Origin of the sequence: Pseudomonas akapageensis (genome assembly GCF_011355085.1) — a bacterium.
GTDB lineage: Bacteria > Pseudomonadota > Gammaproteobacteria > Pseudomonadales > Pseudomonadaceae > Aquipseudomonas > Aquipseudomonas akapageensis.
Genome location: NZ_VXCP01000008.1, coordinates 1 through 57,671 on the forward strand (window position 1 = coordinate 1; position 57,671 = coordinate 57,671).

General features: G+C 62.7%; 39 protein-coding genes and 1 pseudogene (1 of these 40 running past the window's edge). 31 read left to right on the top strand and 9 right to left on the bottom strand.

Annotated features, from left to right (window positions below):
• Positions 1 to 307: 307 nt before the first annotated feature.
• From F2S13_RS06075 to F2S13_RS06105, 7 genes are all read left to right on the top strand, one after another.
• Entirely contained in the window at positions 308 to 1,099 is a 792-nt protein-coding gene (locus tag F2S13_RS06075; protein ID WP_166359574.1) for an enoyl-CoA hydratase/isomerase family protein, read from the top strand.
• A 15-nt stretch (positions 1,100 to 1,114) separates the two neighbouring features.
• A complete protein-coding gene (locus tag F2S13_RS06080; RefSeq protein WP_166359575.1) occupies positions 1,115 to 2,275 on the top strand; it encodes an acyl-CoA dehydrogenase family protein in 1,161 nt (386 codons plus the stop codon).
• A 14-nt stretch (positions 2,276 to 2,289) separates the two neighbouring features.
• Positions 2,290 to 4,380, top strand: a complete 2,091-nt coding sequence (locus F2S13_RS06085) for an acetate--CoA ligase family protein (protein WP_166359576.1) — start codon at positions 2,290 to 2,292, stop codon at positions 4,378 to 4,380.
• A 6-nt stretch (positions 4,381 to 4,386) separates the two neighbouring features.
• Positions 4,387 to 6,003: a 5-guanidino-2-oxopentanoate decarboxylase gene (locus F2S13_RS06090; RefSeq protein WP_425500216.1), complete on the top strand. Its 1,617-nt coding sequence runs from the start codon at positions 4,387 to 4,389 to the stop codon at positions 6,001 to 6,003.
• A 93-nt stretch (positions 6,004 to 6,096) separates the two neighbouring features.
• Positions 6,097 to 7,326, top strand: coding sequence for an alanine racemase (gene alr / locus F2S13_RS06095; protein ID WP_166359578.1), 1,230 nt, complete (start codon positions 6,097 to 6,099; stop codon positions 7,324 to 7,326).
• Positions 7,327 to 7,359: 33 nt separating this feature from the next.
• The gene (locus F2S13_RS06100; protein ID WP_166359579.1) at positions 7,360 to 8,547 is read left to right on the top strand and encodes a pyridoxal phosphate-dependent aminotransferase; all 1,188 of its coding nucleotides are present in this window, start codon (positions 7,360 to 7,362) and stop codon (positions 8,545 to 8,547) included.
• Positions 8,540 to 9,958, top strand: a complete 1,419-nt coding sequence (locus tag F2S13_RS06105; protein ID WP_166359580.1) for an aldehyde dehydrogenase family protein — start codon at positions 8,540 to 8,542, stop codon at positions 9,956 to 9,958. The genes F2S13_RS06100 and F2S13_RS06105 overlap by 8 nt, the downstream gene beginning before the upstream one ends.
• Here the strand turns inward: F2S13_RS06105 and F2S13_RS06110 are convergent.
• Positions 9,949 to 10,383 carry an RrF2 family transcriptional regulator gene (locus F2S13_RS06110; RefSeq protein WP_166359581.1) on the bottom strand — a complete coding sequence of 145 codons (435 nt, stop codon included), beginning with the start codon at positions 10,381 to 10,383 and terminating at the stop codon, positions 9,949 to 9,951. The two genes, F2S13_RS06105 and F2S13_RS06110, sit on opposite strands and share 10 nt — an antisense overlap.
• Positions 10,384 to 10,713: 330 nt before the next feature.
• On the opposite strand from F2S13_RS06110, the gene F2S13_RS06115 reads away from it, so the two are divergent.
• The 21 genes and pseudogenes from F2S13_RS06115 (at position 10,714) to F2S13_RS06215 (ending at position 45,101) form a co-directional block, all read left to right on the top strand.
• Complete coding sequence (locus F2S13_RS06115; protein ID WP_166359582.1) at positions 10,714 to 12,315, top strand: ABC transporter substrate-binding protein; 1,602 nt, start codon at positions 10,714 to 10,716, stop codon at positions 12,313 to 12,315.
• A gap of 53 nt (positions 12,316 to 12,368) precedes the next feature.
• Positions 12,369 to 13,328, top strand: coding sequence for an ABC transporter permease subunit (locus F2S13_RS06120; protein WP_166359583.1), 960 nt, complete (start codon positions 12,369 to 12,371; stop codon positions 13,326 to 13,328).
• Between the two features lie 3 nt (positions 13,329 to 13,331).
• Positions 13,332 to 14,162 (top strand): ABC transporter permease, encoded by an 831-nt coding sequence (locus F2S13_RS06125; RefSeq protein WP_166359584.1) that lies wholly within the window; start codon positions 13,332 to 13,334, stop codon positions 14,160 to 14,162.
• A 2-nt stretch (positions 14,163 to 14,164) separates the two neighbouring features.
• On the top strand, positions 14,165 to 15,820 hold the full coding sequence (locus F2S13_RS06130; protein WP_166359585.1) for an ABC transporter ATP-binding protein: 1,656 nt from the start codon (positions 14,165 to 14,167) through the stop codon (positions 15,818 to 15,820).
• Between the two features lie 17 nt (positions 15,821 to 15,837).
• Entirely contained in the window at positions 15,838 to 16,548 is a 711-nt protein-coding gene (locus F2S13_RS06135) for an NAD(P)H-dependent oxidoreductase (RefSeq protein WP_166359586.1), read from the top strand.
• Between the two features lie 840 nt (positions 16,549 to 17,388).
• Positions 17,389 to 19,770: a type VI secretion system Vgr family protein gene (locus F2S13_RS06140; protein ID WP_166359587.1), complete on the top strand. Its 2,382-nt coding sequence runs from the start codon at positions 17,389 to 17,391 to the stop codon at positions 19,768 to 19,770.
• Positions 19,771 to 19,793: 23 nt separating this feature from the next.
• Positions 19,794 to 22,463, top strand: a complete 2,670-nt coding sequence (locus F2S13_RS06145; RefSeq protein ID WP_166359588.1) for a glycoside hydrolase family 19 protein — start codon at positions 19,794 to 19,796, stop codon at positions 22,461 to 22,463.
• Positions 22,464 to 22,592: 129 nt separating this feature from the next.
• Positions 22,593 to 23,255 carry a hypothetical protein gene (locus F2S13_RS06150; RefSeq protein ID WP_166359589.1) on the top strand — a complete coding sequence of 221 codons (663 nt, stop codon included), beginning with the start codon at positions 22,593 to 22,595 and terminating at the stop codon, positions 23,253 to 23,255.
• Positions 23,256 to 23,394: 139 nt separating this feature from the next.
• The gene (locus F2S13_RS06155) at positions 23,395 to 23,889 is read left to right on the top strand and encodes a hypothetical protein (protein ID WP_166359590.1); all 495 of its coding nucleotides are present in this window, start codon (positions 23,395 to 23,397) and stop codon (positions 23,887 to 23,889) included.
• A 126-nt stretch (positions 23,890 to 24,015) separates the two neighbouring features.
• Entirely contained in the window at positions 24,016 to 25,248 is a 1,233-nt protein-coding gene (locus tag F2S13_RS06160) for a hypothetical protein (RefSeq protein ID WP_166359591.1), read from the top strand.
• Between the two features lie 9 nt (positions 25,249 to 25,257).
• Positions 25,258 to 28,584: an ImcF-related family protein gene (locus F2S13_RS06165; protein ID WP_166359592.1), complete on the top strand. Its 3,327-nt coding sequence runs from the start codon at positions 25,258 to 25,260 to the stop codon at positions 28,582 to 28,584.
• Between the two features lie 54 nt (positions 28,585 to 28,638).
• Positions 28,639 to 30,407 (top strand): annotated as a pseudogene (gene tssF / locus F2S13_RS06170) (type VI secretion system baseplate subunit TssF).
• A 259-nt stretch (positions 30,408 to 30,666) separates the two neighbouring features.
• On the top strand, positions 30,667 to 31,944 hold the full coding sequence (locus tag F2S13_RS06175; RefSeq protein WP_166359593.1) for a serine/threonine transporter: 1,278 nt from the start codon (positions 30,667 to 30,669) through the stop codon (positions 31,942 to 31,944).
• A 117-nt stretch (positions 31,945 to 32,061) separates the two neighbouring features.
• Complete coding sequence (locus F2S13_RS06180) at positions 32,062 to 32,571, top strand: hypothetical protein (protein WP_166359594.1); 510 nt, start codon at positions 32,062 to 32,064, stop codon at positions 32,569 to 32,571.
• A 270-nt stretch (positions 32,572 to 32,841) separates the two neighbouring features.
• Positions 32,842 to 33,105: a DUF1652 domain-containing protein gene (locus F2S13_RS06185; protein ID WP_166359595.1), complete on the top strand. Its 264-nt coding sequence runs from the start codon at positions 32,842 to 32,844 to the stop codon at positions 33,103 to 33,105.
• 132 nt (positions 33,106 to 33,237) lie between these two features.
• Complete coding sequence (gene tpx, locus F2S13_RS06190; RefSeq protein WP_166359596.1) at positions 33,238 to 33,738, top strand: thiol peroxidase; 501 nt, start codon at positions 33,238 to 33,240, stop codon at positions 33,736 to 33,738.
• Between the two features lie 168 nt (positions 33,739 to 33,906).
• A complete protein-coding gene (locus tag F2S13_RS06195; protein ID WP_166359597.1) occupies positions 33,907 to 35,229 on the top strand; it encodes an MdtA/MuxA family multidrug efflux RND transporter periplasmic adaptor subunit in 1,323 nt (440 codons plus the stop codon).
• Positions 35,226 to 38,327, top strand: a complete 3,102-nt coding sequence (locus F2S13_RS06200) for an MdtB/MuxB family multidrug efflux RND transporter permease subunit (protein WP_166359598.1) — start codon at positions 35,226 to 35,228, stop codon at positions 38,325 to 38,327. Before F2S13_RS06195 ends, F2S13_RS06200 begins: the two co-directional genes overlap by 4 nt.
• Positions 38,324 to 41,431 (top strand): efflux RND transporter permease subunit, encoded by a 3,108-nt coding sequence (locus F2S13_RS06205; protein WP_166359599.1) that lies wholly within the window; start codon positions 38,324 to 38,326, stop codon positions 41,429 to 41,431. The genes F2S13_RS06200 and F2S13_RS06205 overlap by 4 nt, the downstream gene beginning before the upstream one ends.
• Positions 41,428 to 42,903 (top strand): efflux transporter outer membrane subunit, encoded by a 1,476-nt coding sequence (locus tag F2S13_RS06210; RefSeq protein ID WP_166359600.1) that lies wholly within the window; start codon positions 41,428 to 41,430, stop codon positions 42,901 to 42,903. The genes F2S13_RS06205 and F2S13_RS06210 overlap by 4 nt, the downstream gene beginning before the upstream one ends.
• Before the next feature lie 113 nt (positions 42,904 to 43,016).
• Positions 43,017 to 45,101 carry a putative bifunctional diguanylate cyclase/phosphodiesterase gene (locus F2S13_RS06215; RefSeq protein ID WP_166359601.1) on the top strand — a complete coding sequence of 695 codons (2,085 nt, stop codon included), beginning with the start codon at positions 43,017 to 43,019 and terminating at the stop codon, positions 45,099 to 45,101.
• A 139-nt stretch (positions 45,102 to 45,240) separates the two neighbouring features.
• On the opposite strand, the gene F2S13_RS06220 is transcribed toward F2S13_RS06215, so the two are convergent.
• From F2S13_RS06220 to F2S13_RS06230, 3 genes are all read right to left on the bottom strand, one after another.
• Positions 45,241 to 46,392, bottom strand: a complete 1,152-nt coding sequence (locus tag F2S13_RS06220) for an acyl-CoA dehydrogenase family protein (RefSeq protein WP_166359602.1) — start codon at positions 46,390 to 46,392, stop codon at positions 45,241 to 45,243.
• Positions 46,393 to 46,408: 16 nt separating this feature from the next.
• Positions 46,409 to 47,500: an enoyl-CoA hydratase/isomerase family protein gene (locus tag F2S13_RS06225; RefSeq protein ID WP_166359603.1), complete on the bottom strand. Its 1,092-nt coding sequence runs from the start codon at positions 47,498 to 47,500 to the stop codon at positions 46,409 to 46,411.
• A gap of 200 nt (positions 47,501 to 47,700) precedes the next feature.
• The gene (locus F2S13_RS06230) at positions 47,701 to 48,633 is read right to left on the bottom strand and encodes a DMT family transporter (protein ID WP_166359604.1); all 933 of its coding nucleotides are present in this window, start codon (positions 48,631 to 48,633) and stop codon (positions 47,701 to 47,703) included.
• Positions 48,634 to 48,715: 82 nt separating this feature from the next.
• On the opposite strand from F2S13_RS06230, the gene F2S13_RS06235 reads away from it, so the two are divergent.
• The gene (locus tag F2S13_RS06235; protein WP_166359605.1) at positions 48,716 to 49,279 is read left to right on the top strand and encodes a cupin domain-containing protein; all 564 of its coding nucleotides are present in this window, start codon (positions 48,716 to 48,718) and stop codon (positions 49,277 to 49,279) included.
• A 16-nt stretch (positions 49,280 to 49,295) separates the two neighbouring features.
• Here the strand turns inward: F2S13_RS06235 and F2S13_RS06240 are convergent, their stop codons facing one another.
• A complete protein-coding gene (locus F2S13_RS06240; protein ID WP_166359606.1) occupies positions 49,296 to 49,853 on the bottom strand; it encodes a cysteine hydrolase family protein in 558 nt (185 codons plus the stop codon).
• A gap of 104 nt (positions 49,854 to 49,957) precedes the next feature.
• On the opposite strand from F2S13_RS06240, the gene F2S13_RS06245 reads away from it, so the two are divergent.
• Positions 49,958 to 50,947, top strand: a complete 990-nt coding sequence (locus F2S13_RS06245; RefSeq protein ID WP_166359607.1) for a GlxA family transcriptional regulator — start codon at positions 49,958 to 49,960, stop codon at positions 50,945 to 50,947.
• A gap of 3 nt (positions 50,948 to 50,950) precedes the next feature.
• Here F2S13_RS06245 and F2S13_RS06250 read toward each other — a convergent pair whose 3' ends face one another.
• Genes F2S13_RS06250 through hflK (F2S13_RS06265) form a run of 4 tightly spaced genes read right to left on the bottom strand, consistent with a single transcriptional unit; the run spans position 50,951 to position 56,915 of the window.
• The gene (locus F2S13_RS06250) at positions 50,951 to 52,894 is read right to left on the bottom strand and encodes a heavy metal translocating P-type ATPase (RefSeq protein ID WP_425500217.1); all 1,944 of its coding nucleotides are present in this window, start codon (positions 52,892 to 52,894) and stop codon (positions 50,951 to 50,953) included.
• Positions 52,895 to 52,902: 8 nt separating this feature from the next.
• Positions 52,903 to 53,931 carry a protease modulator HflK gene (gene hflK, locus F2S13_RS06255; protein ID WP_166359609.1) on the bottom strand — a complete coding sequence of 343 codons (1,029 nt, stop codon included), beginning with the start codon at positions 53,929 to 53,931 and terminating at the stop codon, positions 52,903 to 52,905.
• Positions 53,928 to 54,959: a protease modulator HflC gene (hflC, locus tag F2S13_RS06260; RefSeq protein WP_166359610.1), complete on the bottom strand. Its 1,032-nt coding sequence runs from the start codon at positions 54,957 to 54,959 to the stop codon at positions 53,928 to 53,930. Before hflC ends, hflK (F2S13_RS06255) begins: the two co-directional genes overlap by 4 nt.
• A 21-nt stretch (positions 54,960 to 54,980) precedes the next feature.
• Positions 54,981 to 56,915: a protease modulator HflK gene (gene hflK, locus F2S13_RS06265; RefSeq protein WP_218583828.1), complete on the bottom strand. Its 1,935-nt coding sequence runs from the start codon at positions 56,913 to 56,915 to the stop codon at positions 54,981 to 54,983.
• 305 nt (positions 56,916 to 57,220) lie between these two features.
• Here hflK (F2S13_RS06265) and F2S13_RS06270 point away from each other — a divergent pair, with 305 nt between their 5' ends.
• Positions 57,221 to 57,671, top strand: partial view of an LLM class flavin-dependent oxidoreductase gene (locus F2S13_RS06270; protein WP_166359611.1) — the start only. 950 nt of this gene lie beyond the right edge of the window; 451 of the gene's 1,401 nt are visible here — the first part of the coding sequence; the start codon lies at positions 57,221 to 57,223; its stop codon lies beyond the right edge, outside the window.

Consider the following 57,671-nt stretch of genomic DNA (forward strand, 5'->3'; position numbering starts at 1 on the left):
CGTTTCTCGGTCCCACGCTCTGCGTGGGAATGCAGTGGCAGACGCTCCGCGTCCAGACGCAGAGCGTCAGGAGAGGCATTCCCACGCGGAGCGTGGGAACGAGGGGGGTTGCTGTAGGCAGTTGTTCGAATATGTAACAAACAGTCGTCCGATATTTATGATCTTCAAATTAAATCTATATAAAACAAATACTTAAATAAATTGTAGAGTCAAAAATCTAACCATTGCCGCCTTGTTGAACAGTCGTTTAGTATGGCCTCCATAACGTCCCTCACCTCATGACAAACAAAACAATTCGAGGACTCGCATGACTGCTCAATCGTCGCTGCTCAGCCAGGTCGAAGCTGGTGTTGCCTGGATCACCCTCAATCGTCCGCAACAGCGCAACGCGCTGGATGTCCCGACCCTCAAGGCTCTGCATGCGTTGCTCGAGCAGCACAACGCCGACCCTGGCGTGCGCGTGGTGGTGTTGACCGGCAGCGGCCGTAGTTTCTGTGCCGGTGCTGACCTGGCCGAATGGGCCGAAGCCGAGGCCCGTGGCGCGCTGGAAACCTATGGCTGGACCGAAGCCGCCCACGCGCTGATGACCCGCTTGCACAGCCTCGACAAACCGACCATCGCCGCCATCAACGGCACTGCCGTTGGCGGCGGGATGGACCTGTCCCTGTGCTGCGACTTCCGTATCGCCGCCCAGTCCGCACGCTTCAAGGCCGGCTACACCAGCATGGCCTACTCGCCGGATGCGGGCGCCAGCTGGCACCTGCCACGGCTGATCGGCAGCGAGCAGGCCAAGCGTCTGTTGTTCCTCGACGAGCTGTGGGGTGCCGAGCGCGCCCTGGCCGCAGGCCTGGTCAGCGAACTGTGTGCCGACGAGCAACTGAGTGCCTGTGCCGGTGACCTGGCCCAGCGTCTGGCCAGCGGCCCGACCTTTGCCTTCGCCCAGACCAAGAAACTGATGCGCGAAGGCGCGCAACGCACCTTGCCCGAGCAACTGAGCGCCGAACTCGCCGCCGGCCTGCTCTGTGGTCGCAGCCAGGACGGTGCCGAAGCACTGCGCGCTGCCGTGGAAAAACGCTCCCCCAACTTCATCGGCCAATAAACGGACGACTGCGCTATGAACTTCCAGCTCACCCAAGAACAAGAAATGTTGGTCGAAGCGGTTCGCGCTTTCGTCGCCAAGGAACTGCTGCCCCACGAAGACGCCGTCGAGCGCGCCGATGCGGTGTCGCCGGAACTGGCCGCCGAGATTCGCGGCAAGGCCATTGCCGCCGGTTTCTATGCCTTCAACATGCCTGAGGAAGTGGGCGGCGGTGGCCTGGACTATGTGTCCCAGGCGCTGATCGAGCGCGAGCTGTCCAAGGTCTCCTGGGCCGTGCACGTGTTCGTCGCCCGTCCTTCGAAAATCCTCATGGCGTGCAAGGGTCAGCAGATTCAGGATTACCTGCTGCCATGCATCCAGGGCGAGAAGGTCGACTGCTTCGCCTTGACCGAGCCGGGCGCCGGTTCCGATGCCAACGCGATCAAGACCCGTGCCGTGCGTGACGGTGACGACTTCATCCTCAACGGCAGCAAGCACTTCATCAGCCATGCCGGCCATGCCGATTTCGCCATCGTCTTCGCGGTCACCGACACCTATGAGCACAACGGCAAGACGCGTAACGCCGTGACCTCTTTCCTGGTCGATCGCAACACCCCGGGCATGACCATCCGCCGTGGGCCGAAATGCGTGAGCAATCGTGGCTACCACACGTTCGAGATGTTCTTCGATGACTGCCGCGTGCCGGCCAACAAGGTCCTGGGCGAAGTCGGCAAGGGCTGGGAAGTGGCCAACGCCTGGCTGACCGCAGGCCGGGTCATGGTTGCGGCCAACTGCGTCGGTCAGGCCCAGCGTGCCCTGGATGCCTCGCTGCAATGGGCGGCCGACCGCAAGCAGTTCGGCCAGCCGATCGGCACCTACCAGGGCGTGTCCTTCAAGCTGGCCGACATGGCCACGCAGATCCGCGCCGCCGAGCTGATGACCCTGCACACCGCCTGGAAAATGGACCAGGGCACCATGACCGATGGCGAGGCTGGCATGGCCAAGCTGTTCGCCAGTGAAGTGCTCGGAAGGGTCGCCGATGACGCCGTGCAGATTTTCGGCGGCATGGGCCTGATGGACGAGAGTCCTGTCGAGCGCATCTGGCGCAACGCACGGATCGAGCGGGTCTGGGAAGGCACCTCGGAAATCCAGCGCCACATCATTTCCCGCGAATTGCTGCGGCCGCTGTTGCGTTGATCGGGAGAACATTCATGGTACGTGACAATCTCAAACGCATGCTCGCCCCGCGCCACCTGGCGTTCATTGGCGGGCGCAGCATGGCCCGCGCGCTCAAGCGTTGTGCCGAAGGTGGTTACCAGGGCCAGATGTGGCTGGTCAACCCGCAGAACGACAGCCTCGAAGGCGTGCCGTGCGTACGCTCGGTGGCGGATTTGCCCGAAGGCCCGGATGCGGTGTTCATCGCCACCAACCGTGACCTGACCCTGACCTGCGTGGCCGAGCTGGCCGCCAAAGGCGCGGGCGGCGTCATCTGCTACGCCTCGGGCTTTGCCGAAACCGGCGCCGAAGGCCAGGCGTTGCAGGACCAACTGCTCAAGGCTGCCGGCGACATGGCCTTGCTCGGCCCCAATTGCTACGGCCTGCTCGACTATCTGCACAGCTCGGCCCTGTGGCCGGTGGCCCATGGCGGCAAGGCGGTGGAGAAGGGCGTGGCAGTGCTCACCCAGAGCGGCAACTTCGCCTACAACCTGTCCATGAGCGACCGCTCGCTGCCGGTGGCCTACATGGCGTCGGTCGGCAACCAGGCGCAACTGGGCGTGGCCGAACTGATGGACGTGCTGCTCGACGAGCCACGCGTGACTGCCATCGGCCTGCACCTCGAAGGCCTGAAGAACGTGCCGGGCTTTGCCCGCGCCGCACACAAGGCGCTGGAGAAGGGTATTCCGATCATCGCCCTGAAAACCGGTGTGTCGCAGATCGGTGCGGAACTGGCGCTGAGCCACACCAGCTCGCTGGCCGGCTCCGATGCCTTGTACGACAGCCTGTTCGATCGCCTCGGGGTGATTCGTGTCAGTGGCCCGGTGAGCTTCGTCGAGACGCTGAAGGCGGCGGCTTGTGGCAACTTGCCGAGCGGCGAAAGCCTGATCGCGCTGGCCTGCTCCGGTGGTGATGCCGGCTTTATCGCCGACTACGCCGAACGCAATGGCTTGACCCTGCCCAAGCTCGACAACGGTCAGGTCACCGAACTGGCGCAGGTCCTGCCCGGCTATGCCAACCTGGTCAACCCGCTGGACTTCACCACGGCGATCTGGGGTGACGGCGCAGCGCTGGAACGCATGCTCGACAGCGCCCTGCGCACGCCAGCCGATGCGGCCATGCTGGTGCTCGACTATCCGACCGAAGCCACCGGTGAACGCAAGGAATGCGACCTGCTGCTGGAGCTCTATTGCGCGGCGCTCAAGCGTCATGGCAAGACCGGCTTTGTCACCTCGGCTTTCCCCGAATTGCTGCCGGCCACGGCTCGCGAAAAGCTGCATGAGCAAGGCGTCGCTGCCCTGCAAGGCGTGGAAGATGGCCTGGCGGCCTGGGGCCGGATTGCGGCTTACCGCCAGCGCCGTGAAACCTTGTTGGCCCTGGGAGAGTCGGCACTGGTGCCGGTCTGCCCGCAGGCGCTGGAAGGCGAGGGCCGGTTGCTCGATGAGTGGCAGTCCAAGCAGGCCCTGCGCGGTTTTGGCCTGCCGACTCCGCAAGCTGTACTGAGCACTCCGGCCAAGGCCACCGAGGCGGCCACCCAGCTTGGTTATCCGTTGGTGCTCAAGGCGGTCAGCGCCCAGTTGCCGCACAAGACCGAAGCCGGAGCCGTGGCCCTCAACCTGGCCGACGAAACGGCATTGAAAAGCGCGCTGGTCGTGATGGAACAACGCATCGCTGCGTATGCGCCGGGCGTGCCGTTCGATCAGATCCTGCTCGAGCGCATGGCGACGCCGCCACTGGCAGAGCTGATCGTCGGGATCAAGCGCGAAACCAACTTCGGCCTGGCGCTGGTGATCGGCACAGGCGGGATCATGGTCGAGCTGCTCAAGGACAGCCGCAGCCTGTTGCTGCCCACCACCGACGGAGCCATTCGCGCCGCGCTGCTGGGCTTGCGCAGTGCGCCATTGCTGCAAGGCTTCCGCGGTCGTCAGGCGGCGGACCTGGATGCACTGGTGGCGGCGATCCGTGCCGTGGCCGACTACGCCTGCGAGAACGCAGGGCTCTTGCTCGAACTCGATGTGAACCCTTTGTTGGCCGGTGCCCAGGGCTCGGTAGCGGTCGATGCGTTGATTCGCCTCGGACAGCAGTAAATGGAGATGACCATGCAAGCAGAACAGACTTTGACAGGCGGCCAGGCGCTGGTGCGCCTGCTGGCCAACTACGGCGTTGACACTGTATTCGGCATCCCTGGCGTGCATACGCTGGAGCTTTATCGCGGCTTGCCCGGCAGTGGCATCCGCCATGTGCTGACGCGCCACGAGCAGGGCGCAGGCTTCATGGCCGACGGTTATGCGCGGGTCAGTGGCAAGCCGGGTGTGTGTTTCATCATCACCGGCCCCGGCGTGACCAACGCTGCCACCGCGATTGGCCAGGCTTACGCCGACTCGATCCCGATGCTGGTGATTTCCAGCGTCAACCATACCGCCAGCCTGGGCAAGGGCTGGGGCTGCCTGCACGAGACCCAGGACCAGCGCGCCATGACCGCGCCGATCACCGCGTTCTCGGCAGTCGCCCTCAGTGCCGAGGATCTGCCCGAGCTGATCGCCCGCGCCTACGCCGTGTTCGACAGCGAGCGTCCGCGTCCGGTGCACATCTCGGTGCCGCTCGATGTGCTGTCGGCCAAGGTTGCCCGCGACTGGAGCAACGAAGTGGTGCGTCGCCCGGGTCGTGGCGTGCCGGCGAGCGATGCGTTGAGTATCGCTGTGGCCGAACTGCAGGCGGCGCGCCGTCCGATGATCATCGCCGGTGGCGGTGCAATTGAAGCCGGTCGCGAACTCGAGGCATTGAGCACGCGTCTGGCTGCACCGCTGTTCACCAGCGTTGCCGGCAAGGGCCTGTTGCCAGCCGATGCACCCTTGAACGCCGGTTCGACCTTGTGCGTGCAGCCGGGTTGGGACCTGATCGCCCAGGCCGACGTGGTGCTTGCCATCGGTACCGAGATGGCCGACACCGATTACTGGCGCGAACGCCTGCCGCTCAATGCCGAACTGATCCGGGTCGATATCGACGCGCGCAAGTTCAATGACTTCTATCCGTGCACCGTGGCCTTGCACGGCGACGCCCGGGAAACTGCTGCGGCGCTGTTGGCGCGTCTGCCGCAAGCCGCCCGCGACAGCAGCGCTGCCGTCGCCGCCGTGCAAGCATTGCGTGAGGCGGTCAAGGCCGGACATGCGCCATTGCAGGCCATCCACCAGTCGATTCTGGATCGCATCCAGGCCGTGCTGCCGGACAATGCGTTTATCAGCAGCGACATGACCCAGTTGGCCTACACCGGCAACTACGCCTTCGCCAGCAACGCCCCACGCAGCTGGCTGCACCCGACCGGCTACGGCACCCTCGGTTACGGCTTGCCGGCCGGCATCGGCGCCAAGTTCGGTGCGCCGACACGGCCGGGCCTGGTTCTGGTTGGCGATGGCGGCTTCCTCTACACCGCCCAGGAACTGGCCACGGCCACCGAGGAACTGGACAGTCCGCTGGTGGTGTTGCTGTGGAACAACGACGCCCTCGGCCAGATCCGCGATGACATGGTCGGGCTTGAGATCGAGCCGATTGGCGTGCTGCCGCGCAACCCTGATTTCGCCGGGCTTGGTCGGGCGTTCGGTTGCACCGTCAAGCAGCCGCAGAGCCTGGATCAGTTGCAGCAGGACTTGCAAGAAGGATTCAGCCGAAACGGTGTGACGCTGATCGAACTACGACACAAATACGCTGTTTGAGGGTCCGTAGAATCCAGCGGCGACGACACTTTCGTGGCGCCGCCATTCTCCGGATCCACCGTGATGGATCAACAAAAATAAGGATCGTTTGCCATGCCTTTTACCCGTACCGTTCTCGCGCTGTCCCTGGGTCTGGTCTTTCTGCAGAGCCAGGTGCAGGCCGCACCACCACTGACTTTGAACAACGGCACCAGCGCGATGGTGGCGCAGAACAGCAACGCCTGGATTGAAATCAACCAGGCCGCGCTGGATCACAATATTCAGACGCTGCAGGCGCAACTTGCCGGCAAGTCGAAGCTGTGCGCGGTGCTCAAGGCTGACGCCTATGGCCATGGTATCGGCCTGGTGATGCCGTCGGTGATCAAATACGGCGTGCCCTGCGTGGCCGTGGCCAGCAACGAGGAAATGCGCGTGGTGCGCCAGAGCGGCTTCAAGGGCGATCTGATTCGCGTACGCACCGCTTCCTTGAGCGAGCTGGAAGACGCACTGCAATACAACGCTCAGGAGTTGGTCGGCAATATCGACTTCGCCCGTCAGGTGGCTGAGCTGGCCCACAAGCACGGGCGCAAGTTGCAGGTGCACATCGGCCTGAACTCCAGCGGCATGAGCCGCAACGGCGTGGAAATGGCCACCGAGCAGGGCAAGAAAGACGCCGTGGCGATCACCAAGGTGCCGAACCTGGAAGTGGTCGCGATCATGACCCACTTCGCCGTCGAGGATAAGGACGATGTGCGCAAGGGCCTGGCGACCTTCAACGAACAAGCGGCCTGGCTGATGGACGTGGCCCAGCTCGATCGCAAGAAGATCACCCTGCACGCGGCCAACTCGTTCGCCACCCTGGAAGTGCCGGAATCGCACCTGGACATGGTCCGCCCCGGCGGCGCCCTGTTTGGCGATACCGTGGTGTCGCACACCGAGTATCAGCGCGTGATGCAGTTCAAGTCGCACGTGGCCTCGGTCAACAGTTACCCGGCCGGCAACACCGTCGGCTATGACCGTACCTACACCCTGAGCCGCGATTCGAAACTGGCGAATATCACTGTCGGCTATTCCGATGGCTATCGCCGGGTGTTCACCAACAAGGGCGTGGTGCTGATCAACGGCCACCGCGTACCGGTGGTGGGCAAGGTTTCCATGAACACCCTGATGGTCGACGTCACCGATGCCCCGGATGTGAAAGCCGGTGATGAGGTGGTGCTGTTCGGCAAGCAGGGCGAGGGCGAGATCAGCCAGGCTGAAATCGAAGAAATCAACGGCGCGTTGCTCGCCGACCTGTACACCGTCTGGGGCAATTCCAACCCCAAGGTGCTGGTCGAGCGGTAAGTCCTATAAGCGCTATCCATAGAGGTAAGCATCATGCGTTTTTCCGCACTGACACAACGCATCGCCGGTGACGGCGCTGCAGCCTGGGACATTCACTACCGTGCCCTGGCCTTGCAGGAACAGGGCGAGGACATCCTGTTGCTCTCGGTGGGCGATCCGGATTTCGACACCCCGGTGCCGATCGTTGACGCCGCCGTCGAGAGCTTGCGCGGCGGCAATACTCACTACGCCGATGTCCGCGGCAAGCGGACGCTGCGTCAAAGCATCGCCAGGCGCCATCAGCAGCGCAGCGGCCATGCAGTGGACGACAGTCAGGTGATCGTTCTGGCCGGTGCCCAGTGTGCCTTGTTCAGCGTTGCCCAGTGCGTGCTCAACCCCGGCGACGAGGTGATCGTCGCCGAACCCATGTACGTGACTTACGAAGCGGTGTTCGGGGCCTGTGGTGCCACGGTGATCCCGGTGCCGGTGCGTTCGGAGAACGGCTTTCGGGTGCAACCCGAGGACGTCGCCGCGCGCATCACCCCGCGTACCCGTGCCCTGGCTCTGAACAGCCCGCACAACCCGTCGGGTGCAAGCCTGCCGCGTGCCACCTGGGAAGCCCTGGCCGAGCTGTGCGTGGCCCACGACCTGTGGCTGATCTCCGATGAGGTCTACAGCGAACTGTTGTTCGAGGGCGAACACGTAAGCCCGGCCAGTTTGCCCGGCATGGCCGAACGTACGGCCACCCTGAACAGTTTGTCGAAATCCCACGCCATGACCGGCTGGCGCGTCGGCTGGGTTGTGGCGCCGCCGGCGCTGGCTGCGCATCTGGAGAACCTGGCGCTGTGCATGCTCTACGGCCTGCCGGACTTCATTCAGGACGCTGCGGTCGTGGCCCTGGAAGCGCAATTGCCGGAGCTGGACGCCATGCGCGAGGCCTATCGTCAGCGCCGCGACCTGGTCTGCGAGAGCTTTGCCGGCTGTCCGGGCCTGCGTGCCCTGAAGCCTGATGGCGGCATGTTCGTGATGGTCGATATCCGTGCCACGGGCCTCAGTGCCCATGAATTCTCCAACCGCCTGCTCGACCAGCAAGGGGTCTCGGTGCTGGCCGGTGAAGCCTTCGGTCCGAGTGCGGCAGGGCATATCCGTCTCGGCCTGGTGCTGGACACCCCGCAGCTGCAGGACGCTTGCCAGCGGATCGTCCGTTGCGCGACTGAACTGATGGAGGCGCGCAATGCTTGAGTACAACGCGTTGTTTATCGACGGTGCCTGGCAGGCGCCGTCCGGCCAGGGTTTGGCCGAGGTGATGAACCCGGCGACCGAAGCGGTCGTCGGTGTCGTGCCCCTGGGTGACGAGCGCGATGTCGACAGCGCCGTCGCCGCTGCACGCAAGGCCTTTGCCAGCTGGTCGCGTACGCCGTCAAGCGTGCGCGCAGGCTACATCCGCGCCCTGGCCGATCAGTTGCAGGACCGTGCCGATGAGATGGCCGCAGTGATCACCAGCGAATTGGGCATGCCGGTGCAATGGTCGCGTTCGGTGCAGGTCGAGGGACCCATTGCGGGTCTGGAGCACTACATCGAAATCGCCGGGTTGATGGACGAGGTGCGCGAAGTTGGCAATTCGTTGGTGTTGCGTGAAGCGGTTGGTGTCTGCGCCTTCATCAATCCGTGGAACTACCCGTTGCATCAATTGATAGGCAAGCTGGCGCCGGCCCTGGCGGCGGGTTGTACAGTGGTGGTCAAGCCGAGCCAGGAAACACCTCTGCACGCCTTCCTGCTGGCCGAGATGATCGAGGCCATCGGCCTGCCGGCCGGGGTGTTCAACCTGGTCAGCGGGCCTGGCTCGAAGGTCGGCGAAGCCCTGGCACGCCACCCGGATGTGGACATGGTCTCGTTCACCGGTTCCACCGGTGCCGGGGTGCGTGTGGCCCAGGCGGCGGCGCCCTCGGTCAAGCGGGTGTGCCTGGAACTGGGCGGCAAGTCGCCGCTGTTGATTGCCGAGGATGCCAATCTGGAGGCGGCGGTGCGCTACGGCGTGCAGGACGTAATGATCAACTCGGGGCAAACCTGCACCGCCTTGACCCGCATGCTGCTGCCGGTCAGTCGTTATGCCGAGGCGGTGGAAATAGCCCGGGCCGAGTGTGAAAGCCTGACCATGGGCGACCCCCTTGACCCGAAAAGCTTCCTCGGGCCGATGTGTTCCGCAGCCCAGCGACGCACGGTGCGCGAGTACATCGAGATCGGCCTGCAGGAGGGTGCTCGCCTGGTGTGTGGCGGGGCCGAGGCGCCGGCGGAACTGGAGCGTGGTTACTACGTCAAGCCAACGCTGTTCGCCGACGTCGACAACCGCATGCGCATTGCCCAGGAGGAAATTTTCGGGCCCGTGCTGTGCCTGATTCCCTATACCGATGAAGCCCATGCCATCGAGCTGGCCAACGATTCTCCGTTTGGCCTGTCCAGCGGTGTCTGGGCCGGTACCCCGGCGCGGGCGTTGGAACTGGCGCGGCAACTGCGCGCCGGGCAGTGCTTCCTCAACGGAGGTGCGTTCAACTACCAGGCACCGTTCGGCGGCTACAAGCAGTCGGGCAACGGCCGTGAGTGGGGCGAGGAGGGGCTGGCCGAGTTCGTCGAGATCAAGGCCATTCAGCGCTGATTTTCGAGGGGCGTGTCGAAGGCGACAAACAACTGATCGGCTGTGATCTTGCCCAGGTCCAGCCGAACATTGTTTTCCAGCATGGCGAAGAGGTTGGTGAACACTTCGAAGACCTTGCAATGGTCTTCCATGCCGGAAAACGGGTTGTCGATCTTCTCGGCGATCAGCGAGCTTTCCTGCACCGCGTCATAGACCTCGCGCAGGGTGATCTGGTTGGCTGGCCTTGCCAGGGTCAGGCCGCCGCGCGCGCCTCGGTACGACTTCAAAATGTTGGCCTTGACCATCTGCGATACCAGATTGCGCACGCGGGTAGGGTGGGTCTTGACCCACTTGGCGATGGTTTCCGTGCGCAGTTTCTGCGGCGCGTTGGCCGCGACGAACGACAGAATGTAAGACGCTGTGATCAGGCGGGTCGACTGGCTCATGGGGCGGTTGGGTTCCCGGGTTGGGCAGGGTTTTGGGAAGAGCTTCGCAGGCATTTTCGATCCTGTGAATATTACCTGCTCAAACGATGAAAGTGGGTTTCAAATTGTTAATGTGTTTGATACGTTAACAATTACAAGATTAGCAGCTTCCATAAAAAACGTTCGGATTTTGATGAACGCAAACTGTAGCCGCTGCCGAAGGCTGCGCTGGGGCCGCAAGGCCCCCGGGGATTTCGAGATTTTGCGCCTGCGAGGCAGGCGAGCGCAGCCTGCGGCAGCGGCTACATGTGCGTGTCAGCAACTCCGCGTTTAAACGACAGGGGCAATGCAATGAGCGATAACAACAACAAGATTACTCAAGCGCTTCAGAACGGCATGCTTCACCGCCGGGATTTTCTCAAGTACAGCATGGCCGCGGGCATGGTAGGCGCCGCGTTTTCCATGGGCCTGCCAATCAATGCCTTCGCCCAGGAAGCCACGCCCAAGGCGGGCGGCGTACTGCGTCTTGGTCTGGCCGGTGCCAGCACCACCGACTCCTACGACCCGGGCTCCTGGAGCGACACCTTTACCTTCGTCGGCTTCTCGGCGGTGTACAACACCCTGGCCGAAATCGCCGTGGACGGCACCGCCATTCCCGAACTTGCCGAAAGCTGGTCGGCTTCGTCCGATGCCAAGGTCTGGACCTTCAAACTGCGCCAGGGCGTGCAGTTCCACAACGGCAAGAGCCTGACCGCCGAGGACGTGGTCGCCTCGTTCAATCATCACCTGGGCGAAGGCTCCACCTCGGCGGCCAAGACTGTGCTCGGCGATGTCGCCAAGGTCCGTGCCGACGGCAACGACAGCGTGGTGTTCGAACTGCACGCGGGCAACGCCGATTTCGCCTATGTGGTGGCGGACTACCATGTGGCCGTCATGCCGAGCAAGGACGGCGTTGCCGACTGGCGTGCCGGCGTCGGTACCGGCGGCTATGTGCTCAAATCCTTCGAGCCGGGCGTGCGCATGGTGCTGGAGCGCAACCCCAACTACTGGAAGCCAGGCAGGGCGCATTTCGCCAGCGCCGAGCTGATCGGTATCGCCGATGGCGCCGCGCGGATCAACGCGCTGGTGACCGGCCAGGTCGACGTGATCAACAAGGTCGACCTCAAGACTGTCGCGCTGCTCAAGCGCAACCCCAACCTGGTGATCGAGGAAACCAAAGGTGCGCAGCACTACACCTTCCCGATGCTCTGCGACAGCCAGGAGTTCAGGAACAACGATATCCGCATGGCGATGAAGCACGGTATCGACCGCGATGCCCTGCTCGGCACTGTCCTGCACGGCTACGGCATGGTCGGCAACGACCACCCGATCCAGCCGGGTAGCCGCTTCCTCAATACCGCGCTGGAGCAGCGCAAGTACGACCCGGACAAGGCGCGCTTCTACCTGAAACAGGCCGGGGTCGATTCCTTCAAGATTCGCCTGCAGGCCTCCGACGCGGCCTACGCCGGCGCCGTGGACGCCTCGGTGATGTTCAAGGAGCAGGCGCGCAAGGCCGGTATCGACATCGATGTGGTGCGCGAACCTGCCGATGGCTACTTCTCCAACGTCTGGAACAAACAACCCTTCACCAGCTCCTTCTGGTACAGCAGCCTGACCGCCGACCGCATGTTCAGCATCGGTTACGCCAAGGGCGCGGCCTGGAATGAAAGCCATTGGGACAACCCGCGCTTCAACCAGTTGCTCAACGCCGCCCGTGGCGAAATGAACGACCCGCTGCGCCGCGAGATGTACAACGAGATGCAGCAGATCTGCCGCGATGACAGTGGCGCCATCGTGCCGTTGTTCGCCAGCTCCGTGGCCGCACGCTCCAATCGCGTCGCCCATGGCGGCCAAACCGCACCTTACGGCGAGCTCGACGGCCTGCGGGTGATCGAGCGCTGGTGGCAAGCCTGATCGGCTGATCGCTTGCACAAGGGCCGGGTCATGTTCACGCAAGGAGTCATGCGGTGAAGAGTCTTTTCAAGCTGTTGTTGCAGCGCCTGGCGCTGGGGGTGTTATCCCTGTTCGCCGTTTCGGTGATCATTTTCCTGGCCGTCGGCATGCTGCCGGGTGACGTCGCCCAGGCCATGCTCGGCCAGTCCGCCACGGCGCAAACCGTGGCGGCTTTCCGCGCCCAGCTGGGGTTGGATCTGCCCCCTTTGACGCGATTCGGCCAGTGGATCTGGCATTTCCTGCAAGGGGACCTGGGCACTTCGCTGGCCAACCAGCGGCCCATCGCCGAGCTGGTCGGTGCACGCCTGGGCAACACCCTGTCGCTGGCTGCGCTGGCGGCCCTGGTCTCGGTGCCGCTGGCGTTGTTCCTGGGGATGCTGGCGGCGCTGTACCGCAATTCCTGGTTCGATCGCCTGCTCAATACTTCGGCCTTGAGTGCGGTGTCGTTCCCCGAGTTCTTCGTGGCGTACCTGTTGATCCTGTACTTCTCGGTCAAGCTCAGCTGGTTCCCGAGCATCTCCAACCTGGCGCCGGATGCCTCGTTCGGCGAGGTGCTGGAGCGTTCGGTGCTGCCGGTGGCAACCCTGAGCCTGGTGGTGATCGCGCAAATGATGCGCATGACCCGCGCCTCCCTGATCAACCTGCTGGCCAGCCCGTACATCGAAATGGCCCGGCTCAAAGGCATCAGCCAGTCGCGGATCATCTTCAAGCACGCCTTGCCCAACGCGCTGGCGCCGATCGTCAACGTGGTGGCCCTGAACCTGGCCTACCTGGTGGTGGGTGTGGTGGTGGTCGAAGTGGTGTTCGTCTACCCGGGTCTGGGCCAGTTGCTGGTGGACTCGGTGGCCAAGCGCGACATTCCGGTGGTGCAGGCCTGCAGCCTGATCTTCGCGGCGACCTACGTGCTGCTCAATACCCTGGCCGATGTGCTGTCCATCGCCAGCAACCCACGCCTGATGCATCCGAAGGGGTAGTCCATGAAGCGTCTGTTCATTGAATTGATCAGGGCCCCGCTGAGTGCGCAGTTCGGCATGGCGGTGATCCTCTTGTACATACTGGTCGCGCTGTTCGCCCCGGTATTGGCGCCCTTTGGTGAAACCGAGGTGGTCGGCGATGGCTTCGCACCCTGGGGCGGGCAATTCCTGCTCGGCACCGATAACCTGGGCCGGGACATGTTCAGTCGCCTGGTGTTCGGTGCGCGCAATACCCTGGGCATTGCCTTCCTGACCACGGTGCTGGCGTTCCTGCTGGGTGGCACCTGCGGCCTTGTCGCCGCCATCAAGGGCGGCTGGGTCGACCAGGGTCTGTCGCGGGTCGTCGATATTCTGATGGCCATTCCGCAACTGATTTTCGCCTTGCTGATTCTCAGTGTGGTCGGCACCACGGCCACCTCGCTGGTGCTGGTGATCGCCCTGCTCGACGCCACCCGGGTGTTTCGCCTGGCGCGGGCAGTGGCCATGACCGTGGTGGTCCAGGACTTCGTCGAGGCGGCGCGCCTGCGCGGCGAAGGCCTGTGGTGGCTGGTGACGCGCGAAGTGCTGCCCAATGCCGCCGCGCCGCTGATCGCCGAATTCGGCCTGCGCTTCTGCTTTGTTTTCCTGTTCATCAGTGCGCTGTCGTTCCTCGGCCTGGGCATCCAGCCGCCAACGGCCGACTGGGGCAGCATGGTGCGTGACAACGCGGTGCTGATCACCTTCGGCGACGTCAGCCCGTTGCTGCCGGCGCTGGCCGTTGCCCTGATCACCGTGAGCGTGAATTTCGTCGTCGACTGGATGCTGCATAAATCCAGCGGGCTCAAGGAGTGCTGAGCATGAACAAACCCCTGGTAAACAGTGCATCACCCTTGCTGACCATTCGCGACCTGCAGATCGAAGGGCATTACGAGGATGCCTGGCACCCGCTGGTCAAGGGCATCGACCTGACCTTGCAACGCGGTGAGGTGCTGGGTCTGATCGGTGAGTCCGGGGCGGGCAAGTCGACCCTGGGCCTGGCGGCGATGGGCTACACCCGCGATGGCTGCCGCATCACCGGTGGTTCGGTGCAGTTCGATGGCATGAACCTGCTCAAGCTCGCCCCCGACGACCTGCGCAAGCTGCGCGGCACGCGTATCGCCTACGTCGCCCAGAGCGCGGCGGCGTCCTTCAATCCGGCGCACCGGCTGATCGATCAACACATCGAAACGGCCGTCACCAATGCCGGCATCGGCCGCGCCCAGGCCGAGGCCGAAGCCATCGAGCTGTACCGGGTGCTGCGCCTGCCCAACCCCGAAACGATTGGTCAGCGCTATCCGCATCAGGTTTCCGGTGGCCAGCTGCAACGGATCATGACGGCCATGGCCATGGCGTGCTACCCGGACCTGATCATCTTCGACGAGCCGACCACGGCCCTGGACGTGACCACCCAGATCGAAGTGCTGGCCGCGATTCGCGATGCGGTCAAGCGCTACGGCAGTGCGGCCATCTATATCAGCCACGATCTGGCGGTGGTGGCGCAGATGGCCGACCGGATCATGGTCCTGCGCCATGGCAAGCTGGTCGAAGAAGCCGAAACCCGCAAGATGCTCGCCGCACCCGAGGAGGAATACACCAAATCGCTGTGGGCCGTGCGTTGCTTTCGCACCGAACCCAAGCCACGCCCGCGCAGCGAACTGCCCTTGCTGGAAGTGCGCAAGGCTTGCGCCAGTTATGGCCAGCAGCCGGTCCTGCACGATGTTTCACTGAGCCTCTATCGCGGCCAGACCCTGGCGGTGATCGGTGAGTCGGGCAGTGGCAAGAGCTCCACTGCGAGGCTGATCACCGGTCTGCTGCCGGCCACCGCTGGCCAGGTGCTGTACGAGGGCAACCCGCTGCCAATCGACTTTCGCAAGCGTTCCAAGGAGCAACTGCGGCGGATCCAGATGATCTACCAGATCCCCGACACGGCCCTGAACCCGCGCCAGCGCATCGTCGACATCATCGGCCGGCCCCTGAGTTTCTACCTCGGCCTCAAGGGCAAGGCCTTGCGTGATCGGGTCGCCGATTTGCTGGCGATGATCGAACTCGACCCCGACAAGTTCATGGAGCGCCAGCCCCGCGAGCTTTCCGGCGGCCAGAAGCAACGCATCTGTATCGCCCGTGCCCTGGCGGCCGATCCGCAGCTGATCATCTGCGACGAGGTCACCTCGGCGCTGGACCAACTGGTGGCCGAGGGCATTCTCAAACTGCTCGACCGGGTCCAGCAGCAGTTGGGCGTGTCCTATCTGTTCATTACCCACGACGTTGCCACGGTGCGCGCCATTGCCGATGAGGTGGTGGTGATGCAGCGGGGCAGGGTGGTCGACCACGGCCCCCGTAAATCGATCTTCACACCGCCGCATCAGGACTACACCGGCCTGCTGTTTTCTTCGGAGCCGGAAATGGACCCCGAATGGCTCGACCGCATCCTCGACCAGCGCGGCGCAGGCCAGCCCCTGGTCGCTCAACCCTGAGAATTCAAGGAATCACCATGAAAGTACTTATCGTCCACGCTCACCCCGAGCCGAAATCCTTCACCGCCGCCCTGCGTGACCAGGCCGTGCAGACCTTGCAAGCCCAGGGGCATGAAGTGCAGGTCTCCGACCTGTATGCGATGAACTGGAACCCGATCGCCAGCGCCGACGACTTCTCCACCCGGGAGAACCCGGATTACCTGGTCTACGCCCTGGAACAGCGCCTGGGCGTGAAAAGCCAGTCCCTGGCCGCCGATATCCAGCAGGAGCTGGACAAACTGCTGTGGGCCGACCTGCTGATCCTCAACTTCCCCATCTACTGGTTCTCGGCCCCGGCCATGCTCAAGGGCTGGATCGACCGGGTACTGGTGTCGGGCATCTGCTACGGCGGCAAGCGTTTCTACGACCAGGGCGGCCTGGCCGGCAAGAAAGCCCTGGTGACCGTGACCCTGGGCGGGCGCGAGCACATGTTCGGCGAAGGCGCGATCCATGGCCCGCTGGAAGACATGCTGCGGCCGATCCTGCGCGGTACCCTGGCGTATGTGGGGCTGGATGTACTGCCGCCGTTCGTGGCCTGGCATGTGCCCTACATCAGTGCCGAGGCGCGCGAAGAGTTCCTGGAGCAGTACCGTGAGCGCCTCGAAAACCTGGAGCAGGATCGGCCGATCGACTTTCCACGGTTGTCGCAGTTTGATGAGAAGCTGTATCCCTTGGCTACCAATGGCTGAGATGCGCTAGCGGTTCGTGCCCCATGTCCCTCCTTGGCGCAGAGCCTATCCAGGGCTTTGCTATCCTTTGCGGCCAGTCCTAATCCTGGCCGCTCCCTAGTAGACCGACCAGTACCACCTTCTGCCTGCAAGCGGCAGAAGGAGAGGCTGCATCTGCGTGTTGTAGCGTGCTTATTGAGCGGGGACTGCTGGTGTTCTGATGAAAGATCCACTCTCTGTAGCAACCCTGAACGTCTCAAAATCGCCAGGTAAAACTTTACGCCTTTGGCAAATTTCATTGTTTCATATTGTTTCGAATGTGACTCCCGGAGCGATCGGCTGTGAATGAGTTGCAATGTAAAAGCAATAATTTGTGAAGGGCTTGCTGAAGTTGGTTTAGGAGTATGTAGGATCTTTCCGGTCGCATTTGGTTTGTAAAAACTGGTTTCAATAGTAGGGTGTTTGTTAGTGCATATATTGAGGCTGAATGCGATAAGCGGGGTTGGTGAGCGGGGTGTCTATTGCCCTTGTGATTGGCTGCTTTGGTAGCGGCTCTCTAGCGTCAATTGTAGGCGTATTCTGAGGTTTAGTCGGAAATTTCCCAAGCTTACTTTGGAGGGTGGACTAGTTGAGTGAAGTCATTCACTATTGTTCTAGGTAGGAAGTTGGTGCGCGTCTCGTGAGTTGTTCGGTATTTGCTTGAAAGTTCGAATTCCAATCTTGCTTGGTTTCGTGTTTGTTGGCTTCATGCTCAATGTTCGAAAAAAGTCAGTGTTCTGCTGACCTGCGCAACCCGCTGCCTCGAATTCAACCTGACTAACAACTTGATCTTACATATCCCGTGGCCACGGAGGCCTGACCATGTCCCAAGCATTTGTTACCTTCTTCGACCACAGCCGCCATAAACTCCGGGTGGGGGATATCAAGGCACCGCTCGACGTCCTGGTTTTTCGCGGTGAGGAATGCCTGAGCAAACCCTTCAACTATTCGATCGAGTTCACCTGCCCCGAACAGGACCTCGCGGCCGACCAACTGCTCGGCCGCGAAGCCCGCTTCAGCCTGCACGCCCCGCCGCAAAAGCAGCCGTTCTCCTTTGGCCTGCCGATACCCGAGATCAAGCCGCTGCGCACCTTCTATGGGGTGATCACCGACTTCCAGCGGCTGTCCGCGTCCCGCGACGAAGCCCGCTACCAAGTCACCTTGCAACCGCGCCTGGCATTGCTCGACCGGGGCAAGCAGTACCGCATCTACCAGCACAAATCCGTACCGGAAATCGTCGAGCACATCCTGCGCAGCCGCCACCAATTTAGAGGGCAGGATTTTTTATTTCGGCTGGCGAACGAATACGAGAAACGCGAACAGGTCATGCAATACGGCGAAAGCGACCTGGCCTTTATCGCCCGCCTGCTGGCCGAAGTCGGCATCTGGTACCGCTTCACCAGCGACGAACGCCTGAAGATCGACGTGGTCGAGTTCCATGACCACCAGCGCCATTACCAGTTCGACGTGGAGCTGCCGTACCGCCAGCCCGGCGGCTTGAGCAGCGACGAGGACGCCGCCTGGGATTTGCAGACCCGCCACCAGGTGGTGGAACGCAACATCAACATCCGTGCCTACAACCACCGCGAAGCCAGCGCCTTCCTAGACGGCGACATCGACCAGACCCGCGGCGCCAAAACCACCTATGGCGAGGCCTACCACTACGCCGAACCCTACACCGTGCTCGGCGACCGCTATGCCCTGGACGAAAGAACCCTGCAATGCGAAAGCGGCATTTTCTACGCACGCCTGAGCCACGAACGCTACCTCAATAAGCAGACCCGCCTGAGCGGCGTCAGCAGCAGCGCCACCCTGGCGCCGGGCCAGGTGCTGAAGATCACCGACGGTGCGCCGCAGGCCTTCGCCCCGGGTGCGGTGATCACCAAAATGACGACCACAGCCGCACGCGACAGCAGCCTCCTGGTCACCTTCGAGGCCATGCCCTATGCCGACCGGGTGTGCTTCCGCCCACCGCTGCGGGCCAAGCCACAAATCGCCGGCACCGTCCCGGCCCGCGTCACCAACCCGCAGAAAAATGATCTCTATGCCGAGATGGACCCGGAGGGCCGCTACCGGGTCAACTTCCTCTTCGACCGCGACACCTGGCCGCGTGGCGAGGAAAGCATGTGGCTGCGGCGGGCCCGGCCTTACGCCGGCGATACCTACGGCCTGCACCTGCCGCTGCTCGCCGGCACCGAAGTGGCTATCGCGTTCGAGCGGGGTGATGTGGACCGACCCTATATTGCCCACGCCCTGCACGACAGCGAACACCCTGACCCCGTCACCCTGTACAACCGCAAGCGCAACGTCCTGCGCACGCCAGCCAATAACAAGCTGCGTATGGAGGACAACCGCGGCGAAGAGCACGTCAAGCTCAGTACCGAGCACAGTGGCAAGAGCCAGCTGAATCTGGGGCACTTGGTCGATAGCCAGAAGAAAAAACGCGGTGAAGGTTTTGAGCTACGCACCGATGGCTGGGGGGCGATCCGAAGTGGCAAAGGCCTGTTCATCAGCGCCGAGGAACAAGCCAAAGCCCAGGGCCCGGTGCTCGACATGAGCGCCGCCGTGGATCGATTGCAACAGGCCGGCGAACAACTGCAAAAGCTCTCGGTCGATGCCCAGGCCAGCCACGCCGAACCGGCAGACGTCCAAGCGCAAATCAGCCTGCTCCGGCAGGACCTGGAACAACTCAAATCCTCCGTCCTGCTGCTCAGCGCACCCCAGGGCATCGCCCTGACCAGCGGCAAACACCTGCAGTTGGCGGCGCAACACAACCTGATGCTTAACGCCGGTGGCGAAGCGGATATCAGCGTGGTCAAGCGCCTCTTCATGGGCGTGGGGCAGGGGCTGAGTCTGTTCGTGCGCAAGCTTGGCCTCAAGCTGATCGCCAACCAGGGGCCGGTGATTGTCCAGGCGCAGAACGACAAGCTGGAACTGCTGGCCCGGCATGGTCTGGACATCACCAGCACTGAGGACGAAATCCGCATCACCGCCAAGAAGAAAATCACCCTTAATGCCGGTGGCAGCTACATCACCCTCGATCCCAACAGCATCGAATCGGGTACGGCGGGCGACTATCTGGTCAAGTCCGCGCATTTTTCCTATCAGGGCGCCGCCCAACAAGCGCTGGCAATGCCATCGCCGCTGCCACCTTTGGAAGCGCATGAAACCGAAACCCAAGGGCGTTCGGTGATCTCTGGCTAATCCCTTTGCAAGGAGCAAACCCCATGGCTAGCCTACTCAGATGGCTGTTTGGCGTCCCCCAGCACGAACGCGACGCTCGCTTCGACGTACGCCATCCCCCGATCCTATCAACGCCGGACACCGATCCCGTTCGCGCAGCCTCGCCTGCCGAGCTCAGTGACACACTGCCACCGGTACAGAACTGGAGCCATCCGTTCAAGGAAACGCGCGACCCGCTGCGACAACTGACTCACTTGGCCGACGCAAAAGCGGGCTTCTACCCGCTGGGGGTCAATGGCCTCTGGCACGGTGGCGTGCATTTCGACGACGGCACCGCCAGCACCCTGGATCCATCCAGCGTGCATTGCCTGGCCGACGGCGAGGTGGTGGCCTACCGCATCGACCAGCGCTCGCCGACCACGTCCTACATCGTCAACAAGCTGCCGACATTGAGACCCTTTTCGCGCAATTTCGTGCTGGTGCGGCATCGTCTGCAGGCCCCGAAAATCGAGGGCAGCGCCGACACGCCGCCCAGCCTGACCTTCTTCAGCCTGTACCTGCACCTGCAGGACTGGGCGGTCTATCAGGCTGATGCGGCCCTAACGCGCTCGGCCTTCTGGCCCGAGGGCGCGACGCGCCGGGTCAAGGAAACGGTCAATGACTTCCACCCTCGCTATCCCAATCAACCGGGTCTGAACGTGCGCCACAAGGCGTGGCAGGGCCAGGTCCTCGACCTCCTGCCCCGGGGGGCGCAGGTAACCGTCAGCGGCGACGGTGATTACCGCAAGCTGGAGAACAGCCTCGGTCCAGCCGACCTGATCAGCGCCGAGGGTTCATTGCGGGGCTATGTCGCCATCAGCCTGCTGGAGCCCATCGAGGGAGGCCAGTACCGCGTCGCCACCAAGGAGGGCGCGCTCAACGTGCGCGCTGAAGCAAAGCGTGATAGCGATAAGATTGGGGAACTGCCGAAGGGCACGGAAGTGACGATCAGCGGTGACGGCGATTTCCGCAAGCTGGAGCGGGTCAACCAGTACGTGCACTACAAGTCGCTCCCCGGTGGGCTGGAACCCCTGGCCCGTGATCGCGTGGTCGTACTCGACCAGCCCGTCCCAATCAAGGCCGGGGACCTGATCGGTCACATCGGACTGTACCAGGACAGCCATGCGGCCCCAGAAAAGAAATTGCACCTGGAAGTATTCAGCGGCGATGAGGTGGAACCGTTCATTCAAGCCAGTCGCGCCTGGGCGCAGCGCCTCCCGGCCAGCAGCAGGACCTGGCTGAAACTGGCCAAAGGCACGGTGGTGGCGGCGCATCAGGAGCACTTCAGCGCCAAGCGGCCACCTAATTTTTTCTACGGGGACACCACCTCAAGCGACGCCGACCTGTTGGTCCCCAAGAGCCTGCTCGATGGGCTGTCTGCCGACTGCAAAATCACGGAGCCCGCCACGAGTGATCGCAAGGCCTATAACTGGTACCGCCTCGACGGGTTGTTGCATGACGCCGACCACAAGCTGATCGACGGTTGGGTGCGCGAAGAAGTGGACGTTACCCCGTGGGTCAGTCCCTGGTCGTGGGAAGGCTACGACATCATCTACCACTTCGACCTGCCCCGGCAGATGCTGGCCTCCTTCAGGCGGGCCGCTGGCGACTTCAGCGAAGCGGAACTCGAACGCTTTGGCCGCATGGCCGACGAAGGCGATCAGGGGCAGATCAAGCAGCGATTGGTCGAGATCATTGGCCGCAACTCGGAAAGCCATATGACCGCCAAGGAATTGCAGGCCGCCCTCAAGTTGCCCGCTCATGCCCAGTCGATCGCGCAACTGATCATCCGCGCCGAAAGCGAGTGGTATTACCGGGCGCAGAAGTGGGATGCGCTGGATGAAATACTCGGGCACAGCGGTTCGACGCCAAACCTGAATTGGTTGGCGGAGAAGGAGCGGCTCAAGCAACTGAGCTGGTGGGATGAGGTGGCGGAGAAGGTTGGGCTACCGGGGTACGCGAAGGTTTATCACTTTCATGCGGTGGGGTTGGCGGGGAGATTTCAAACTAGTACTCGAAGAATTACTGTAGATTTTTTGGAAAAAATTACTGGCAAAACGGGTGACTGGTTTACAGGAAAAGGGGGGGGCCGGACATTCACTAGAGAGTTCGAAGAAAAACATCCACAAATATATAAATATGACAAGTATAAATTTGTAATTTTGCTCAATGAGGCTCTGGAAAGGTACGGAATAATTTCTCCGCACCAGCAGGCGCATTTTATTTCACAATGCTTTCATGAGTCCGCTGCCTTTGAAACGACTGTCGAATTCGCCTCAGGTACGCAGTACGACCCTGGAAATCATACCAACGCCACTGCCAGCGGAAATACAGAGGTCGGCGACGGTCCAAAGTACAAAGGAAAAGGTTTGATACAGCTGACGTGGAAAAACAATTATAGATCTTACTCCAAATACAGAGGCATTGATTTTGTGAGCTCTCCTGGCCTGCTCGCTGAAAATATGTTTGATGCTATTGATGTCTCTTGTTGGTATTGGCGTCATAATGGAGCTGTTAGCAAAAGACATAATGCGCAGGGCGATATTAATGTCTTGATTAATAATGAGCCTAACAACGTCGGGCTCGTAACTTTGGCGGTGAACGGCGGAACCAATGGCCTGCACGATCGCACACAGGTGTACGAATCTATACGAAAAATTTGGGGGCTTGCGTAAATGAGAAGAGTTAATTCGTCATCGCTAATTTGCCTCCTAATGTTTTGCAATTTTTTTTCATGCGTGAGTTATGCAGATCTATCTCTACCTAAATTGAAGCTGGATAGTCGTGATCCACTTGCACTGTCCGTGCATGATAAAGTAAGTTCTCAGTCATTGTCGCTGCCAGCTGATTTTATGCATGAAATTGAGGGGGTGTATAATGATGTTTATATAGAAGACATAAGCGGCAGTGGGGTCGGCGAAGTGGTTTTTCGCTTGGCAGGGAGCGACGTGAACTCTTGCTCAAGAATATTATATTACTCAAAAGCCGAGCGCTCATTGAAGGAGTTGGTTTTTGATAAGGGGGGCTTGTGCAACTTCAGAGTTCAGCATGGGTATGTCGTTAGCTCTTACAGGGAAGGTGCAGCATGGAATGAAAATGTATACAAAATCAACGATGGAAAAGTAAGTCCTATTATTTCAGATAGCTGTATTGGATGTGGTGAGGTACAACGCAAGGAACACCGTCAAGATGGATCATTTGTCAGGATTCTGGTTTCTGATAATGCTGATTTTGAAAAAAGAACTCCGCTAACTGCGGATGTGGTCGCTAGCCGAGCCGAGATTTTCTCTTCGCCAGAAGCTGCGCAACCCACAAAAAAATATTTAGTGCGCGGAAACAAGGTAGTGCTCCTCAATTTTAATCAGTCGCGCAGCGGAGAAACCTGGGTTGAGTTTAGGTATTCTGGAATAGGCACAGTTGAAGGTTGGTTAAAGTGTAGTGATCTTGAAGGCTGCAGTGAGTTTTAACACATAAACCCAAGCTGCTGATTGTGTTGCGCTACGTCATCGACCGTAATCGAAATGGCGGTCACGGGACCGAATGCCGCTCTCGATCGGCCGGTCCATGCTCAGATATAGACGACGACCTGATGGCCGGAGATTGAAAATGCAGCCTATTACGTCCTTTTCTGTATCGATATTGTTGATGTCTATCCTTGCTACAGGTGAGACTAATGATTTTAGTGGGGAATATATTCACATTGAAAATATATCGACATTTCACTGGCCTGGCCAGTATGCGAAAAAAAGTGAGTTATGCACCTTTCCAAATAACGGAGAGAGCTGCTTAGAGCAGTTTCGCGATTTTCTCAAGATAGAATCAGTGCGCCAAGGATTTTTAGTAGAGTTGCACAGTACGCAAGCGGATCAGCATGTATGTTCTTTTTTGTTTCGGATGGATAGTGTTGGCGAGGCTCTCATCCACAAAACACAGTTTGGATCTGTACTAATACAGCGTAATGGAAATTTTCTAGAAATTTCATCGAAGGGAGTCGATCCGACAGCTCTTGGAATGGGCGTATGCGGAGCGCGCGCAGATATTGATGGTCTGAGATTTCCTTTGAGTGGTAATTGCAATGATGGGTGTTCAAAAAATGATTAATTACTTAGTAAGTAAATTGGTTTTGGATTTCGTGAAATCTGCTATTGCAAGTGAGCAGGCCTGGCATCGCGATGATTGCGATTGCCCGTTGACTGCGCCGCGACCTCAAGCGAGAGCGAGCTAGTCATGCCGGTCAGACTGGATCAGATCCCAGCGCGGGCGCCGCGCCCCGCACCTCCGCGTGCCTGGCTTTGGCTAGGCCTGATTTTGCTTTTTCTGCTGTTGGGTGTGGGATTGACGTTGTTGTTCGACGAGCAAGCGTTGAATCAGCAACCCGTTGACTTCTGGGGGCCGGCTTTGGGCATACCGTTGCTGGGTTGGTGCGTGCTGGGTTTCGGGCGTTTGTTGCTGTACATCGGCCAGCAAGGCGCAGCCGACGGTTGGGATCAAGCCCGCGAGGAGGATTTGATCCGCAGAATGCGTCGGGGCCGGCGTTCCCAGCAAGTGTTGAGCGTGAGTTTGTATACCGCCCTTCGAGAGTCAGAGCAGCAGCCGGCAGCGCAGCTGGAGGCCTTGCTCAAGGGGGCCGAGGCGCTGACAGCTCAGCCTTCAAGGTCGGTTGATAGAGCGTTGCGTCATAGCCGCTTACCCGGCGATATGGATGAAGATCCTGAGCGCGCGCTGCTTCGAGTGATGGCACAGGTACTCTCCGATCTGGCGCCAATCTTGGTGCATCTGCCTGACGATACGCCCTTGGCCTTATTGTTGGAGGTCGATAGCCATCTGCACGAGAGCCAAGTACACCTGATCTGGCAAAAGGTTTGGAACGAGTCGGGTATCCGTCAGAAGACGGTGCCGGTCGAAGGCAGTGGCCTGGCCGCACTCGACCACTGGCTCGACCAGCGTATCGGCGATCAGGCGCTCTTGCTGGTGGTGGCGGTGCACTTCGCCCCGGAGCAGCCCGAAGGCACGGCTGAGGCGGTGGTGGGGTTGCTGTTCGGCAATCGCCTGACCCAAACCATCCTGCCGGCGATTGCCTACCTCCACCGTCCGGAGCAGGCACGCGGGCCGAGCACCGAAGCAGTGCGCTATGGGGCGTGCCAGGCGCTGGACTGGGTACCGCTGGAAGCGCCCGCCATCCAGCACGTCTGGCGGGTGGGAGTCGCTGAGCAACAGGATGCGGCGATGAACACCGTACTGGCCGAACTGTCGCTGCCGACCAAGCCCACGCAGGGCTTTTGCAACCTGGATGCAACGCTGGGGCATCCCGGCCAAGCCTCGCCCTGGCTGGCGATCGCCGCCGCGACCCAAACCATTCAATCTGGAATCGGGCCGCAATTCATTTTCAGTGGGGGCGGCGCCATCGAGGCGGGGCTCTGGAGCACGGTGGTGACGCCGGTGCCATCGCTTTCGAACTAGGAGTCTTGCATGCGGTTTCGACGCTCGGTAGGGGTAGGTGGGGTTCTTTTTGGGGGGCTGTTGTTGACCGCTATGGTCCTGGGGGCACTGGTCTGGTTTCACCCGGAGTGGTTGGGGATGGCCGCTGGCAGTGCCCGGCAAACCTCCTGGCTCTCGGTGATCGCGGCGACGACATCGGTCGTGGTGATATTTCTGGGCGGCTACCGTCTGCTGTGGCAGCAGCAGGGACTTTCCACCTATCGCCGGCAGGGCGCGGATGAAGGGTTACAGCCCAGGCAAGTCAGCTTGCCTCCACCCTCAGAGGCGCGGACGGCGCAAAAGTTTGCCGCGCTTGATGCGCACCTGCGTCACCGCTACGGCTACTTCTGGCGCCGCAAGGTTCGCGTACTGCTGGTGGTTGGCGAACCCACGCAGATCGAAGCCATCGTGCCGGGCCTGACCGAGGCGCGACCTTGGTTGGAGGGCCAGGACACCGTCTTGCTGTGGGGCGGTAATGTGCAGACCAAGCCGGACGCGTCATTGCTCGCCCTGTGGCGCCAACTGTGTCGTTGGCGCGGCATGGACGGCGTCGTCTGGACACTGAACAAGGCGCAGAGCGCCGATTCGGCCAAGATGGGCAAGGGCGTGCGCGGTCTGCAAGATCTGGCCTTTGAGCTGGGCTGGCAGATGCCGCTGCACCTGTGGCAAGTCTGCGACAGTGCCTGGTCGCAACACACCCGCACGACCCAAGCGGTCGGCTGCAGCTTGCCCGCACGCTGTACCGAGCAGGATCTGCAAAGCCATCTCGGTCAGTTGCTGGACCCCTTGCGCAGCATGGGACTGGAGCAGATGCAGGTCGATATGGGTCATGACTTCCTGCTGCGTCTGTCTCGCGATCTGCAGGTCGAAGGCATTGCCCGTTGGCGCCAGGCGGTTTCGCCGTTGCTGGGTCAGTTCGCCCGTGGCGTGCCGCTGCGGGGGCTGTGGTTCAGCCTGGCATTGCCTGCGCCTGAGCCCAAGGTCAACGGTGAGGCGGAGCATCTTTGGCTGCGGGACCCGGCTTGGGGCGGCGTGCTCGGTGACCACAGCGCGACTGCTCGCCGCGTGGGCTGGAGCGCCCCGCGTATCGGCTATGCGCTGATGTTGGGCCTGGCCGCCGTGTGGGGCGCCGGCCTGCTGCTGTCGTTCGCCAGCAACCGCGCACAGATCGCGGACCTGCAAACTTCGCTGGCCACCCTGCAACAGGCCGAGCCCGGCGAGGCGCAACGCCTCGCCCTGAGCGAGTGGGTCCTCCAGTTGGGTCGCCTGGACTACCGCGCCGAACACGGCGCGCCCTGGTACCAGCGCTTCGGCCTCAACCAGAACCGCGCCTTGCTCGAGGCGTTGTGGCCGCACTATGTCGAGGTCACTCACCGCCTGCTGCGCGATCCGGCCGCCACCCAGTTGACGGCGCAACTCAACGCCCTGATCAAACTCCCCCCGGACAGCCCCGAACGCACCCGGCGCTCCCGCGAGGCCTACGATCAACTCAAGGCCTACCTGATGCTGGCGAACCCGGAAAAGGCCGACGCGGCTTTTCTGGTCAACGTCCTGGGCCAAGCCGAACCGGACTTGTGGCAGTTTTACGCCGAACAGTTACCCGCCCATCCCCAGTGGCGCCTCGAGGCCGACCCGATGTTGGTGGCCCAGGCCCGCCTGGTCCTGCTCGGCCAACTGGGCCAGCGCAATGCCGAAGCCAGCCTGTACCAGCAGGTCCTCGACAGCAGCGCCAGCCACTATCCGGCCTTGCGCCTGCAGCAGATGCTCGGTGACAACGGCGGCATGGCACTGTTCTCCACCACCGCCAGCGTCCCCGGCGTGTTCACCCGCCAGGCCTGGGAAGGGCAGGTGCGCCAGGCCATCGACAAGATCGCCGCAGCACGCCGCGAAGAAGTCGACTGGGTGCTCAGCGACAACCCCGCGAGCCTTGCCGTCGAACTGAGTCCGGACGTGCTGCGCGAACGCCTCACCGCCCGCTACTTCCAGGATTACAGCGGCGCCTGGCTGGATTTTCTCGGCAGTCTGCGCTGGCACCCGGCCGACAGCCTGGGGGATGTGATCGACCAGTTGACCCTGATGAGCGACGTGCGCCAGTCGCCGCTGATCGCCCTGATGAACACCCTGGCCTACCAGGGCCAGGCCGGCAGCCGTCGCCAGGCCCTGGCTGACTCGCTGCTGCAGTCGGCGCAGCAGCTGATCGCCCAGGACAAACAGCCGGTGATCGACCAGCAGGTCCAGGGTCCGAGTGGCCCGCTGGACGCCACCTTCGGCCCCTTGCTGACCCTGCTTGGCAGCGCCTCTGAAGACAAGACCGGCAACGACAGCCTGAGCCTGCAAGCCTTCCTCACCCAGGTCACCCGCGTGCGCCTGACCCTGCAGCAAATCAGCACCGCCCCCGACCCGCAAGCCATGACTCAGGCCCTGGCGCAAACCGTGTTCCAGGGCAAGAATGTCGACCTCACCGAAACCCAGGCCTACGGCAATCTGCTCGCCGCCAGCCTCGGTGCGGAGTGGGGCGGGATCGGCCAGACCCTCTTCGTGCAGCCGTTGGAGCAGGCCTGGCAGCGGGTTCTGCAACCCTCGGCGGCGAGCCTCAACCGCCAGTGGCAGCGGGCGATCGTCAGCCATTGGCAGAGTGCGTTCGCCAGCCGCTACCCGTTCGCCGCCACCCCCAGCGATGCCTCGCTGCCGATGCTGGGGCAGATGATCCGTGCCGACTCCGGGCGCATCGAGCAGTTCTTGCGGGAGCAACTGGGTGGCGTGCTGCGCAAGGAAGGCGACCGCTGGGTGGCCGATCCAAGGCACAGCCAGGGCCTGCGCTTCAACCCGCAATTTCTCACGGCCATCAACCAGCTCAGCCACCTGGCCGACGTGCTCTATACCGACGGCGGCATGGGCCTGAGCTTCGAACTGCGCGGCAAACCGGTGCGCGATGTGGTGGAGACCGTTTTCGTCCTTAATGGCGAAAAGCATCACTACTTCAACCAGAAGGAAAGCTGGCAGCGCTTCGCCTGGCCCGGACGCAGCGACCGGCCGGGCGTGAGCCTGACCTGGACCAGCGTACGCACTGGTGCGCGCCTGTTTGGCGATTACGAAGGCACCTGGGGCCTGATTCGCCTGTTGGAACAAGCCCAGGTCACCCCGCTGGACGACGCCGACAGCCGCTACCGCCTGGTGCTCAAGGCCCCGGATGGTTTGGGCCTGACCTGGCATCTGCGCACCGAACTGGGGGCGGGGCCGCTGGCCTTGCTCAAGCTGCGCGGCTTCAAGTTGCCGTCGCAGATTTTCCTCGCCCAGAGCGGCGCTGATGGCCATTGACCCGGTACCCGCGGCAGTGCGCTGCGACCAATCCTTATTGATCAGGAGTTTTTTGTGGACAAGGACAATCTGACGCTGCATTACTTCGATGCCGAGATGCGTTACCTGCGCGAGGCTGCCAAGGAGTTTGCGCAAGCCTTCCCGGACCGGGCGGCGCAGCTGAACCTGGACAAGCCGGGCGCACACGACCCTTATGTGGAACGCCTGTTCGAGGGCTTTGCCTTTCTGATGGGGCGGTTGCGCGAGAAGCTCGACGACGACCTGCCGGAGCTGACCGAAGGCTTGGTCAGCCTGCTGTGGCCGCATTACTTGCGGACCATTCCATCGCTATCGATCGTCGAACTGGTGCCCGCGATCGAGCAGATGAAGGACAGCGAAACGATCGATAAGGCCTGGAAGTGCTATCACAGCCCATCGGACCACAGCGCACCCGGTGCCGTTACACCACCACCCAGGACCTGACGCTGCGGCCACTCGCCCTGGAGTCGCTGCGCGTTGGCCACGAGCCGGATGGACGTTCGCTGCTGCGTCTGCGCTTTGCCTGCAGTGCGTTGGCCGACTGGAGCCAGATTGATCTGAGCCGCGTGCCAATGTACCTCAACGCCGATGCTCCGCTGGCCAGTGCGCTGCACCAGGCACTGACCCTGAACACCCAGGCGCTGTACGTGCGCATGCCAGGGCAGACCGATCGCCAGGCGCTGAAAGGCCATTTTGCGGCCAAGGGCTTCGGTGATGAAGATAGCCTGTGGCCCAAGGGCGACAGCGCTTTCAGCGGTTATCAACTGCTGCTGGAGTATTTCACCTTCAGTGAGAAGTTCATGTTCGTGACCCTTTGTGGGCTGGAACAGTTGAACATCCTGCCAGGCACACCCTGGTTCGAACTTGAAGTTGTGTTACGCGAGCCGTGGCCGCACACATTTGACCTGAGTGCCGAGCATATTCGACTGCATGCGGTGCCGGTGATCAATCTGTTTGCGCTGGAGGCCGACCCCTTGGCGCTGGCACCCTTGCAAACCGACTACCTGCTCAGGCCCATGCGTCTGCAGGATGGTCATACGGAAATTTATTCGGTGGACCATGTCACGTCTTCGAAGAACGGCGAGCATACGGAATATGTGCCGTTCACCAGCTTTCGCCATAAGGGCGGCATGCTGCGCGACGAGGCGCCCGAGCGCTACTTCCATACCCGATTGAAGCGTGGCGCCAATGGTTTGCACGACACCTGGCTCATTTTGGGCGGCGAAGGCTTCGATCAGGATGCGCTGGACCAGGACAAAAGCCTGTCCTTGCGACTGACCGGCACCAACGGGCAATTACCGCGCAAGGCGCTGCAAAGCACCTTGCTCGATACCCTGGTGCAATCCTCGCTGACCGGCTTGCGAGTGCGCAACCTGTGCGCGCCGACCTTGCCCTGCTACCCGCCGAATCGCGATCGCTTTCACTGGCGCGTGCTCAGCCACCTGGGCTCGAATTTCCTGCCTATGCTCGACAATGCCGAGGTGCTGCGCGGCACCCTGGCACTGTACGACTGGACGGGCAGTGAGCTGAACCGGCGTCGCCTGGAAGCGATAGTCGAAGTGAACCACTACCTGATCGAGCGCTTCGAGAAAGGCTTCTTGCTGCGCGGCGTGGACATCGAAGTCACCCTGGATGCCAATGGCTTTTGCGGCGAGGGCGACATCAGCCTATTCGGCGAAATGCTCAATCGCTTCTTTGCCCTGTACGCCGACATCCACCTGTTCAACCAGCTCACGCTGATCCTGCAACCGAGTGGAAAGTGCCTGCGATGGAGCGAGAATCACAGTCAGCGTATTCCCGGTTGAAAGCCCTGGGCGAGTGAGCAGGTAGAACTAGCTCAATCATTGATTTGGCTGGCTCGATTCTGTGATTCCAATTGGTCAGGTAACGGTTTTGTATAGGCCAGTGATGTGCATCGGAAAACACCGCTCCTCACCTAAGTCTTTGCTTCTGCTGGAGAATCCCGGACAATCGCGCCCCTCTTAATGGCTGGGGCGCTGTTTTTGACCTGTTTCGATCCGTCCCGGCCATGTGTCAATGACCGGCTAGCGGAGATTCGACCGGATGAATGACCAGGCCCAGAGCGTTGATCAACGCTTCGATTCGGCAACAACGAGCGTCGCCACCTGGAACCGCCAGGACACCACGTGGATGCTCGGCCTTTTTGGCACGGCCATCGGCGCGGGCACCCTGTTTTTGCCTATCAATGCCGGCATCGGCGGCTTCTGGCCATTGATGATCCTGGCCTTGCTGGCGTTTCCGATGACGTTCTTCGCCCACCGTGGCCTGACCCGTTTCGTGCTGTCCGGGCGCGAAGGCTCGGACATCACCGAGGTGGTCGAGGAGCACTTCGGCATCAAGGCCGGAGCCTTGATCACGTTGCTGTATTTCTTCGCGATCTTCCCGATCCTGCTGATCTACAGCGTGGCCCTGACCAATACCGTCGGCAGCTTCATGGAGCATCAGCTGCATATCGCGCCGCCCCCGCGGGCGATCCTGGCGTTCGTGCTGATCCTTGGCCTGCTGGCCGTAGTGCGCTGCGGCGAGCAGGTGATAGTCAAAGCCATGAGCCTGATGGTCTATCCCTTTATCGTCGCCTTGCTGTTTCTGGCGGTGTTCCTGATTCCGCACTGGAACGGCGGCATCCTCGCCACCGCTTCCGCAATGCCATCGTCCTCGGCCTTGCTGCATACCCTGTGGCTGGCAATCCCGGTGATGGTGTTCTCGTTCAACCACTCGCCGATCATTTCTGCCTTTGCGGTGGATCAGAAGCGTCGTTACGGCGAGCATGCCGAAGAGCGCAGTGGACAGATCCTCGGCCGTGCCCACGGCCTGATGGTGGTGATGGTGCTATTCTTCGTGTTCAGCTGCGTGCTGACCCTGTCGCCGGCACAGCTGGCCGAGGCCAAGGCGCAGAATTTGTCGATCCTGTCGTACCTGGCCAACCACTTCAGTAACCCGACCATCGCCTTTGCCGCGCCGTTGATTGCGTTCGTGGCCATTGCCAAGTCGTTCCTGGGTCACTACATCGGTGCCAGCGAGGGCCTCAAGGGCCTGATCGTCAAGAGCGGTCGCCGCCCGGCAGCCAAGACTCTCGACCGCGTCACCGCGGCCTTCATGCTGGTGGTGTGCTGGCTGGTGGCGACCCTGAACCCGAGCATTCTCGGCATGATCGAGACCCTGGGCGGGCCGATCATTGCGGCGCTGCTGTTCCTGATGCCGATGTACGCAATCCGCCGGGTGCCGGCGATGCGCCGTTACAGCGGGCAGGCTTCGAACGTGTTCGTGGTGGCGGTGGGGCTGGTGGCGATTTCGGCGTTGATTTATTCCTTGTCGGTGTAGTCGGCATATAGCGACCGCCTCGTTCCCACGCGGAGCGTGGGAACGAGAATTCCAACATCCATACCGAATCCCTGCCATGCTGAAAGATGCACTCAACGCTGGCAGAGGAGTTCGGCTATGGACGAAATTGCACAATTGGGCGAAATGCTGCGTCAGCATGCCCTCAGCGAAGAGCACAAGAAGCGCCAGTTCGACGAGCAGACCGCTGCCTGGGCCGCAAGTATCGTGCAGCTCTACGCCAACATCGAACAGTGGCTGCAGCCGGTCCGTAGCGAGGGCCTGCTGGAAGTCCAGCGTGAGCCTTACATTGCTGCCAACGCGGTATTCGCGCCCACGGTCTCGCCCTTTGCCACGGAAAAGCTCGCCATTACCGTCACCGGCAAGACCATCGAGTTGGTCCCGGAAGTCATGGGCGCCAAGGGGTCGATCACCATTTCGGTGGTGGGCTTGCCGTCCGATCGCTACGGCAGCATTTCGCTGATCTGCCTGCCACCGTCCACCGAGTGGTCATGGCGCAAGGATCGCGGTATCAATCAGCCTGACCTTTTCCCCTTTACCGCCGACTTTTTTGCCCTGCAGTTGCAGAGTCTGATACCCAAGGTACGAGAGCCGTCCGAGCCCAATTAGCGCGACGCGACAGATGGCGCACCGCTGCCGTGCATTCTGCATGAGCTGAGTCCGCCGTTTTTCGCCGATTTTTGCTCGGCTGAAACGTTCATTCTCAAGGGTGATGTGCCACATCAATCATGGCCGCTACGACGATTGATCGAATTGTCCCGGCAAGGTTTGCGAGGGGCGGGCGCGGGGTATATACAGAGCTATGCACCAAGGTCGAAGCATCGATCGGAGTAGCTGTATGCCTGTGATTTCTGCGGTTTCTGCCTGAGGAAATGAACCATGATGACTCTGGGTCTTTGCCCGCTGGAACTACGCAACATCATCGAATGTGAGTTCCTGCCGCTGCAATGCACCTGTACCTGTGCCCCGGATCAGACGTTGACTGTGCATATCACCGATCCTGCCACGCACTGTGATTTGGTCGTGCCGGGGATATCCATGGACCGACTGTCGAGCAGCAAGGAAATCTCCCGCCTGGTCGATGAGTTGCGCGCGAAACTGGAGTGCAAGCAGCACAGCCTTGCGCATCCTATTGCAGGTTGAGGGGCCTCGCCGCAGGCGAAATGCGGGGAAGCTGTCCGCAAGCTCAACATATTGTTGCCGGACCATAGGTGTCGCGGCGCTTTCGTGTTTAACTTTGTGGCTTAACCCAAACCCTGCAGAAGGACTTCGTTCATGGCTCAAGTGACTCTCAAAGGCAATCCGGTTCAGGTCAACGGTCAACTGCCTCAGGCAGGTTCCCAGGCGCCGGCGTTCTCGCTGGTTGGTGAAGGGCTGGCCGATGTGACCCTGAAGGATTTCGCCGGCAAGCGCAAAGTGCTGAACATTTTCCCAAGCGTCGACACCCCGACCTGCGCCACTTCGGTTCGCAAGTTCAACGCCCAGGCCAACGATGTCGCCAACACCGTCGTGCTGTGCATCTCCGCCGACCTGCCGTTCGCCCAGGCGCGTTTCTGCGGCGCCGAAGGCCTGGGGAACGTCAAGAACCTGTCCACCCTGCGTGGTCGTGAATTCATCGAGAACTACGGCGTCGCCATCGCCGACGGCCCGCTGGCCGGCCTGACCGCCCGTGCCGTGGTGGTGCTGGACGAGAATGACAAAGTGCTGCACAGCGAACTGGTCAAGGAAATCGCTGAAGAGCCGAACTACGAAGCTGCCCTGGCTGTATTGAAGTAATCGCTCCTGCCGAGTGATCGACGGCCTGGCCTTGCCCAGGCCGTTTTTATTTGTGTTTCATGATGTTAGCCAGCGTCAGCAATACGTAAATAGCCGGTAAAGGCGCTTTGCATATTGCTCCTCAATGCTTATCGTTCACTTTCCCCCACGTAGAAGCTTTCGCGCACAATGGTTGGTCTCCCCATGCAATTGTCTGGTTCCCGCAATTCCCGTCGCTGGCTGTTCGGCCTGCTGATCCTCCTGCTCGTTGCCCTGCTGTGCTGGTGGCTGTGGCCTGCCGCGTCGGTACACAAGGGCGCCGCGGGGGGCAAGGGTGGAGCGGGGCGACCCGGGTCTGGCCAGTTCGGCGGGATGGGGCGGCCTGGTTTCGGCCAGAACGGCGGTGCGGTGCCAGTGCGCGTGGCACCAGCGACGGTGGGTGATTTCCCGGTGTACCTCAAGGCGCTGGGGACGGTGACGGCGACCAACACCGTGAACGTGCGCAGCCGGGTGGCCGGCGAGCTGGTCAAGGTGTATTTCCAGGAGGGTCAATTGGTCAAGGCCGGCGACCTGCTGGCTGAAATCGACCCGCGCAGCTACCAGATCGCCTTGCAGCAGGCCGAAGGCACGCTGCTGCAGAACCAGGCCCAGCTCAAGAACGCGCAACTGGACCTGGCGCGCTATCGCGGCCTGTTCGCCGAAGACAGCATCGCCAAGCAGACCCTCGATACCCAGGCGGCGCTGGTCAGCCAGTATGAAGGGACGATCAAGACCAACCAGGCAGCGGTCGGCGATGCCCGGCTCAACCTGGAATTCACCAAGATCCGTGCACCGATTACCGGTCGCCTGGGCTTGCGCCAGCTGGACGTGGGCAACCTGGTGGCGGCCAATGACACCACGGCCCTGGTGGTCATCACCCAGATCGAACCGATCACGGTCAGTTTCACCCTGCCGCAAAACAGCCTGCCCGAAGTACTCGATCGATTCCACGGCGGCGCGAGCCTGCCCGTCGAGGCCTGGGATCGCAGCGATGTGAAGCAGCAGGCCACCGGGGTATTGCGCAGCATCGACAACCAGATCGACACCGCCACCGGCACCTTGAAGTTCAAGGCGCGCTTCGAGAACAAGGACGAAGCCCTGTTCCCCAATCAGTTCGTCAACGTGCGCCTGCTCGCCAACACCCTGAAAGGCGTGGTGCTGGCGCCTTCGGCGGCGATCCAGTTCGGCAACGACGGCAGCTTCGTGTATGTCATGGACGGCGACAACAAGGTCAGGATCCGTCAACTGACCGTCGGTGCCACCGACGGCACGACGACCGTGGTCACCAAGGGCCTGGAGAAGGGCGAGCGTGTCGTGCTCGAAGGCACTGACCGCCTGCGCGATGGCAGCGATGTGGAAGTGGTCAATGACGCGCCCCAGGCGCCCAACGCGCCTGATGAACACCTGCTGGGCCAGGACTCGAAACCGGGTGCTTCGGCTGAGGCCGGCAAGCAGGCCAAGAGCGGCGTATGAATATCTCGCGGCTGTTCATCCTGCGTCCGGTAGCGACGACCCTGAGCATGCTGGCCATTGTCCTGGCCGGCCTTATCGCCTATCACCTGTTGCCGGTATCGGCCTTGCCCCAGGTCGATTACCCGACCATCCGTGTACTGACCCTGTACCCGGGCGCCAGCCCGCAAGTGATGACCAGCGCCGTCACCGCGCCCCTGGAGCGCCAGTTCGGGCAGATGCCCGGTCTGACCCAGATGGCCTCCACCAGCTCCGGTGGCGCCTCGGTGCTGACCCTGCGCTTCAACCTCGACATCAACATGGACGTGGCCGAGCAGCAGGTCCAGGCGGCGATCAACGCCGCGACCAACCTGCTGCCCAGCGACTTGCCGGCGCCGCCCGTGTACAACAAGGTCAACCCGGCCGACACCCCGGTGCTGACCCTGGCCATCACCTCCAAGACGATGCCGCTGCCCAAGCTCAATGACCTGGTCGATACGCGCATGGCGCAGAAGATCGCCCAGATCAGCGGCGTCGGCATGGTCAGCATCGCCGGCGGCCAGCGCCAGGCCGTGCGCATCAAGGTCAACCCCGAGGCGCTGGCAGCCAATGGCTTGAACCTGGCGGACGTGCGTACCCTGATCGGCGCCTCCAACGTCAACCAGCCCAAGGGCAACTTCGATGGCCCGACCCGGGTCTCGACCCTCGATGCCAATGACCAGCTGCGCTCGCCCGAGGAGTACGCCAACCTGATCCTGGCCTACAGCAACGGCGCGCCGTTGCGGCTCAAGGATGTCGCCCAGATCGTCGATGGTGCCGAGAACGAACGCCTGGCCGCCTGGGCCAACCAGAACCAGGCCGTGTTACTCAATATCCAGCGCCAGCCGGGTGCCAACGTCATTGAGGTGGTCGACCGGATCAAGGCACTGTTGCCGTCGATCACCGACAACCTGCCGGCCGGCCTCGATGTGGTGGTACTGACCGACCGCACCCAGACCATCCGCGCCTCGGTCAAGGACGTGCGCAATGAACTGTTCATCGCCATCGCCCTGGTGGTGATGGTGACGTTCCTGTTCCTGCGCCGTTTCAGCGCCACCATCATCCCGTCGATCGCCGTGCCGCTGTCGCTGGTGGGCACCTTCGGGGTGATGTACCTGGCCGGATTCTCGGTCAATAACCTGACCCTGATGGCCTTGACCATCGCCACCGGTTTCGTGGTGGACGATGCCATCGTGATGCTGGAAAACATCTCGCGGCATATCGAGGAGGGCGACAGCCCCATGCAGGCGGCGCTCAAGGGCGCCCGACAAATCGGCTTCACCCTGATTTCGCTGACGTTCTCCCTGATCGCGGTGCTGATTCCCCTGTTGTTCATGGCCGACGTGGTCGGGCGGCTGTTCCGCGAATTCGCCATTACCCTGGCCGTGGCGATCCTGATTTCCCTGGTGGTCTCGCTGACCCTGACGCCGATGATGTGCGCACGCCTGCTCAAGCGCGAGCCCAGCGAAGCCGAGCAGGGCCGCTTCTACCGAGCCAGTGGAGCCTGGATCGACTGGCTGATCGCGGCCTACGGGCGCAAGTTGCAATGGGTGCTCAAGCACCAGCCACTGACCCTGCTGGTCGCCGTGGCGACCCTGGGCCTGACCGTGGTGCTGTACCTGGTCGTACCCAAGGGCTTCTTTCCGGTGCAGGACACCGGGGTGATCCAGGGGATCTCCGAGGCGCCCCAGTCGATTTCCTTCAGCGCCATGAGCCAGCGCCAGCAAGAGCTGGCCAGCGTGATCCTGCAGGATCCTGCGGTGGTGAGCCTGTCGTCCTATATCGGTGTCGATGGCGACAACAGCACCCTCAACAGCGGCCGCCTGCTGATCAACCTCAAGCCCCACGGCGAGCGCGACCTGACCGCCGCGCAGGTCATTGCCAGGCTGCAGCTGCAGGTCGACAAGCTGGTGGGCGTGCGCCTGTTCATGCAACCGGTGCAGGACCTGACCATCGAGGACCGGGTCAGCCGTACCCAGTACCAGTTCAGCATGTCTTCGCCCGATGCCGAATTGTTGAGCCTCTGGAGCGGCAAGCTGGTCGATGCCCTGATCCTGCGCCCGGAACTCACCGATGTCGCCAGCGACCTGCAGGACAAGGGCCTGCAGGTGTACCTTGCGATCGACCGCGATGCCGCCAGCCGCCTGGGCGTGAACGTCGGGGATATCACCAATGCCCTGTATGACGCCTTCGGTCAGCGCCAGATCTCCACTATCTATACCCAGGCCAGCCAGTACCGGGTGGTGCTGCAGGCAGCCGCGTCGGTCGACATTGGCCCGCAGGCCCTTGAGCAGATCCACGTCAAGACCACCGACGGCGGCCAGGTGCGGCTGTCGAGCCTGGCGCACATCGAGCAGCGTCAGGCGCAATTGGCGATTGCCCATATCGGCCAGTTCCCGGCGGTGATGATGTCGTTCAACCTGGCCCCGGGCGTGGCCCTGGGTGAGGCGGTCAAGGTGATCGAGCAGGTGCAGCAGGAGATCGGCATGCCGACCGGCGTGCAGACGCGCTTCCAGGGTGCCGCCGAAGCCTTCCAGGCGTCCTTGTCCAGTACGCTGCTGCTGATTCTGGCGGCGGTGGTGACCATGTATATCGTGCTCGGGGTGCTCTACGAGAGCTACATCCACCCGGTGACCATTCTCTCGACTCTGCCCTCGGCGGCGGTGGGCGCCTTGCTGGCGTTGCTGATCAGTGGCAATGACCTGGGCATGATCGCCATTATCGGCATCATCCTGCTGATCGGCATCGTCAAGAAAAACGCGATCATGATGATCGACTTCGCCCTGGAAGCCGAACGCAACCGCGGACTCGACCCGCAGACGGCGATCTACGAGGCTGCCCTGTTGCGCTTCCGGCCGATCCTGATGACCACCCTGGCGGCGCTGTTCGGTGCCATCCCCTTGATGCTCGCCACCGGCTCCGGTGCCGAGTTGCGTCAGCCGCTGGGGCTGGTGATGGTCGGCGGGTTGCTGGTCAGCCAGGTGCTGACGCTGTTCACCACACCGGTGATCTATCTGTATTTCGACCGGTTGGCCCGGCGCTGGCGGCATGAGCCCCAAGGCCTGGAGCAGACCCCGCTATGAACCTGTCCGGGCCGTTCATTCGCCGGCCAGTGGCGACCATGCTGCTGAGCCTGGCGATCATCCTGCTGGGCGGGGTCAGCTTCGGTTTGCTGCCGGTGGCGCCGTTGCCGCAGATGGATTTTCCGGTGATCGTGGTCTCGGCGAACCTGCCCGGGGCCAGCCCCGAGGTGATGGCGTCGTCGGTGGCCACGCCGCTGGAACGCTCCTTCGGCAGCATCGCCGGGGTCAACACCATGAGCAGCCGTTCGAGCCAGGGTTCTACGCGGGTGATCCTGCAGTTCGACCTCAACCGCGACATCAACGGCGCCGCCCGCGAGGTGCAGGCGGCCATCAATGCTTCGCGCAACCTGCTGCCCAGCGGTATGCGCAGCATGCCCACCTACAAGAAGGTCAACCCGTCCCAGGCGCCGATCATGGTGCTGTCATTGACTTCCGACGTCTTGCAGAAGGGCCAGCTCTACGACCTGGCCTCGACCATCCTGTCCCAGAGCCTGTCCCAGGTGCCTGGCGTCGGCGAAGTGCAGATCGGTGGCAGTTCGCTTCCGGCGGTACGGGTCGAGCTGGAGCCGCAGCTGCTCAACCAGTACGGCGTGTCGCTCGACGAGGTGCGCCAGACCATCGCCAACGCCAACGTGCGCCGGCCCAAGGGCTTTGTCGAGGACAGCCAGCGCAACTGGCAGATCCAGGCCAATGACCAGCTGGAAAAGGCCAGGGATTACGAGCCGCTGATCATTCGCTACGAAAACGGCTCGGTGCTGCGCCTGAGTCATGTGGCCAAGGTCACCGACGCGGTGGAGGACCGCTACAACAGCGGTTTCTTCAACGACGACGATGCCGTGCTGCTGGTGATCAACCGTCAGGCCGGTGCCAACATCATCGAGACCGTGGCGCAGATCCGCGCGCAGTTGCCGGCGCTCGAGGCGGTGCTGCCGGCCAGCGTCAAGCTCAACGTGGCCATGGACCGCTCGCCGGTGATCAAGGCGACCCTGCACGAGGCCGAAAGCACCCTGATGATCGCCGTGGCCCTGGTGATCCTGGTCGTATTCCTGTTTCTCGGTAACCTGCGCGCGTCCCTGATCCCGACGCTGGCGGTGCCGGTGTCGCTGGTGGGTACCTTCGCGGTGATGTACCTGTGCGGCTTTTCCCTGAACAACTTGTCGCTGATGGCACTGATCCTGGCCACGGGGTTGGTGGTCGATGACGCCATCGTGGTGCTGGAGAACATCTCCCGGCATATCGATGAAGGCGTGGCGCCCATGCGCGCGGCCTATCTGGGCGCCAAGGAAGTGGGCTTCACCCTGCTATCGATGAACGCCTCGCTGGTGGCGGTGTTTCTCTCGATCCTGTTCATGGGCGGGATCGTCGAAAACCTGTTCCGTGAATTCTCGATCACCCTGGCGGCAGCGATCGTGGTGTCGTTGCTGGTCTCGCTGACCCTGACCCCAATGCTCTGCTCGCGCTGGCTCAAGCCTCATGTACCGAGCCAGGAGAACGGCCTGCAGCGCTGGAGCCGGCAAGTCAACGAACGCATGGTCGCCGTCTACGACCGCAGCCTCGGCTGGGTCCTGCGCCACCCCCGGCTGACCCTGGCCAGCCTGCTGGTGACCATCGCGGTGAACATCGCCCTGTACGTGGTGGTGCCCAAGACATTCCTGCCGCAGCAGGATACCGGCCAGTTGATCGGCTTTGTCCGCGGTGACGACGGCCTGTCGTTCTCGGTCATGCAGCCGAAAATGGAAACCTATCGCCGTGCCATTCTCGCCGACCCGGCCGTGGACAGCGTGGCCGGCTTCATCGGCGGCAACAGTGGCATCAACAACGCCGTGATCCTGGTCAAGCTCAAGCCGATCAAGGAGCGCCGGATCGACGCCCAGAAGGTCATCGAGCGCTTGCGCAAAAACGTGCCCAAGGTCGCCGGCGGCCGGCTGTTCCTGATGGCCGACCAGGACCTGCAATTCGGCGGTGGCCGCGAGCAGAGCACGGCGCAGTACCAGTACATACTGCAAAGCGGCGACCTGGCAGCCTTGCGTCTGTGGTACCCGAAAGTGGTGGCGGCGCTCAAGCCACTGCCGCAGCTGACGGCCATCGATGCCAGGGAGGGCAGGGGTTCCCAGCAGGTGACCCTGGTGGTCGACCGGGATCAGGCCAAGCGCCTGGGCATTGACATGAACATGGTCACCGCCGTGTTGAACAACGCCTACAGCCAGCGGCAGATTTCCACCATCTATGACAGCCTGAACCAGTATCAGGTGGTGATGGAGATCAACCCCAAATATGCCCAGGACCCGCACACCCTCGAGCAGGTCCAGGTGATCACCGCCGACGGCGCCCGGGTGCCGCTGTCGACCTTCGCTCGCTATGAAAACAGCCTGGCAGCGGACCGGGTCAGCCACGAGGGGCAGTTTGCCTCGGAAAGCATCAACTTCGACCTGGCGCCCGGGGTCAGCCTGGATGCGGCCATGGTGGCCGTCGAGCACGCCATCGCCAGGGTCGGCCTGCCCGAGGAAGTGATCGCCAAGGTGGCCGGCACCAGTGACGCCTTCGCGGCCAGCCAGAAGAGCCAGCCGTGGATGATCCTCGGCTCGCTGCTGGCGGTGTACCTGGTGCTGGGCATTCTCTACGAGAGCTATATCCATCCCTTGACCATCCTCTCGACCCTGCCTTCGGCCGGGGTCGGCGCCTTGCTGACCATTTACGTGCTGGGCGGCGAGTTCAGCCTGATCTCGCTGCTGGGGCTGTTCCTGTTGATCGGCGTGGTCAAGAAGAACGCCATCCTCATGATCGACCTGGCCCTGCAACTCGAGCGCCAGTCCGGGTTGACGCCGCTGGAGTCGATTCGCAGCGCCTGCCTCCTGCGCCTGCGACCGATCCTGATGACGACCCTGGCGGCGATTCTCGGCGCCTTGCCCTTGCTCCTGAGCAGTGCCGAGGGCGCCGAAATGCGCCACCCGCTGGGCCTGACCATCATTGGCGGGCTGGTGTTCAGCCAGGTCCTCACGCTTTACACCACCCCGGTGGTTTACCTTTACCTCGACCGCCTGCGCCATCGTTTCAATCACTGGCGCGGCGTGCGGACCGATGCTTCCCTGGATACCCCGCTATGACCGTCAAGCTGCCCGATCCTGCCGCCAAACCCCATCGCCTGCGCCTGCTCAGCCTGAGCCTGTGTACGCTGATGCTCAGTGCCTGCGCCCTTGGCCCGGATTATCACCGCCCGGACGTGACCACCCCGGCGCAGTTCAAGGAGGCCGCCGGCTGGCGTCAGGCGCAACCGGCCGACTCCCTGGCACGTGGGGCCTGGTGGGAGTTGTATGGCGATGCGCAACTCAACGCCCTGGTCGAGCAGCTCAACAGCTCGAACCAGACGGTTGCCCAGGCCGAAGCGCAGTATCGCCAGGCCGTGGCGCTGGCGCGTACCACCCGTGGCGCGTTGTTCCCGACGGTCGACCTGAGCGCGGGCAAGACCCGCTCCAGCCAGGGCTCGGGCAGCAGTAACTCGAGCCTGAGCAGTTCCAGCAGCGGTATCCGCAACACGTACCGGACCGAGCTGGGCGTCAGTTGGGAAGCCGATGTCTGGGGCAAGTTGCGCCGCGGTCTGGAAGCCGACACGGCCAGCGCCCAGGCCAGCTTCGCGGATCTGGCGGCAGCGCGCTTGAGCCAGCAGTCGGAACTGGTGCAGAACTACCTGCAATTGCGGGTGATCGATGAGCAGAAGCGCTTGCTCGAAGCCACGGTCGAGGCCTACACGCGGTCGCTGAAAATGACCGAGAACCAATACCGCGCCGGGGTTTCCGGCAAGGACGCGGTGGCCCAGGCGCAAACCCAGTTACGCAGCACCCAGGCCGATCTGATCGACCTGGCCTGGCAACGCGCGCAGTTCGAAAACGCCATTGCCGTGCTGATGGGCAAGGCGCCGGCCGACTTCAGCCTGGCCGCGACCACGCAGATCCCGGCGCTGCCGGCCATCCCTGTGGCGCTGCCGTCGCAGTTGCTCGAGCGCCGTCCTGACATCGCCGCGGCCGAGCGTTCGGTCATGGCCGCCAACGCCGAGATAGGCGTCGCCAAGACGGCATACTTTCCGGACCTGACCCTGAGCCTGAGCGGCGGCTACAGCAGCAGTAGCTTCTCCGACTGGATCAGCCTGCCGAACCGTTTCTGGTCGGTCGGCCCGCAACTGGCCATGACCCTGTTCGACGGCGGTCAGCGTGCGGCCGAAGTCGATCGCACCGAAGCGGCGTATGACCAGACCGTGGCCCAGTACCGGCAAACCGTGCTGGACAGCTTCCGTGAAGTGGAAGACTTCCTGGCCCAGCTCAAGGTCTATGAGCAGGAGGCCGGGGTACGCGCCCAGGCGCTGGAGTCGGCACGCGAATCCCTGCGCCTGACCAACAATCAGTACAAGGCCGGCTTGATCGCTTACCTGGACGTGGTCAACGTCCAGACCACGGCCCTGAGCAATGAGCGCAGCGTATTGACCCTGCTGCAGGCCAGGCTGATTGCCAGCGTTCAACTGATTGCCGCGCTGGGTGGCGGCTGGGATGGCGCAACGGCGCCGAGCCAGAATGATGGAGCGTGACTTGTTGCGAATGATGGCGATTTAATTCCCGTGCGTTTCTGTATAGGTTCAGTACAATAATCGGCTTTGAGCAAGCACGGACGCTGCTCGACAAACCGGACCTGGAACGCTCGATGCTCATCGGTAGTTACTCTCCCACGTTGGTGCTGATCTCCCTTTGCGTGGCGATCCTTGCCTCCTATACCGCACTGGACCTGAACGGGCGTATCGCCACGGCGAAGGGGCGGGCAGTCCACCTGTGGACGGCAGGCGGTGCCTTTGCCATGGGCGTCGGGATCTGGTCGATGCACTTTATCGGCATGCTCGCCTTCAGCCTGCCGATAGAGCTGGGTTATGACCTGACCATCACGCTGCTTTCGCTGCTGATCGGGATATTGTCCTCGGGGTTTGCCTTGTGGCTGGTCAACCAGCCGAGCCTGCCTCTGGGGCAACTGGCCTTCGGTGCGCTGGTCATGGGCTCGGGCATCAGTGCGATGCATTACACCGGCATGGCGGCCATGCGCATGCAGCCGGGCATCGATTATCACTGGGGCTACCTGAGCGCTTCACTGGTCATCGCGGTCGTGGCTTCCGCCGCGGCGCTCTGGATTGCCTTCCACCTGCGGCATCAGACCCCTCATGTGCGTATGGTGCGGGGCGGGGCCGCGATCCTGATGGGCGTGGCCATCGTCGGCATGCACTACACCGGCATGGCCGCGGCGAACTTCCCCGAAGGCAGTTACTGCGGCGCGGCGCAAACGGGGCTCAGCGGCAACGGTCTGGACTATCTGGTGCTGATCACCAGCCTGTCGGTCCTGGCCATCGCCTTGCTGACCTCGGTGCTGGATGCGCGCCTGGAAACCCGTACCGCCGACCTGGCCAATTCCCTGACCCTGGCCAATCAGGAGCTGACCAAGCTGGCCCTGCACGACACCCTGACCGGGCTGCCCAACCGCATATTGCTGGCCGATCGTATCGATCAGGCCATGCACAAGGTTACCGAGAATGGCGGCTGTTTCGCCTTGATGTTCATTGACCTGGATGGCTTCAAACCGGTCAACGATGCCTTCGGCCATCACATGGGCGACCAGTTGCTGCGCGAAGTCGCCCTGCGGTTGCGGGGTTACCTGAACAGCCAGGACACCCTGGCGCGCATCGGCGGCGACGAATTCGTGCTGTTGGTGCAGCTGCCGGAGCCCAACGACGCCCCCAGCGTGGCGGCCAATCAGGTCAACCTGATCTCGCGCCCGTTTCGCGTGGCCGAGCAGGAACTGCAGATTTCCGCCAGCATCGGCATCGTCATCTACCCCGGCAACGGTGCCGACCAGCATGAATTGCTGATGAACGCCGACGCCGCCATGTACCACGCCAAGAGCGCCGGCAAGAACGGCTACAGTTTCTTCGACGGATCGATGAACACCAACGCCCGCAAGCAATTGCAGCTGTTGCAGGAGTTGCGCATGGCCCAGGAACTGGGGCAGTTGCGCCTGCACTACCAACCCAAGTTCGACGCCGGCAACGGTCAGCCGGTGGGTGCCGAGGCACTGCTGCGCTGGGAGCATCCGCAACTGGGGCTGCTGTTGCCGGACAAATTCATTGTCCTGGCGGAAAAGACCGGCTTGATCATCCCGATCGGCGAGTGGGTGCTCGATGAAGCCTGCCGGCAGATGCGGGTCTGGGCGCTACAGGGTTATGGTCACTGGCGCATCGCCGTGAACCTCTCGGCCCTGCAGTTTTGCCACGCGGGCCTGGTGGCCAGTGTCGCCAATGCCCTGGCCAGGCACCAGTTGCCGGCCAACAGCCTGACCCTGGAAATCACCGAAACCACCGCCATGAGCGACGCCGACGCGAGCATGACGGTGTTGCAGAAACTCTCGGAAATGGGCGTGGACCTGTCCATCGACGATTTCGGCACCGGCTATTCGAGCCTGATGTACCTCAAGCGCCTGCCGGCCAATGAGCTGAAGATCGATCGCGGGTTTGTCCGCGACCTGGAGCAGGACAGCGATGATGCGGCGATTGTTTCGGCTATCGTTGCGTTGGGTCAGGCACTGGGGCTGCGTATTGTTGCCGAAGGGGTGGAGACGGATTTGCAGCAGAGCTTTCTGACTGAGTTGGGATGTGATTCGTTGCAGGGTTATCTGTTGGGGCAGCCGTTGCCGGCGGAGCGGTTTCTGGCGGATATACGTCGGAGTGAGGTTGAGGCGGAGGTCGTTTAGTCCCTGGCAGGCCTGCGGCCTGCATCGCGGGCAAACCCGCTCCCACAGAGATTGTATGCACCCTGAAAATCCCTGTGGGAGCTGGCTTGCCGGATCGCCGGACCGCAGCGATGGGCGCCGAAAGGCGCCCCGGGGCAGATCAAATCGAATAGTGCTTGAGTTCCCGCGCAATCAACATCCGCTGAATCTCGCTCGACCCTTCATAAATCTGCGTAATCCGCGCATCCCGGTAGTAACGCTCGACCGGGTAATCCTCCAGATAGCCATAACCGCCATGCACCTGGATCGCCTTGGAGCACACCGACTCGGCCATTTCCGAGGCGAAGAGCTTGGCTTGCGAAGCTTCCGACAGGCAGGGCAGGCCGGCACTGCGCAGGCGAGCCGCGTGAAGGATCAGCAGGCGCGTGGCGTTGATCTGCAGGTGCATGTCCGCCAGCAGGTTGGCAATGCTCTGGTGCTCACCGATCGGCTTGCCGAACTGGACCCGATCACGGGAGTAAGCCAACGCCGCCTCGAAGGCCGCGCGGGCAATGCCCAGGGCCTGGGCGGCGATGCCGATGCGGCCGCCTTCGAGGTTCGACAGGGCAATGGCCAGGCCCTTGCCACGTGCGCCGAGCATGTTCGCAGCCGGAATCTTGCAATTGTTGAAGGTCACCGCGCAGGTATCGGAGGCGCGGATGCCCATCTTGTGTTCCATACGATCAACGACGTAACCCGGGGTATCGGTCGGTACCAGGAAGGCTGAAATACCTTTCTTGCCCAGTTCCGGATCGGTCACTGCGAAGACGATGGCAAGGCCCGCGCGCTTGCCGTTACTGACGAACTGCTTGGCGCCATTGATCACCCAGTGATCGCCCTGCAGTTCGGCGCGGGTGCGCAGGTTATGGGCTTCGGAGCCGGCCTGGGGTTCGGTCAGGCAGAAGCAGCCGATTACCTCGCCGCTGGCCAGGCGTGCCAGCCAGGTTTCTTTCTGGGCCTGGCTGCCGTAGGCCAGCAACGGCCCGCAGCCGACCGAGTTATGGATGCTCATCAAGGCGCCGGTGGCACCATCGCCAGCGGCGATCTCTTCGACGGCCAGGGCGTAGGCGACATAGTCGGTGTAGCTGCCGCCCCATTGCTCGGGCACGACCATGCCCAGCAGGCCCAGTTCGCCCAGTTTGGCGACCAGTGCGTCGTCGATCCAGCCGGCCTTTTCCCAGGCCTGGGCATGGGGCGCGATTTCGCCACGGGCGAAGTCACGCGCCATGTCGCGGATCATGATCTGTTCTTCGGTCAGTTCAAGGTCTTGCATGTCATGGCTCCGGCCTTCAAAGGCCTTCGAAGAATTGTTCGACCCGCGCAGGATCCAGTTCGGCCAGGGTGGCGGGCTTCCACTTGGGCTGCTTGTCCTTGTCGATCAGCAGGGCACGCACGCCCTCGATCAAGTCGCCGTGCTCGAACCATTGCCGGTCCAGGTGCAACTCCATGGCGAAACAGGCTTCCAGGCTGCGGTGGCGACCGCGGCGGAGCATTTCCAGGGTCACGGCCATGGCCAATGGCGAGCGGCTTTCCAGCAGGTCGGCGGTTTTCAGCGCCCATTCATGACTGTTGGCCACTGTTACCTGGCGTAGTTGTTCAATCATGCTCGGCAAATCCGCGAGGGCAAAGAAGTGGTCGATGGCCGGTCGCAGGGCTGCCAGGGGTGGGTTGGCCAGCTGCTGTACGCCCAGTCTGGCCAGCAGTCCCTGCAGATCCTTGAGTGGGTGTTTGCTCCAGGCCAGGTTGTCGAGGCGGTCATCGAGGGTGCTCAGTTTCGAGCTTTCCAGGTACCAGTCGGCCAGCCCGCAGTACAGCGCGTCGGCGGCCTGGATCTGTACGCCGCTGACGCCCAGGTAGATGCCCAGTTCGCCGGGAATGCGCGGCAGGAAGTAGCTGCCACCCACATCCGGGAAATAGCCGATACCGGTTTCCGGCATGGCCAGGCGACTGCGTTCGGTGACCACCCGCAGATCGGCGCCCTGGGCCAGACCCATGCCGCCACCGAGGGTGAACCCGTCCATCAGCGCCAGTACGGGTTTGCGGTAATGATGAATGCACAGGTCCAGGGCATATTCTTCGACGAAGAAGTCCTGGTGCAGGGTGTCGCCATTCTTGAAGCTTTCATACAGCGAGCGGATATCGCCACCGGCGCAGAAGCCTTTTGGACCTGCGCCACGCAGGACCACGGCATGCACCTGCGGGTCGACGGACCAGGCATCGAGCTGGGCCTGCAGGCTGCGGACCATGTCCAGGGTCAAGGCGTTGAGGCCGCTGGGGCGATTGAGGGTCAGGTGACCGATATGGTTGCGGACTTCGCTCTGGACGTGGGCATCCAGAGAACTGGCAGTCGACTCGGCGGAAGGTCGGGCCTGGGCTGTCATCGCGTTCTCCCTGCTTTGTTATTGATTTTCCAAATGATTTGGAGCGGGTGTAGGGCCGTCTTTTATGACCGGGAATCCTATCAGTGCAAATTTGCCGAGTACAATCGGGAAAACTGCAGGTCGAATCTGCAATTTTGCATGTCGCGGCGCTCCTTGCAGACTAGCCGCGACTTTCGTGCCTTGCGCTGCCGCTTGGCGGGCTAGAGGCTGGCTTCTTGTTCCCGGGGATCATTCTCCGTCTCTTCCTGGGAAGCGGTCGCGCGCTTGCCGCGCAACTCGCTGACGATGACCCCGGCCACGATCAGCGCCCCCCCGAGCAGGGCGATGCCAGGCAGACGCTCACCGGCGATGCGCCCGACGATACCGGCCCAGACCGGCTCGCCGGCATAGATCAGGGTCGCGCGGGTCGGCGAGACGGATTTCTGCGCCCAGTTCATCGCCAGCTGGATTACCGCGCTCATGGCGCCCAGGCCCACGGCACTGAGCAACAGCAGCCAGGAAAAGTCCGGCAGGCGTTCCTGGGTCGGCACGATCATCATGAACGACAACACCGAGGCGGTCGCCAGTTGCACCACGGTAACCCGGCGCACATCGACCTTGCCGCCGTAATGGCTGATCAGGATGATTTCGGCGGCGATGGCCACGGCGCTGACCAGGGTCGCGATTTCCCCCGGGCTGAAGCTGATCGAACTGCCATTGGGGCCGGCCAGCAGCATCAGGCCGGCAAAGGACAGACCGATTCCCAGGCTCGGCATCAGGCCCGGACGGCGGCCCAGCACGAGCCATTGCAGCAGGGGCACGAAGGGCACGTACAGCGCGGTGATGAAGGCGGACTGGCTGCTGGTGATGCTTTGCAGGCCGACAGTTTGCAAGCCATAGCCGAGCATGATCGAGGTGCCGATGAAGATCCCCGCCTTGAGTTCGGTCAGAGTCAGCCCCGGCAGCGACTTTAGGGAAAACAGGCCGACGAACAACGCGGCGGCGGCAAAGCGCAGGCCCACGAAGAACATCGGCCCGCTGACCGTCATGACGTTATGCACCAGCAGGAAGGTGCCGCCCCACAGCATGGTGATGAACACCAGCACCAGTTCGGCTTTGCTCAGACGGAAGTTCAACGGGGCGTTCTTGATCATGGCCTTGCACACAGAATAAGGTCGACGCACAATGCGCCAAAGTGAGCAGTATACTGCGCAAACCCCATCAGTGAGCAATATAGTGCACAAAGATCCAGGCCAAAGAGTTTCCGTGCTCCAACACGTCAGCCACAACGTGCGCCGTCTGCGCCATGTCGCCGAAATCAGCCAGAGTGCGCTGGCGGAAAAATCCGGGGTCAGCCGGCGGATGCTGGTGGCCATCGAGGCCGGCGAGAAGAACGTCAGCCTGTCGACCCTCGACCGGGTCGCCGAGGCGCTGGACGTGGCCTTCACCGACTTGATCAAGGCTCCGGACAATCGCGACCCCAGCCGCATCAATGAGCTGGCCTGGACCGGCATTCACCCCGGCAGTCGGGCGGTGCTGCTCGGCAGTGCCGTGGCCAGCAGCGAGGTGGAACTGTGGGAGTGGCGCCTCGAGCCCGGGGAGGTGTACTCGGCCGAGGCCGACCCCAAGGGCTGGAGCGAGCAGCTGTATGTATTCGAAGGCTGTCTGACGCTGATGGTCGAGCACCAGCAGCATCAACTGCAGGCCGGCGAATTCATGGTGTTCGCCAGCAACCGCACCCATGCCTATCGCAATGAGGGTGCGGTGCCAACGCGGTTTATCCGCAATGTGGTGATTTGAGCCTGGTCTGATGGCCTCAGCCCTGTGAGCGCGCCAGGTAGTCCGAGGTGGACACCACGTCGGCATAGGCAAAGGCCAGTGAGGCCATGTAGGCGGCATGGGCCTGGGCGGCAGGCACCGTCACCCCGTTGAACTCAAGGTCCCGGGAGGCACAGGCGTCGTGGACCACGGTGGCGCGGTAGCCCAGGTCCGCCGAGGCGCGGGTCAGGGCATCGACGCACATGTGGCTCATGCTGCCGATGATGGTCACTTTCTCGATTTTCTTCGCGTCGAGTACTTCCTTGAGGTTGGTCTGCAAGAAGGCGTTGACCTTGTGCTTGAGGATCACCGGTTCTCCCGGCAGATTGGCGGCCTTGGGGTGAATCTGCGCGCCGGGCGAGCCCGGGGTGAAGAAGGGCGCAGCGTCGGATTCGAACTCGTGGCGGATATGCACCACCAGGTCGCCGGCCTTGCGTGCCGCTGCGAGCAGGCGAGCGGCGTTGTCGGCTGCGGCGTCGGCACCGTTGAGGGTCCATTTGCCGCCCGGGAAATAATCGTTCTGGATATCGACGACGATCAGTGCTTGCTGGGTCATGACGGGTTCCTTGTGAAGAGTGGTGGTTGCGTGGTGTTAGTTATAGGCTTGATCGGCACGGATGCGGATTGGCGCGACCGACAAATTGGCTGGGGAAACTGACAATGGCGCAAACATTGGAAATCGGCTTGCTGCTCTATTCCGGCGCGCAGCTGGCGGCTGTCCATGGCTTGACCGATCTGTTCGCCGTCGCCAACCGGATGCGCGAAGACATGGGCGCCAGTGAGCTGCCGCAACTGCGGGTAACCCATTGGTCAAGTGGTAGCGAGGGGCAGGCCGTGCTGCCGGTGTTCGATACCCATCCGGCGTTACCCCATCGACCAACGGTGATCATCGTCCCGCCGAGCCTGACGCAAATGCCCTCTGCCGCCGAGCTTGAACAGTTCAGCATCGGCCTGCGCCAGTGGCACAACGACGGCGCCTTGCTGGTGTCGGTATGCGTCGGGGTATTTTTCATTGCCGCCACCGGCCTGCTCGACGGTCGCTCGGCCACCACTCACTGGAACTTTGCCCAGACCCTGGCCGAGCATTTTCCCAAGGTGCGGGTAGAGGCCAACCTGCCGATACTCGATGACGGCGACATCATCACCTCGGCGGGGCTGATGGTCTGGTGCGACCTGGGCCTGAAGCTGGTCGAGCGTTACCTCGGGCCGAGCCTGGCAGCGGAAACCGCGCGGTTTCTCGAAGTGGAGCTGGCCTGCCCCGAGCAACTGCCGAACAACAGCTTCACGCCGAAGCTGAACCATGGCGACGAGGCCGTGCTCAAGGTCCAGCACTGGTTGCAGAGCACCGGGGCCCGCGACGTCAGCCTGACGGCCATGGCCAGCCATGCGGGGCTGGAGGAGCGCACCTTTCTGCGCCGTTTTCGCAGTGCCACCGGGCTCAAGCCCACCGAGTACTGCCAGCAGGTCCGGGTCGGCAAGGCCTGCAGGATGCTCGAGTTCACCAATCGCACCATCGACCAGATCGCCTGGGGCGTCGGTTACCAGGACCCCGGCGCTTTTCGCAAGGTGTTCCTCAAGTTCACCGGGCTTGCGCCCAGTGACTATCGCCGCCGGTTTGGCGCGGCGGCGCGGCCTGCAGCCAGTGCCTGAGCGTCAGGACAGCGGCTCTTCGATGCGCAGCAGGCGCCCGGCATTGCCCAGCACCAACAGTGTGCTGAAATTGTGCAGCAGCGCCGCGATCATGGCGCCAGCGGCGCCGAGCAAACCGAACGCGGCGGCGGCGACGATGGCCAGGGTCCAGCCCAGGCCAATGGCGACATTGACCTGAAGGGTGCGCCGGCACTGTCGGCTCAGCCGCAGGCAGGTGCCCAGGCGCCGCAAGTCGCTGCCGATCAGGACAATGTCGGCCGAGGCCAGGGCGATGTCCGAACCGCCTGCGCCCATGGCCACACCGACCACGCCAGCCTTGAGCGCCAACGAATCATTGATGCCATCGCCGACCACCAGCGGACGAAAGCCCTGTCTGATTTCGGCGCTGACGTGGGAGAGTTTGTCCTCGGGCAGGGCCTGGGCGACCACTTCGCTGATGCCCACCTCGCGGGCCAGGGCCCTGGCCACGGGCAAACGGTCACCGGTGAGCAGCATTTGTCGGCCCAACCCCAACTGGCGCAGGTCGGCGAGCGCACTGACGGCTTCGGGGCGCACCTTGTCGGCGAGCAACAGCCAGCCCAGAAAACGTCCGTCCAGCGCCAGGCCGGCGATCGGGCCGTCGTGGTCGGGCGGCGCAGGCGTGCTGATGCCCAACTGGTCGAAGAGTTCGACGCGACCCAGGGCGGCATCGCCATGGGCGGTGATTGCCGTTACGCCCAGGCCCTGGCGTTCGCGAATATCTTGCAGCGGCGGGTAGGCGTCGTGGGCGACCAGCCCGGCCAGGGCGCGGCTGACCGGATGGCTGCTGGCCGAACCCAGGCTGGCGGCCAGGGCCAGCAGCGTGGCCTGATCCTGCCCGGTACCGTCGACACAGTGCAACGCTTGCAAGTGCAAGGCGCCGTAGGTCAGGGTGCCGGTCTTGTCGACCACCAGCGAGCTGAGGTCGGCGAACTCCTCGAGAAATGCCGAGCTGCGAATCAGAATGCCGTGGCGCGCCGCCACAGCGATGCCGGCGATGGCAGTCGCGGGGGCCGACAACACCAGGGCGCAGGGGCAGGCGGCGACCAGGACGGCGAGCATCGCCTGGGGGTCCTGGGTGATGAACCAGGTGATGGCCGCGATCATCAGGACCAGCACCATGTATTGCCCGGCATAGCGTTCCAGCAAGCGCGTGATCGGCGGCTTGGCCCGCTCGGCGTTCTGCATCAGGGCAATGACCTTGCCCAGGGTCGAGGCCTCACCGGTACGGGTCACTTCGATGCGCAGCAAGCCATCGAGGTTGATGGCGCCGCCGAACACTTCCATACCCGGGCCGGCCTGCTGGGGAACCGATTCGCCGGTGATGGGCGCGGTGTCCAGGCTGGCGCTGCCTTCGAGCACCCGGCCATCGGCCGGTATGCGGTCGCCGGCGCGTACTTCGATCTGATCGCCCGGGAGTAATTCGCTGTTGTCGACCTCTTGTACCTGGCCGTCAGCGAGCAGGCGCCGCGCCTGGCTTCGGGTCAGCTTGCCCAGGGCTTCGATGGCCTGTTGCGAGCCGACCACGCTGCGCTCTTCGAGCACATGGCCAAAGATCATCAGGATCGGCAGCAGGGCGGCGGTCAGCAGGTCGCCCATGGCCCAGGCACCGAGCATGGCCAGTGCCACCAGTTGGTCGGTGATGCCATGCAGGCTCGGGAAGCGCAGGCTGTACCAGCCCGAGCGCAACACCGGTACGGCCACCAGCAAGGACGCCACGCCGAACAGGATCTGGCCGACACTCTGCTGTTGCGGCTCGAGCCAGCGCCAGAGCAGGCCGAGGCCGAGCAGGCCAAGGGCAATCATCGCCAGGCTCAACTGGCGCGCGGCGTTGCGTTGTTCATCGCGGCTGAGCAGGGCGCCGGTCAGGTGACCGTGGCTGCAATGGTCATGGTGGCTGTGGCCGGCGTGGCTGTGATCGTGGGGCATGGGAGTGCTCATGGTTTGTTGCCCTGCAGGATCAGGTGAGCGTCATCACCGGGGTTGATGGTGGTGACCGAGGCGGCCTTGGACAGGATGGCCGGCACCCGTTCGCGGTACAGCCGTTGCAACAGGCCGGGGTCGGCGGTCTGACCGAGGCTTGAAATGGTGGCGGTGTCGGCGCTGGCCTTGGCCAGGCGTTCGCTGGCCTGGGCATGGGCGACCTGCAGCACGCGGTCGGCGGCCTGGGTTGCCTCTTGCGCCTGGCGGGCGGCGTCATTGCGCGCACTGGCGACATTTTTTTCGGCCGTCTGGCTGGCGGTCAGCACCGTGTTGAAGGCGCTGATGGTCGCATCGGGCAGGCTCGATTGCAGGTCGACCCGTTCGATATGCAGGCCCAGTCCGGCCCCGGCGTCTTGCAACGCGGCAAGGCTTTGGTTGATGCCACGGACCAGGTCCCCGCGCAGCCGTTCACGGCGCTCGGCGGCTTGCTGGTCGCCACCGACCAGCTCCGGACGGGCAACCAGGATGGTGTCCAGGTCTCGCGAGGCGCAGATATTCACGGCGTTGCGCGCCACCAGCCGCTCCAGGGCCGCGTCCAGATGCTCGTGCTGCAGCACATAGGCGAAAGGATCGGTGACGGTGTAGAACACCCGCACAGCCAGTTGCACCACCGCCGCGTCGCCGGTGAGCAGGTAGCCGGCGCCGGCGACCGCATCGTTGCTGCGCGAGGTATTGAGATCGACCTTGCGGGTCTGCGAGGCGCGTAGCAGGGTTTCGATGGGGCGTTCGATGACCCGGTCGGCGGCCGGCACGATCACGACTTGCTGGAAGGGCTGCGGCCAGGCCAGCAGCAACCCGGATCCCTCGACCCGCTCCAGGGCGCCCATGTGCAGGACCACGGCGCGGCTGTCCGGACCGATCTGGCGGATGTTGGACAGCGCCCAGGCCAGGGCCGCCAACAAGGTGATGGCATACAGCCCCAGGAATGCCAGGCGACTGGCTTGCAACCAGGGCGAACCACCCCACTGGGACGGGCCGGTCATGGCTTGCTCTCGCGCGGAGTCGCTGGCAGCTGGGGTGGACCATCGACCAGGGCACGGAAGGGCGCCGCATCGGTGCGCAGGACCAGGCGGGTGTCGGCGTTGATGACCGTGCCCAGGGTGTCCAGCGAGCGCAGCAGGTTGTACAGCTGGGGTGATCCGGCGTAGGCCTTGCCATAGATTTCGGCGGCCTGGACTCGCGACTGGGCTTCGATATCGGCGGCCTTCACAGTGGCTTCGGCCTGCAGGATGCGCGCATCGCGCTCGGCGGCGGAGCGGATCTCGGCGGCCTGGCGCTTGCCTTCTGCCGTACGTTCGGTAGCGATGGTCTCGCGTTCGGCGCGCATCCGTTCGACCGTGGCGTCGAGGGTTACCGAGGGCAGCGTGAGGCGTTCGATACCCACCTGCAACACGCGCACGCCATAGGTGTTGAGTAGTTGCTGGGCGATCTGCTCGCGCAGGTGTGCCTCGAATTCGGTGATGCGGACCTTGCTGGCGTCGGTATTGACCAGGTCGGCCAGGTCGAAGCCGCTGGCAGCGGTTTCCAGCGCGGAGCCGGCAAAGGTGCGGATCTGCCGCGCCGCTTCATCCGGTTGGTTCTGCACTGCGCGCATGAAGCGCTGGACGTTGTCCGGGTCATCCTGGACCTGCCAGGCCACATAGGCCTGGACGATGATGCGCAAGCCGTCGCGGGTACCGACATCCTGCAGGCCACTGGAGGTAGTGCGCAGGCGCAGGTCCACCGGTACCGCCGCCTCGAATGGGATCGGCAGGCGCCAGGCCAGGCCCGGCTCCAGCAGAACCCGGGCCGGGTTGCCGAAGCGGGTGATGACCGTGGCTTCGCCGGAGCGCACCTGTACCAGGCAGGCGGTGGCGGCGGCGAAGATCACCAACAGGCCGGCCAGCCCGAAACGGCGCCAGGGGCGGGCAGGGCCAGGCGGCTGATGGTTATGGTCATGGTCATGGTCATGGTCGTGATGATCGTGATCATGGTGGTGGTCATGGCTGCCAGAGGGATGCGATGAACTCAAGGAAAGTGCTCCTGCAGGCCTTTATCGGCGAGGCTGGCCGGGATCGACCGGCGCGGTGAAGGTTCTGAGGTCCAGGGTTGGCCCCTCGGCATGGGCCAGGCGGTGATCGAGGAGCAATACCTTGGCTTTGCCCAGGCCCAGGGCCAACTGGCTGAAATACTGTTCGTCGATAAACGCCTGGCCGGCGCTGTGCCAAGCCTGCAGATCGGCGTCGAAGCGCCGCTCAGTGGCCTGGGCACCGCCCAGGGTTTCCCGGCTGGCGGCCCGGGCCTGGTCGGTGAGGACGCTGGCCTGCAACCGCGACTGCTCTGCGGCTTCAGCCGCCTTGCCGCGTTCCACCGCGATCAGTGCCTGGGCGCGGATCTGCGCCGCCTGGACCGAGTGATAGGCATTGGCGGCGCCGGCCGGAGGGTGAATCGCCTCGACCACCGTAGCGAGCACTTCGACGCCACTGTCGAGCCGATCGAGGTCGGTTTGCACGGCTTTTTCGATGTTGGCGGCCAGCTCGATGCGCGCCTGGCCGAGCAGGTCGTCGAGGGTACGGGCGGCAAATTGATGGACCAGCACGCGGCTGGCGGTGCTGCGAATCAGCGCTGCCACATCGGCACTGTGATAGGTGGCAGCCAGGGCGGCCTGATCGCTCAGGCCGATCCGGTAGACAAAGCGCACGTCCATATTAACCACCTGGAAGCTTTGCTTGCTGCGGTCGGCACTGGCGATGACCTGGGATTTCTCGCTTACGTGGGAGGCATCCCACAACCGATTGGCGCTGGCGGGAGCCGGTCCGTCGGCGCTGACCAGATCCTGGGCGGACGTAGTGTCGAGGCTGGTGGCCAGTTCATGGATCACGCCATTCTCCACGCTGCGCACCTGACCGAAGGGCCAGGGCAACCCGGCGTGAAGTCCGGGCGCCAATACGGCAACCGGCTTGCCGAAACGCTCATAGATGCCGCGTTCATTCATCGGTACTTCGCACAGGCCGCTGAGCAACCAGCCCACCAGCGCCACAGCGCCCAGTACAGGCACAAAGGCCCGGCGCATGAAACCCAGTGCCCAGCTCTGGCGCAGATCGATGCCGAAGCGATTTTGCAACTCATCCTGCAGTCGGCTCAGCGGCTGCGGCGGCCAGGTCAACAGGCCGGCTACCAGGCTTTCGGCAATCAGGCGCGGTTCCAGGGTCGCGCGTTGCGGCCGGAATACCGCGGCCACGGCGCGTACGATCAGCTCCAGGGCCACCAGCGCCGGCAACAGGTTGCCCAGCACGGCCACGCGCAACGGCCAGACGCTGTCGGCGCTGGCAAAAAACAGGCAGAACGCGCTGAGCAGCAGGCCGAACAACACAACGCGGATCAGCGTCGCCAGGCTGGCGGCCTCCGGCCATTGCAGCGGCGAGGCGTGGGCCAGGTGCCGCTCCAGCACCAGCAGGCCGAAGCCCAGCAGCAGTGCCAGGCCGGCCAGGGCATAGGCGCCTTGATTCTGAGCCGTGGCCGGCAGATCGAGACGCCAGCCGAAATCGATGACCAGCAACGCCAGCACGGACAGGGCGACCAGCCACAGGGCATCGACACCCAGGCGGCGCAGGGTCGTCAACAGTGTGCTGCCGATTCGTTCGATGAACCGGTCGTAGGCGCTCAGGGGCTCAGCGTCAGGCTCGAGTGGTTGCGCCTCGATTTCCGGCGGTTGCAGAACGTCGGCACGCCAACGGGCGATGCGCCAGGCCGAGTGGGTCGCGCCCCCGAGTAACAGCACCGAAGCGCCGAGCAGGCTCAGCAGGGGCAAACCGATCGAGGCCGGGCCGAACAGGCCGATGGCCATCGCCATCAACAGCAGCACGCCGAACAGCACGGCCAGGCCGATCAGCCCCAGGCGCAGGCGACGTGCCTGCCAGGCGGCATGCTGGAATCGAGGCAGGGCGGCAAGATCGCCGGGGGATGCGTCCAGGTCAATGCTATTCAAGGGTTCGAGGCCTCACACGGCAGCGTGGACGCGGAACCGATCCGCGCCGTCCATTCAATTGGTTATAGCAGAGCGTTACTTTGCTTGTAACGTTATAACAAGGCCAGTGAAATTTTTGTCAGCTGCGCGTGGAATCCGAGTGATAGCAACTGTTCGCTCGGCAACAGTGAATCAACAGAATGTGTCTGATCGGACCGGAATCGAACGGTAATATGACTATAAATAACTGAATTATATGAATTTATTGTTGTGGCACGGCCCCTGCAAAAGGTGATGTACGAAAGTCTTCAGCAGGAGTTTTGTGCATGTCCCGTCAAATCCGCTTCAACGCCTTCGACATGAATTGTGTCGGTCATCAGTCTCCGGGCCTCTGGGCACATCCTCGCGATCGCTCCTGGCAATACAAGGACCTGGAATACTGGACCGACCTGGCGAAAATCCTCGAGCGGGGCAAGTTCGATGGCTTGTTCATTGCCGACGTGCTGGGCATCTACGACGTTTACAACGGCAATGGCGACGCGGCGATTCGCCAGGCTGCGCAGGTACCGGTCAACGATCCTCTGCAACTGATCCCGCCCATGGCGATGGTGACCGAACACCTGGGGTTCGGCCTGACCGCGTCGCTGTCGTTCGAACATCCGTACCCATTCGCCCGTCGGCTATCGACCCTCGATCACCTGACCAAGGGGCGGGCGGGCTGGAACATCGTCACCTCTTACCTGGAGAGTGGTGCTCGCAACCTTGGGCAGAAGACAC

Coding starts and splice junctions, on each gene's coding strand:
- F2S13_RS06075 (WP_166359574.1), top strand. CDS start 308: ATGACTGCTCAATCGTCGCTGCTCAGCCAGGTCGAAGCTGGTGTTGCC.
- F2S13_RS06080 (WP_166359575.1), top strand. CDS start 1,115: ATGAACTTCCAGCTCACCCAAGAACAAGAAATGTTGGTCGAAGCGGTT.
- F2S13_RS06085 (WP_166359576.1), top strand. CDS start 2,290: ATGGTACGTGACAATCTCAAACGCATGCTCGCCCCGCGCCACCTGGCG.
- F2S13_RS06090 (WP_425500216.1), top strand. CDS start 4,387: ATGACCATGCAAGCAGAACAGACTTTGACAGGCGGCCAGGCGCTGGTG.
- alr (WP_166359578.1), top strand. CDS start 6,097: ATGCCTTTTACCCGTACCGTTCTCGCGCTGTCCCTGGGTCTGGTCTTT.
- F2S13_RS06100 (WP_166359579.1), top strand. CDS start 7,360: ATGCGTTTTTCCGCACTGACACAACGCATCGCCGGTGACGGCGCTGCA.
- F2S13_RS06105 (WP_166359580.1), top strand. CDS start 8,540: ATGCTTGAGTACAACGCGTTGTTTATCGACGGTGCCTGGCAGGCGCCG.
- F2S13_RS06110 (WP_166359581.1), bottom strand. CDS start 10,383: ATGAGCCAGTCGACCCGCCTGATCACAGCGTCTTACATTCTGTCGTTC.
- F2S13_RS06115 (WP_166359582.1), top strand. CDS start 10,714: ATGAGCGATAACAACAACAAGATTACTCAAGCGCTTCAGAACGGCATG.
- F2S13_RS06125 (WP_166359584.1), top strand. CDS start 13,332: ATGAAGCGTCTGTTCATTGAATTGATCAGGGCCCCGCTGAGTGCGCAG.
- F2S13_RS06130 (WP_166359585.1), top strand. CDS start 14,165: ATGAACAAACCCCTGGTAAACAGTGCATCACCCTTGCTGACCATTCGC.
- F2S13_RS06135 (WP_166359586.1), top strand. CDS start 15,838: ATGAAAGTACTTATCGTCCACGCTCACCCCGAGCCGAAATCCTTCACC.
- F2S13_RS06140 (WP_166359587.1), top strand. CDS start 17,389: ATGTCCCAAGCATTTGTTACCTTCTTCGACCACAGCCGCCATAAACTC.
- F2S13_RS06145 (WP_166359588.1), top strand. CDS start 19,794: ATGGCTAGCCTACTCAGATGGCTGTTTGGCGTCCCCCAGCACGAACGC.
- F2S13_RS06155 (WP_166359590.1), top strand. CDS start 23,395: ATGCAGCCTATTACGTCCTTTTCTGTATCGATATTGTTGATGTCTATC.
- F2S13_RS06160 (WP_166359591.1), top strand. CDS start 24,016: ATGCCGGTCAGACTGGATCAGATCCCAGCGCGGGCGCCGCGCCCCGCA.
- F2S13_RS06165 (WP_166359592.1), top strand. CDS start 25,258: ATGCGGTTTCGACGCTCGGTAGGGGTAGGTGGGGTTCTTTTTGGGGGG.
- F2S13_RS06175 (WP_166359593.1), top strand. CDS start 30,667: ATGAATGACCAGGCCCAGAGCGTTGATCAACGCTTCGATTCGGCAACA.
- F2S13_RS06180 (WP_166359594.1), top strand. CDS start 32,062: ATGGACGAAATTGCACAATTGGGCGAAATGCTGCGTCAGCATGCCCTC.
- F2S13_RS06185 (WP_166359595.1), top strand. CDS start 32,842: ATGATGACTCTGGGTCTTTGCCCGCTGGAACTACGCAACATCATCGAA.
- tpx (WP_166359596.1), top strand. CDS start 33,238: ATGGCTCAAGTGACTCTCAAAGGCAATCCGGTTCAGGTCAACGGTCAA.
- F2S13_RS06195 (WP_166359597.1), top strand. CDS start 33,907: ATGGTTGGTCTCCCCATGCAATTGTCTGGTTCCCGCAATTCCCGTCGC.
- F2S13_RS06200 (WP_166359598.1), top strand. CDS start 35,226: ATGAATATCTCGCGGCTGTTCATCCTGCGTCCGGTAGCGACGACCCTG.
- F2S13_RS06205 (WP_166359599.1), top strand. CDS start 38,324: ATGAACCTGTCCGGGCCGTTCATTCGCCGGCCAGTGGCGACCATGCTG.
- F2S13_RS06210 (WP_166359600.1), top strand. CDS start 41,428: ATGACCGTCAAGCTGCCCGATCCTGCCGCCAAACCCCATCGCCTGCGC.
- F2S13_RS06215 (WP_166359601.1), top strand. CDS start 43,017: ATGCTCATCGGTAGTTACTCTCCCACGTTGGTGCTGATCTCCCTTTGC.
- F2S13_RS06220 (WP_166359602.1), bottom strand. CDS start 46,392: ATGCAAGACCTTGAACTGACCGAAGAACAGATCATGATCCGCGACATG.
- F2S13_RS06225 (WP_166359603.1), bottom strand. CDS start 47,500: ATGACAGCCCAGGCCCGACCTTCCGCCGAGTCGACTGCCAGTTCTCTG.
- F2S13_RS06230 (WP_166359604.1), bottom strand. CDS start 48,633: ATGATCAAGAACGCCCCGTTGAACTTCCGTCTGAGCAAAGCCGAACTG.
- F2S13_RS06240 (WP_166359606.1), bottom strand. CDS start 49,853: ATGACCCAGCAAGCACTGATCGTCGTCGATATCCAGAACGATTATTTC.
- F2S13_RS06245 (WP_166359607.1), top strand. CDS start 49,958: ATGGCGCAAACATTGGAAATCGGCTTGCTGCTCTATTCCGGCGCGCAG.
- F2S13_RS06250 (WP_425500217.1), bottom strand. CDS start 52,894: ATGCCCCACGATCACAGCCACGCCGGCCACAGCCACCATGACCATTGC.
- hflK (WP_166359609.1), bottom strand. CDS start 53,931: ATGACCGGCCCGTCCCAGTGGGGTGGTTCGCCCTGGTTGCAAGCCAGT.